Origin of the sequence: Colwellia sp. MB3u-55, from assembly GCF_014076785.1 — a bacterium.
Taxonomy (GTDB): Bacteria; Pseudomonadota; Gammaproteobacteria; order Enterobacterales; family Alteromonadaceae; genus Colwellia_A.
The window spans coordinates 1-50,644 of record NZ_JACGUS010000071.1; the positions used below are offsets into that span (position 1 = coordinate 1).

A 50,644-nucleotide genomic window follows, 5' to 3' on the forward strand; every position below is an offset into this window, starting at 1 on the left:
CTAGCGACAATAGCACTGTGGCACCACCTGATCCCATTCCGAACTCAGAAGTGAAACGCAGTAGCGCCGATGGTAGTGTGGGAGTTCCCATGTGAGAGTAGGACATTGCTAGGCTTCTAATTAAGTTTAATAATAACCATTTAAATGGTATTGTTAAGCGGCTGTTTAAGATAATGCAACTAACAAGTTGAATTATCGGCCCCGTGGAGGGGTTCCCGAGTGGCCAAAGGGACCAGATTGTAAATCTGATGGCTCAGCCTTCGGTGGTTCGAATCCACCTCCCTCCACCACTTTATTCAAAAAAATCTCCTATTATTCAATGATATTAGCGCTTAGCTAATTTTTGTCATATCTGAATACTTATCACTTAACTTTTTAAATCTAATATAAAACTCACTTGTAGAATCGATCAAGGTTAATGCTTTAATTAACATCTCAGCCTGTGCTAGATCGCCAACCCTCTCATTATCTTTTTCAAACGAAACAAGTAACACTTGCAATAAATTCAACTTAATCCCTGTGTGATTAGGAAAATGAACCAGTGCTGTATTGAGTTTATCAATCGCTAAACCGTATTTATGTTTCTTATATAGACTAACACCTAACTCTAATGCGCTTTGTGCCGCAATCTTTTCTTGGTCACCATAAGGCTTATCTGCAATAGTGTTTATTTGTGTGAGTATTGGGGAATTATCATGATTTACATGAGCTAGCTCAGTTAGTAGGTTATCAGCATAAGACTTCTTTCCCATAGCAATGAGTGACTTGGCTATTGCAATTGTACCTACTGGTGATATTTGATTTTTACAGTTGATTAGTAACAACTCAGCTTCTTTTAATGCCTCTTTAGCTAGCCTTGGATCTTTAATTTTATCATACAACCTAGCGGCCAATAATTTACTATGAATCTTAATTTCTATGGTATTAAAGTCTCTGACCATATCGGTCAGTAATTTAAAGGCTTTGTTACTTAGTCTGCGCGATTTTTGAGGTTCTAGATCTGTCATGGACTCAAGTAGCGCTTCGACAAAATGTAAGGTGTTATCAGGTTTTCTATGAACAGAGTGAAAGGCAAGCGCTTCAGTTTTAGCAAAAGCTTGTGTTGCTTTATCAAAGTTCTCATTTGTTAAACATAAGTCTGCATATTTTTCTAGACGTGGTACAGAAAGGGGTGAAACAACCAAAGCATTTTCTAAAATGGCTGCTGCTAACAGAGGTTCCTTATTTAATTGGTAGGTATTGGCTAGCCAATCGTAAGCTGACAAATAAAGTGGATTATTTTCTATTACCGTATTAAAACAATCAACGGCCAAGTCATAATCATGATCGAGTAATGCTATCTTTCCTAGGCCAATTGCAGCCCACTGACAATTAGGAGAACAAGCGTAAGTCTGGTAAATATCTCGGGCCTTATCAAATTGTTTTAACTCAAAGTATTGCCTAGATTGAATTCCTAAACATTCATTTTTATAAATTGAATTTATGGAGATAATATCTTGGCATAATGAAATAACTTGTTGGGAGTCGTTGTTATCCATAGCGTTATATATATCAAGCATGGCTGTTTTTTTAGCGAAACATCGCGCTAATCGAATGCTAAGATCGTTAAGCGTATATGGCTTAGCAAGGTATTCATCGGGTTTATGTTCGAGGGCAGCTAACACCATAGCTTGTGAAACCTCAGCGGTTATCATAACAATAGCGCAATGACGTGAGATAAACTTTTTAGACCTTAATTCCTCAAGAATATGTTGACCATTTTTTTTATCTTCACCTAGATCATAACCTAATAATATAACGTCAAACTGAATTTTTTCACATAGTGTTAATACATCTGAGGCGCGGTTACTCGTATCAACACTAAGAGTACCGAGTGTGTTAGCGAATAATTTCAATGCATCACGTGATTGGCTGATACTTTCAACGATTAAAAAACGCATCTTGCTGTATTCAATCTTGTTCATAAACTCCCTTGAATATTCTTTTAACTGTAGAGACTTTTAGCGGAATTAAAACCACTTGTCTAGCTCTGCAACTGACAATAATTAAATATTAGGATATATAGCTTATTTGCTTGCAGATAACCCTTCTCGTAATTGCACTTATAATAGCTATACTGTATTCTGCAACGCCGCTGTACATTGGCTAACTTCCACTTTTTATAAAGAGATTTATCTATGGGTTTTACCTCGTTGGGCTTATCTGCCCCGATTCAAAAAGCGATTGCTGAAAAAGGTTATACCGAACCATCACCAATTCAAGCACAAGCAATTCCCGCCGTACTAAGTGGGAAAGATGTCATGGCAGCAGCACAAACGGGAACAGGAAAAACAGCAGGATTCACTCTACCAATTTTGGAACGCTTATCCGGTGGCAATAAACCACAAGCTAATCAAGTTCGTACCCTTATTTTAACGCCTACACGAGAGCTCGCTGCGCAAATATACGAAAATGTGGAAATGTACGGTAAGTATTTACCTTTAACGGCTACTGTTGTTTTTGGTGGTGTTAAAATTAATCCGCAAATGATGCGTTTACGACAAGGTGTCGATATATTGGTAGCAACGCCAGGTCGTCTTCTTGATCTTTATAATCAGAAAGCGGTTAGTTTTAAACAACTTGAAATACTCGTACTCGATGAAGCGGATAGAATGCTAGATATGGGCTTTTTACGTGATATTAAAAAAGTTTTATCGGTATTACCAAAACAACGCCAGAACCTTTTATTTTCAGCAACCTTTTCAGAAGATATCCGTGATTTAGCACGTGGATTAGTAAATAACCCTGTAGAGATCTCAGTTAGCCCAAGAAACACCACAGCAGAGAAAGTTGCACAGGTAATATATCCGGTTGATAAAAAACAAAAAGCTGGACTATTAACCGCATTAATAAAAGATAATGGTTGGCAACAAGTTTTAGTGTTTATGAAAACTAAACATGGAGCGAATAAATTAACGAAGCAACTAGAAGCTGAAGGTATAAAAGCTGCAGCAATTCATGGCAATAAAAGCCAAGGGGCTAGAACAAAAGCCTTAGCCAATTTTAAAGATGGCACAGTGAATGTTTTAGTTGCCACAGATATAGCGGCACGTGGTATTGATATTGACCAATTACCACAGGTTGTTAACTTTGAATTACCTAATGTAGCAGAAGACTATGTTCACCGAATCGGTAGAACAGGTCGAGCAGGTGCCAGCGGTAAAGCTGTTTCTTTAGTGTGCTCAGATGAAATTGATTTATTGAATGATGTAGAACACCTTATACAAACTCATATTCCACGTGAAGTTATCGAAGGGTTTGAACCTTTTAATGTTTTATTGGAGTCACGCCCGCTAAGACCTTTGAAAGTAAATAAACCTAAAAAGGCTAAATTCGAACATCATGACGGACAACGTTCTGCAGATAATGCTCGAGGCCATAAGCCACAAAGTAAAAACCCTCGTCATAGAAATGATAGTAACGCGAATAAAGATTCAAATGCAGGTGGCCGTCGTAAAAATCCAGTAAGTACCGCCCCTAAAAATAGTAGCGACCCTTACTCAGCTTCACGCTAATTAATAAACTAAGGCTCTTAATGAGCCTTAGATTCTTTTGGCTAATAATTTATCAAGGTTATTTGCAAAGGCTTGTCTGTCACCTTGACTAATCGGCGGAACGCCACCCGTTTGAATGCCGCTAGAGCGTAAAGTATCCATAAAGTCGCGCATGTTGAGTCTTTGCCTAATATTACTTTTGGTATAAAGTTCACCTCTAGGGTTTAGAGCCAAACAACCTTTTTCTACGACTTCTGCCGCTAACGGGATATCTGCAGTGATCACTAAGTCATGTGCAGTACAGCGTTTAACAATTTCATTATCAGCCACATCAAAACCTGAACTTACTTGTACAAAGGAAATAAACTTGGACGGTGGCATTTTTAGAAAATGATTGGCAATTAAAATAGTTTCAATTTTTGCACGGTCAGCCGCACGAAATAAGATATCTTTAATTACCGCAGGACAAGCGTCGGCATCGACCCAAATTTTCATTATATTCCTCTTAGATTTATTGATTGCAATTGTTAGGCGGATATATTTCTATTTTAATATGATGATTGTTGGTATACCTAGTAGAATATATACAATGGTAAAATTTTAAATTGAAAGGGTATCCATACACAAGGGTAACCCATTAATATTTTTTAAGAGAGTTAAAGCATGAACGATCCACAAAGAGACATCACCCTTAGATTTTTAGCTGAACCACAAGATGTAAATTTTGGTGGTAAAGTTCATGGTGGGGCGGTAATGAAATGGATCGATTTAGCTGCTTATGCTTGTTCAGCTGGGTGGAGTGGTCGCTATTGTGTAACTGCTTATGCGGGTGGCATACGTTTTATTGCTCCAATTCATGTTGGTAGCTTAGTTGAAGTTGAGGCTAAGGTGATCTACACCGGTAATTCATCAATGCATATTGCATTAGAAGTTAATGCCTGTGATCCAAAGTTCCTTAATCGTACATTGACCACTCATTGCATTGTTATAATGGTTGCAGTTGACGAGAACGGTAAGTCTGAAAAAATACCAACGTGGATCCCAGAGTCACCAGAAGATATTAAACAACATGAGTCAGCGATAAAGTTGATGGAAATGCGCAAACTCATTGGCGAAGAAATGCAAATTTTTGTGGAATAGTCATGCTACCTAATACAAAATCTGATAGGAATATTTTATAGTGCAAGCTCTAGACGAACAACAAATCAAACTCGTTTTAAATTACGATGATGCTCAACGAGCAAATTACTTTCTGAAAGAAGTTGTCGTAAATAATGAAATTTGGATATTAAAAGACGAGCACGGCTGTGTGATGCTTAATACCGAAGATGAAGATTGCGTACCTGTCTGGCCAAATAAAGAATTTGCGCAAGCTTGGGCCACAGATGAATGGCAAGAATGTCAGGCAGAAGCTATTTCATTAAGTAAATGGTTTAGTCACTGGTCGCATGGACTGGCAGACGACGAATTAGCCTTAGTGGTGTTTCCTAGTCAAAATGAGCAAGGGTTAGTTTTTTACCCAGATGAGCTTGAACAAGAACTAAAAAACAAACAAAAAAATCAATCAGCCAAAGGTCAGCGTTAATTACATGAGTTTTACTTCTTTAGCATTAGATAAGAGCCTAACCAACGCTGTAAAAGCACTTGGTTATGATGAAGCCACCCCTATTCAGTTAAAGGCTATTCCTGCGATCTTAGCTGGAAAAGATATTATGGCTGGAGCGCAAACAGGAACAGGAAAAACAGCGGCCTTTGCTTTACCTATTTTACAAAAGTTAATGGCAACACTTCCTGAAAATCGTCCTGTTCGAGCTTTAGTGTTAACGCCTACACGTGAACTTGCTCAACAAGTCTATAAAAGTTTTGTTAGTTATGCTGAAAACACAGAACTCAATATTGCCGTTGCTTACGGTGGTGTCAGTATTAACCCACAAATCACTGCATTAAACAAAGGTGTGGATGTTTTAGTGGCAACCCCCGGAAGATTGCTTGACCATATTATTAATGGCTCTTTAGCGTTAACGGAACTGGAATTTTTAGTCTTTGATGAAGCTGACCGTATGTTAGATATGGGCTTTAAAGATGAGATAGACCGTATCTTAAATCGGGTACCACTTAAGCGCCAAACCCTTTTGTTTTCAGCAACTTTCGACGATGCAATTTTTAAACTGAGTAAAAACTTATTAACCGATCCTGAGTTAATTGAAGTCAGTGAGCGAAATGCTGCGGCGGCAAAAGTAGAGCAAATCCTTTATACCGTTGATAGTGATCGAAAGCGTGAATTAACCTCATTTTTAATCGGTTCAAAGAATTGGAAACAAGTCCTTATTTTCACTCGAACTAAAGTAACGGCTGATGCTTTAGCAAAAGAAATGTGTAAAGACGGCATTAAAACGCAATCGATTCATGGCGATAAATCTCAGGGCGCAAGAGAAAAAGCCTTAGCAGAGTTTAAAGAAGGAAAAACCCGTGCCTTAGTGGCTACCGATGTTGCTTCTCGTGGTTTAGATATTGCAAACTTAAACTATGTCATTAACTACGAACTCCCTTATATTGCTGAAGATTATATTCATAGAATAGGAAGAACGGGTCGAGCAGGTAATGAAGGGGTAGCTGTTTCGTTGATGAGCCCTAGCGAAGAATGGTTATTAGAAGCGGTTGAAAAAGTACTCGATACGCGCTTATTACAGCAATGGTATCCTGGTTATGAACCTGACTTAACAAAAACAGAAAAGCCCACCCGTAAAGGTGGCCAAAAACAGCGCGATAGAAAAAAAGCGTTAGGTGAGTATAGTGATGCTAAAAAACGTTCAGGACCCAAAAACAAATATACACGTAGATAGTTAAGCTGATTTCAGATAAATTCACTGCGCTAATAACGCTAATAACGCTAATAACGCTAAACGCAGTGAATTTTGTGTAATGATCACAAGGTAAATAAGTGTGCTACTAATGCGGTGTAATCAGCGAAAAAGTTTTTATCATCAAGGGCTTTAGAATTTATCAAATATTTACCATTAACCACCATAGTCGGAACACCGGTTAATTGACGAGCTGCTGATAACTTATCCTGAGTCTGCTTATTACGCTTAGCTTCACTAATAATGCTAAAGTTTTTCATGCCTTTATCAAATTTAGCACCATCTCCGCCACTCAATACAAAAATGTTACGAATATCTTCTTCGCTATTTATCGTTGCACGCTCGGTCTGTAAATAGTTAAAAATGGCAGGAGAGAATTTTTTAGCAATAGCCGTTTTCTCGGCAATAATAAGGGCTTTACTTAGCATAAACTGAATTTCTGGCGCAGTTTGTTGCATAAAGTCCACGTGCGTTTTTTCTAGCTTAGCCCCATTGGGCAATATCTTTTCGAATTCATTTAAATAGGGCTCATAAGCGCGACACGCAGGACAGTAATAAGAGAAGTATTCACGCAGCTCAGGTTTGTTGGTCGTTTGTTCAGATATAACGCTATAGTGCTTACCTTCTTCAAATTTACTGTCTTGTGCTGCAATCGCTGTCGCAGCGAATAAGGTCAAGGCGATGAATCCGCCAAATAGTGTTTTAAGAGCTTTCATGGTTATCCTTAGAGAATCATTTATTAGTTTTTATTGTTGCGAGTATAGACCAAAGTAAAAAGCGTTGGTTCATCGTAAAATGTAAAAGTTTATTACGAAAATTTTTTATCGAAAGTCATTATTTAAAATGAATTAAAAGACATAAGTTTAAATTATTTGAAATAATAGTTAAACGTTGTTGAATTGTAGCTGTTTTGTTTTTTAGTACATTACTATTTTCATCAGTAAATGGTTTGTTTATTTCATTATTATCAGTGGTTAATGTTTTTGTGGCTTTTCCATTATCTATCCTTATTTGTGGGTGTAAGACTATTCTGTCAAAACAAAAAATGACAAACCAATGATATAAACTTACACTTAATATAAGTTAAGCTTATGGGCAATAAGTAAAAATGGATCAACGACTCAAGTATTTAAATGCAATGCGTACCTTTGAAAGTGCTGCTCGACATAAAAGCTATAGTCAAGCGGCAGAAGAGTTGTTTGTTTCTCAAGCGGCGGTTAGCCAACAAATGCGGCAATTGGAAAATGTTTTATCCGTAAAATTATTCGTTCGTACCGGCCGTAAAATGTTGTTAACGCCAAGCGGCGAGACTTTGTATGAGTCGACACATCAAGCGCTTAACACATTAATAAAAGGGCTTAACAGTATCCAACAAGAAGATATTGCTGGCGATTTAACGATTACGTCAACACAAGCATTTTGTTCTTTATGGTTAATGCCTCGTTTATATAAATTTTCTCAAGTACACCCGGATGTTAATGTACGCATATTAGGCTCAAATCAGAAAGAAGATTTACAACAAAAACATATAGATTTGGCGATACGCTTTGGTGTTAAAAAACAAATGTCCAACGCTGACAATCTCGTTATGGAAGATTTTGGTGAAGACGTTGTTTATCCCGTTTGCTCCCCCAAGTTATTACAACACATGTGGCTTCAAAGCCCCAAAGACCTCCTAGACTGCACCTTAGTTAGCTTAGCTAATGAGCAGGTAGTTACTTGGGATAAATGGTTTGAGCATGCAGGCGTCAAAGGCTTTGAAAACATGACTAAGAAAACAGAAGTTACCTCGAGCGACATGGCCTTAAATGCGGTATTAAGTGGTCATGGCGTTACACTTGCTGCCAATGCAATGTTTTCACAATACATTCAGACTAAGCAATTAGTTGTGCCTTTTAAAATTAAGCATCCAGTGATTTGGAAACGCTATTTGGCCTACGATCCCAATTCAGCTAAGCTTAAACGTATTCAGGTTTTTATTGACTGGGTGCGCGCCGAAATGGCAAGCTCAGCACCGAAAGTATTATTAAGATAATCTTGCTTTCGTTACATTTATCTAAGGAATATCAGTAGATGCCCTGTATTTTAGTTATTGATGACCGTCCGGATATCCGTCTAAGTTTAGCGGTATTGTTAGAAGATCATCACTACACCGTTATTGAAGCCGACAACCCTCAAGTTGCACAAGTGAAATTAAAAAACCATGCTATATCCTTGATATTGCTTGATATGAACTATCAATTAGACACAACGTCTGGTGAAGAAGGTTTAGCTTTTCTTACCTGGTTACAAAACTCTTCATTTGGACATACACCAATAATAGCAATGACCGCTTGGTCCAACACCGACCTAGTCGTAAAAGCAATGAACTTAGGTGCTAACGACTTTATTGAAAAGCCGTGGCGTAATAAACACTTATTGCATACTGTGGCGCAGCAGCTCAATCTTTTAAACCTTTCAAGTCAAAATAAAAAATTAAAACAACAACTTATCAATGAAAATTGTGACGATTATGTCTGGCAATCACCCGTTATGATGCAATTATTGAAAAAAGTAAAAGCGGTGGCACATACCGATGTCAGTATTTTATTAACCGGTGATAATGGCACAGGTAAAAGCGAACTTGCTCGTTTTATTCATCAAGGATCACCGCGTAATAACGAAGCTTTTATTTCCGTAAATATGGGTGCTATCAGCGAGTCACTGTTTGAAAGCGAGATGTTTGGCCATAAAAAAGGCGCTTTTACTGATGCCAAACAAAACCGTATTGGGCGTTTTGAACTCGCTGAAAATGGCACTTTATTCTTGGATGAAATCGCCAATATTCCACTTTCCCAACAAGCTAAACTACTACGTGTATTAGAAAATGGAGAATACGAAACCCTTGGGTCAAGCCTGACACAAAAAACAAATACTCGTATAATATCAGCGACTAATGGTGACTTTACTCAGTTACTAAGTACTGAGTTATTTAGAGAAGATTTATATTACCGTCTTAATACGATTGAATTTAGAGTACCGTCGTTAAAAGAACGCACGGAAGATGTTTTATTGTTAGCGCAATTCTTTGTTGATAAATTCACTAAAAAATATCAACGGCCTGCTCGCTCTATATCGCATGGTGCACAGCAAGCTATGCTTGATTACCATTGGCCAGGAAATGTGAGAGAAATGAGCCACTTAGTTGAACGAGCAGTCTTGTTAGCTGAACATGAACAGTTATTGGCAGAAGATTTGCACATTAGAAATGTCAGTCCTGCGGGGGCAGTCGAAAACTTAGCCAACAATGTGCTTCAAAATAATGAGCCGAGTAATCAATTACCATTAATGACATTAGCTGAAGCGGAAGTTGCTATGGTTAAATTAGCGCTCAAACAAAGCGTAGGAAATATACCTCAAGCGGCGTTATTACTGGGTTTAACAAAAGCGTCGATGTATCGACGTGTGGAGAAATATGGCCTTGCTAAAAACTAATTCTCTAGAAAGCTATATACAAAAAAAACTTGCCATACTCTGTACTGTTATTTTGTTGTTAACTGGTTATATTTCATGGCTTTTAACAATAAAGTGGCAGTGGATTGTTATTATTGAATTAGTGCTTTTTACGATTTGTTTTGGCTTTACTTTGTCAATAAAGCAGCGCGTGATGCGATCTTTTACCCGTGCTTCTTTACATTTAGATGCCATTACTCAGGAAGATTATAACCAATTTGGAAAATCAACTTTCCCAAAGGGTAAGGTTAGCGAATTTCATCAGCAATTGAAAAAACTAAGTGAAAAGTTACAAACACAAAAGTCTCATTATGATCAGCAGGCTTTTCTGGTTTATCAATTGATCTCACAGTTAGATACACCAGTTTTAATATTTAATGAAAAACAACAACTTACACTTGGTAACGAAGCTTTTTATTATCTGTTTAAGCAACCATGGCAAATGTTTCGTCACGCCACTGCCGATTTATTGGGCTTATATTACAATGAAGGACACTGGAAGTTCATAGACCAAGCGAAAAAAAATCGCTGGCAAATACGTCACAGTGAATTTATAGATGATGGTGAAAATCATCAACTGCTGCTTTTTATTGATATTGAACCCGCATTACGAGAAAGCCAATTAAATGCTTGGCAGCAAATCATTCGCGTACTCGGTCATGAGATCCGTAATTCATTAACACCGGTATCTTCAATGGCAGAGACGCTAGCAGATAAAGCAAGCAATGAACGAGACAAAATGGTGCTTGGTGTTATTACCGAGCGTTGTTTGCATTTACAATCTTTTGTGAACCGATACTCGTCGTTATCACAAAAGCTACAAATAAATTGCCAGTGGTTGTCTGTAGAGCATGTGATTAGATCTGTGTCAGGTTTGTTCACCGATATAAACATTACCCTTAACGCGCGTGTTAATGAATTTTGGGCAGATGGCGAATTTATAGAACAAATTTTTATTAACTTATTTAAAAATGCTAAAGAGGCAGGCGCCACAGAAATAACGGTTAGCCTTGCTTTAGAAGATCAATATTATATTATTGAAATTACCGACGATGGTCATGGTTTCTCTAACATGAACAACTTATTTGTTCCGCTCTATTCAACTAAGCCACAAGGTCAAGGAATAGGGTTAAGCTTTTGTCGTAATATCATTGAACAGCATCATGGGGTAATGGAACTGCATAATAATAACGAGAGTGATCAACAGCAACAAGGAGTTACCGTAATGATGATTCTTCCTAAACCCACTATTGACAAAGGTTAGCAGCGGGTTCAATTATGAACTAGGTATTAGTTCGAAAATGAACCTTTGTTTATTTGAGTAAGTTAACCCGATAAAACTGTTTGTAACAACAAGTTGATTTGGAAAAATATTTATTGTTATTTAATAGAGAAGTTTTGCTATAGTGATAAAAATTACCATAAGGACAATAAATAAAATGAAATTATTTACAAAAGTAGTAGCCGCGAGTATTTTTACTGTATTAGCTACAGGTGCAATCGCTAACTCAGCAAGCTCTTTAAAACATGCAGAAAAAGCGACTGACTTACGCCAATCAATATTTAGTTTATTGGGCAGCAACATGGGTCCTTTAGGCGGCATGGCTAAAGGAAAAATTGAATTTGACGCGGAAAAAGTATCAACGCATGCTTTACGCATTAATCAATTATCACTGATGATTGCAGACTACACCCGCACGAACACTTCGGCACATAAAGTGAAGACTGAAGCACTCGACAAAATTTGGGAACAACCAGATGCATTTTCAAAACGTATTGATGACTTAACACAAGCATCGGCTAATTTGCAAAAAGCAGCTTTAAGTGGAGATGAAAGTCTTATTAAAAAAGCGATTGGTGGTGTAGGTAAAACCTGTGGCGGCTGCCATGATGACTTTAAAGCAGAATAGTGCTTAACCCGTCACCATTTAACGGCTTTGAAGTCTGATGGTTTCGGGTTTAATTAACATAAATTAATAGGTGATTTCAGTGGTGCAAAAATCTTCTAATCACCTATTGTTAAAATAACAAATGTATTAGTAGTAATATTCTTCTATAACCGGTGCATTAAGCACAACCAGCCAATAAACAAAAACCACAGCCACTATTACAATTAAAAGCGCAATCCATAACTTAGAGTGTTTGATTACATTTTTATTATCTACTTTAGCGGTAAGCTTTTTTCCTGTGATCATCGGCAGTATTAACGACTGTTTTTTTATTCGTTCATAATAGGCGATTGCCAATAGGTGCATAGCAATGGCTGCAATCATAAAGTCAAAAACATTGTGATGTAAAAACATCATAACTTGTTCGACTTCTTTGCTAACACTATCGTAGTAAGGTCCAGAAGAAAATACATCATCATTGATAAACAAGCCACTTACTGCCTGTAAACTGATGAGAAAAATCATCAAAAAAACCATCAAACTGCCTAATGGATTATGACCACTACTATTTTTAACTTGATTGTTTTTTAGATCACCAATGTAGTTAATAAGGCGCTTAGGTGTTGGAACAAAAGAGCTAAAGAGTGAGTGTTTAGTACCGAAGAATCCCCACAAAATTCTGAAAACAAGTAAGCCTAAAGCGAAATAGCCAAGTTTCATATGAATATCAATCAGGTCATTGTCTTGATCAGAAGTGTACCAAGAGGCAATAACAGTAAAGGCAAATAGCCAATGAAAAAGTCGTAAAGGTAAATCCCAAATAAGAACATGTTTCAGCAAGAGTCTATCCCAAATAAAAATAAAGTATTAATTGTAATGGCTACAAATTATGAAGTAAAAAGGAATCACCGAACTACTTCACATCAATAACGAAAGTTTTTGAGTTCATTATCGAACTAGTACGAAAGTTGGTTTGCTGATTTAATGTTTCGTATTGATTTGTATGGGAAATATTATTGGCACGAAATTCGCTATATCAATAAATATAGAAAGACGGTTAAGCAACAGCCAAGAGAATAATGTGGATATTTTAAAACAGAAGCCTAAAAAGACATTGCTCAATAACAAAGGACTAATGGTAACGATCGCCGTTGTTATTGTTATTATATTGGTAAGTTATGCGAAAGCTTCACTTAATAATGTCAGCCTAGCGAGAAAAGACCTACTACTCGCAACAGTCAAACAAGGTGATATAGACGTTACCTTAGAAGGATACGGCAAGTTAACCTCAGATAAGTTGCAATTAATTACTACCCTCACCAAAGCAACGGTTGAAGAAATCGTATTAAAACCTGGCGCGACTGTTACCAAAGAAAGTGTAATCGTAAAATTAGCGAACCCAGAACTGCAGCAACAAGTGCAAAGTGCTGAATATTCAGTAGCTGAGTCAAGAGCCAATTTACGTCAACTAAAATTAAACCAAAGACGCGAAACACTCACCGAAAAGTCTAGTTATTTAGAACTTGTATCACAGCACAAAGGGGCTCGTTTAACGTTAACCGCACAAAATAAATTGGTAAAAAGCGGTATTGTCAAACAAATAGACTATCAAGAAAGCATATTGCGTGAAGATCAGTTAAAAGAACGAATCGAAATTTTTAAAGAACGTAATGAACAGCTTAAAGAAGTACATAAAGAAGCGATAAATATACAATTAGAACGTATTAAGCAAGTCGAACAAAGACTAACAATCGCTAAAGACCGGAAAAATAAATTAGTAGTAAAGGCTGGCTTTGACGGTGTGCTACAACGTTTATCTGTAAATTTAGGACAAAGCTTGTCTGCAGGGCAAGAAGTCGCCTTAATTGGTAGTGTTACCGAATTAATTGCGTTAATCCGTGTGCCACAAAACCAAGTGCAATTAGTTAAAATTGGTCAGAACGTTATCGTTGATACCCGACAAGAACTCATTAAGGGAAAAGTTAAGCGTATTGACCCTATTGTTGACCAAAACACCGTCGAGGTTGAAATATCATTTTCTGGGAAACTGCCTAAAAGTGCAAGGCCCGAACAAAACATTGATGCCGTGATAACGGCTAAAGTGCTGAAAAACATTTACTACATAGACCGACCTGCCAATGTGCAAGCGCATAGTATAACTTCGCTGTACCAGCTTAATAAAGAAATGTCCGAAGCTAAAAGAGTCGACATAAGTTTTGGAGAAAAAACTGGACGATTTATTGAAATAAGTGCGGGAGCCAACTTAGGCGACCAATTTATTATTTCAGATTTAAATAACTATAAAACAGCAAAAATCTCGATTCTATAATTGAGTCATAAAATTACAAAAGGATAGGTACATGAGCAAAGCCATTTTATTATTAAAAAATATCGGTAAAATTTTTGAAACCGAAGAACTTGAAACACATGCTTTGAAATCAATTAACTTAACCGTTAATAAAGGAGATTACGTTTCAATATCTGGTCCTTCTGGCTGTGGTAAATCAACACTTTTATCAATTATGGGCTTACTTGATGTGAGTAGCGGTGGAGAGTATTTCATTGAAGGGGTCAATGTAACTGACTTATCGCTGGATCAAGCTGCAGAAGTCAGAAATGCAAAGATTGGATTTATATTTCAATCGTTTAATTTAATAGACGAGCTTTCAGTTTTCGACAACGTGGCGCTTCCATTACGCTACCATGCAGATAAGCCTAATAACGCGACAATTAAAAAGCGTGTCATAGAATGTTTAGAAAAAGTAGGCTTGTCACATCGAATTAGCCACAAACCTAATCAGCTTTCGGGCGGACAACAACAACGTGTTGCTATTGCTCGTGCCCTAGTCGCAAACCCTGCCGTCTTATTAGTCGATGAACCTACGGGTAACCTTGATTCAAAAAGTGCTGACCAAGTTATGGATGTACTCGACCAATTAAATAAAGCGGGTACAACTATTTGTATGGTAACGCATGATCCGCGCTATGCAGATATGGCGCGTACTAAAGTACAACTTCTTGATGGCGCTATTTTACACTCACCGGGTGTAAAACTAGTCGGGTAAATCGGCTAACTCAATAAGTACTTTGTACCGTCATACTGAATTTATTTCAGTATCTAAAGTTGTTGAAAAGTTTAAAAACCAGATCCTGAAACAAGTTCAGGATGACGATAGAGACTGCCTGAAACACAGGTTTATGTTCCAGACTAAACCTAAGCAACTACATACGTGTAGGCAAGTTCCGGGTGACGGCAGATATTACATTATGATCAACGGAAAACTTAACAAATGAACTTATTCTGCTATCAACTTAAACAAGCGTATTTAAGCTTGAAGCAAAAACCGATTTTTGTGCTCAGTGTAGTTTCTACCATGGGCGTAACCTTAGGTGCTTTACTATGTGTGCTGACCTTAGCGTATGTCATGTTAATAAAACCCTTACCGTATCCTGACCAAGAGCGTTTATATAATGTTGAACATCAATTAATCAGTAATGAAAATGCTATTGATGGCCGCGCTTTTACTTACCCTAATCTAATGCATTTATATAACCAGCAATCGTTATTTGAGCAGAGTGTTTTAATGTATGTTGATGGTGGGGTCATTACTTCCTTGCCAAGCGAACCCATGGTGGCAATATCATTTATAACGCCGCAATGGTTTTCATTGTTCTCTGCCAAAATGGCGTTAGGGAAAGGATTTGAAGAAAGTGAAAAAGTTAACAGTTATAACCCCGTTGCCGTTTTAACTTATGAAACATGGCAAAATAAGTTTAATGGTGACATCAATGTACTTGAAAAAAGCCTGACGTTAAGCGGAAATAACTACCAAATTATTGGTGTACTCGCCGAAAATAACATTGAAGCGCCACTCGCCGGCGCTGGTTTTAAAACCGAGTTATATCTTCCCTGGGATTATAATTCGGTAAGTGAAAGAGAACGAAAACGTTGGGGAAATGATGATAGCGGTTTGATATATGTTGGTAAGCTGAATAAGCAATATGCGGAATATTCCAAGCCACAAATTGATCAAATACTAACAAAGGTCGTCAATGAGAATTGGCAAAGTAAGGTATCGGGTCATGACTTTTTTAAAAATTGGTCGATCGTACTCGAAACACAAACATTAAAATCTTTTATTGTGAGCGATGGTGAACGTAGTGTTTACTTATTATTGATTGGATCATTAGGTTTACTGTTTATCGCTTGCGCTAATATCGCCAATTTATTTGTTTCACGAACAGTAGAACGTCAACAACAACTTGCGATTTCTGCTGCTGTTGGTGCTTCTAAAGCACAATTATTTCGCAACATTTTAGCTGAAACAGGGCTATTAATGTTTGCTGCTATTATACTCGCGCAGGTTGTTATTTTTGTTGGTTTTGGTGTTTTACAATATTACCTTGGTGATTTTCTACCACGCATTGATGAACTTGAACTCAATGCATTTTCATTTTCAGCTTCTATTTTACTCTTAGTCTTGTTAACACTTACCTTCTCACATTTATGTTTGAAAATGATTAACTATCATGCGCTTAACGCTACTTTGCAATCAGGTGGCAAAGGCATTGGTATTCAAGTGTCAAAGCGTGTGCGAAACATCTTAATTAGCAGTCAAATAGCGACAGCAACCGCCTTAGTCTTTATTAATGTCGTTTTGTATAAAGACGCCAGTGAATTAGTAAACCAACCTTTGGGTTATCAAACAAATAACATTACCTCGGTGGTATTGGCATTACCCAATGTTGAAAGCGAGATAAAAGCACAAAAACTCACCGCCCTTAAAGCTGAGTTATTAGCTCATCCGAAAATAAAAAAGGTAAGCCAAGCGATGCGACCCACAGGCTTTGGTACTTTGGCATTAACAGCTATGGAAACAGACAATCGTTATACCGTGCTAGGGAAAGATATTGATGATCAATACTTTAGCATGCTCAAACAAGCGATTATTGAAGGTGACAACTTTAGTGCTGCAGATATTAAAGACGACAGAAGCGTGATGATTGTTAATGATGTTTTTGCACAAAGATTAGCGCCAAATGGCAGTGCGATTGGCTTTAAATTCAAAAATGGTGTTGAAGTTATTGGTGTTGTAAAAAGTATTAATATGCCTGGCATACAGAGAGTCGAGTCTCGTTTTTATTACCCCGCAAGTTTGGCAAGAAATATGTTGCTAATAGAACAGCATCAAGGGCAAATCTTTAATCGTGATGAAATGATTAGTGCGATGAAAAGCGTTGATAAAAAATTAAGTTTATTCACCTTCACATCACTCAATGAATATAAAGACCGTCGATTATTTTCTTCAGTAACTACAGCCGTTACGACACTAGTATTGGCTATTTTAACGTTATTACTATCAGGTTTAGGTTTGTACGGTATTCTTAACTATTCTAGCCAAATGCGTCGTTTTGAAATTGGTACTCGCATGGCTATTGGTGCAAAGGGTAAAGATATTGTTAGCTTAGTCTTTAAAGATAATGCTGGCGCATTAGGCATTGGTTTAGTGGTAAGTTTTGTTGTATTACTTGTTTTGTATCTTGGTTTTAGTGACAGTTTAAATACTTATATTAGTTTAGAACTTTTGCCGTTATTTGTTATTACACTGGGCGCTATATTTCTACTTTCATCTCTTGCTTGCTATCTGCCATTACGGCAGTTTATTAACAAACCAGTGATTCATGCGCTAAAGGGCAGTGAATAATGAATCTATTTACCTATCAATTAAAACAAGCCTTCTTAAGCCTTCAGAAAAAACCAGGCTTTGTTTTTAGTGTTGTTTCCACCATGGGCATTACCTTAGGTGCTTTGTTATGTGTGTTAACACTGGCCTATGTAATGCTAATTAAACCCTTGCCGTATCCTGATCAAGACAGATTATACCGTGCCGACAGCCAACAGTTTGATGCTGCTGGCGCTTTAAATGTTACTGCTTTTAGTTACCCGAGTCTCGTGCATTTATACAGGTACCAGCAAGAGAAGAACCAGCAGGTTTTCGACCAAGTGGCTTTATCAATTTATGACGATGAAGTATTAACGTCACTCGCCACGCAGCCAACATTATCAACCGCCTATGTTACCCCTGAATGGTTTGATCTTACTGCGGCAAGTATGGCTATAGGGCGACCATTTTCTGAGTCTGAGCACATTAATAGTAATATTCCTGTTGCGGTATTAAGTTATCAAACATGGGTGAATGACTTTGCTGAAGCAACGGATATTCTCGATGAAAAAGTGACTTTTCGTGGTATAAGTTTTCAGGTTATTGGTGTTTTGTCGTCAGCGTTTATTGAACCTAAAATATCAACCATTGGCCGAGAAACCAAAGTTTGGCTACCTTTTAACTTTAATGCTGGCGGCGAAACGTATCGAGCACGTTGGTGGGATAGGGCGAATAACTTAACCTTTATTGGCAAACTTGCTAAAGATGAAAATGTTGCACAAGCGCAAGCGAAAGTTACCCAGCTAGTGAATGAAACCTGGCAAGAGAATATCGACCAAAATGGCTACAACAAAGGCTGGCATATCGAAGTGAAATTATTGTCATTTCAATCAGTAATTTTAGGTGATGGTGGCCGTAGCGCTTATTTATTGTTATTAGGCGTTATTGGCTTGTTAGCCATCGCGTTTATTAATATCGCTAACTTACAACTGTCACGCACGGTTGAAAAAAAGAACCAATTAGCTTTACGTGCAGCGGTTGGTGCTAAACGTAAAGACCTTTTTAGTGTACTTTTTGCTGAATCATTTCTGCTGATGTTTGGCGTATTATTATTAGCCCTACTTATTGCACAAGCAGGCTTTGAGGTATTACAAACAAACTTGCAACAGGTATTGCCTCGCGTTAATGAGCTAAGCCTTGGCTTATTCACCTTAACCAGCGCGGTAATAACCTCTTTACTCTTAGCCATTCTATTTGCTTTGTTAAGTTACCGAGCGATAGACTTACGTCGCTTAAATAACAGCATTCAAACCAGCGGTAAAGGAACAGGGCTGCAAGTGTCGAAAGGGATGCGTACTTTCTTAGTGATCAGTCAAGTTACCGTGGCTACCGTATTACTTTTTATTAATATAAATTTATTAAAAACCTCATTACAAACTATTTACGATCCGTCAGTGATGAACGTTGAGCAATTAAGCAGTGTAGTACTTACTCAATCTGATGCCGTTGAATTAACACGCGCAGAGAGCTCTGCTATTACCGCAGAGATTCAACAAAAAATTTCAGAATTACCGCAAGTGAGTGTGGCGAGTAGAAATAGTTCACCGTTAACCGATGGTGAAGGTACTTGGTCGCTAACCGAAGTAACCTCTAATCAAACCGTATTACCGCTGGGTAAAAGCGTCGATAGTCATTATTTCTCATTAATGGGACAGAATTTATTAATGGGCGATAACTTCATTGAAAGTCACTTTACTGACCGAGCGCCAGTACTGATTATTAATGAGCAACTCGCCAAGCAATTAGTTACCGAGGAACAAGGTAATTTAAGTGCAGCGCTCGGTAAGCATCTTTCTTTTGGCGGCCCTAGTGCGTATACCATAATAGGTATCGTTAACGATCATAAATTGCCGGGAAAAACATCTATTCCAACGCGTGTTTACATGCCTAATTTAAGTCGTTCTAACTTACTGATTAAACTAAAAGACAATCAAACGTTAACGCGAGAACAGTTAGTGTCTGCGATTAAATCGACCAGTAAATCGATCAGTTTATTTGAATTCTCAACCTTAGCACAGCAAAAGGCTCAACGATTATTTAGCCAGTATACGGCGGCAATTACTACTGCAACACTCACGGTTATTACCTTCGTTTTATCAGCGATTGGTCTGTATGGCATTTTAAGTTACAGCACCCAAATGCGCCGTTTTGAAATTGGAACACGCATGGCCATTGGCGCTAAACGAAGCGACTTAATTAAATTGATTATTAAAGACAATGCCAGTGCAATATTCTTGGGCGTACTGCTGAGTGTTGGCGTGTTGTCTCTATTAACCGTTGGTTTTAGTGAGCAAGTCAGCCACTACATCAGCTTAGAATTACTGCCGGTGTTTATAGTGACCTTAGCGATGATCAGCATGCTGTCGTTATTTGCCTGCTACTTTCCTTTGCGTCAATACATTAACAAACCTGTGATCCATGCATTAAAGGGTAGCGAATAATGACGTTCACTATCACGACTTTATTTCTATATACGTCTACTAATCTTTTCGTAATTAATGCTTGTATGATTTTTGTACCAATGGTATAAAAAATAATGGAATAAAAAAAGAGTATAAAATGGAATACAGTGAATCAATAATTGAAGGTAGTATAATCAATGAGTTAACTTGCCCTGATTGTGGTTGTAAGCATCATCAGGTGAAAGGCGTGATTAAATATGCCTTCTTTTTTATTGAAAGTATTCCTTTTTATCCTGTGAAAAAAACCACGGTTATTCAATGCCAGCAATGTTGGAGCAAAGCTGATGTTAATGTTTTGCCAAAACAGCGGATAAAAGAGTTATCGAAAAATCTATTTCCTGCTTGGCGACTGATCAGCAAATTCTTAGGATCGCTTTTAACGTTAATGTTCCTAAGTTACTTAGTACAAGGTGAAATCAAACAACATCAATTGTCTGATCAGTTTATCGAAAACCCTGCTGTTAATGATTTCTACCATGTTGATTTTCGATATCTTTCTAGTGAGTTACGACCCAATGAAAAATACCGTATTGGGAAGATTGTTGATATTACCGGTGATGTAGCAACCGTGGTCTATAGCCGATTATTTTATCGTATGCAGCATGGTGCAGATGAAAGCATTAGAGTCGGGCATGTAACCCACTTTAGTTTTTTTTCAAGAAAAGAATATCATTACAGTTTCGCTGAATTACATAAAATGCGCACGCAAGGTGCTATTTATCGGGTTGAAAGACCGATTAAAAATGAATTAAGGGGTAAGCCTGTTGTAACCGCGAAAAAGCGTTTTTTAAGTAGTACTTACTTCCCCGGCGCAAGACAGAACAATTCAGGTTTAGCTTTTTTAGAAGCGAGCTATATAGATAACCATATTGAATTAGCTTTTGAAAAATTCAATCTCTCAGCTGAAAGAGGCTACAAGCTTGGGCAAGTTAATTTAGCTGAACTTTACATCACAGGTAAGCATGGAGAAAAAGATTTAAACCAAGCTTTATTTTGGTTACAAGAGGCTGCAGTGCAAGACTATCAGCCTGCTATAGATAAATATCTGATTGTTTGCCAGCAAGTGGCACAGTGCAGTAAAAGAGACTTTATCAAGGTATTATCAGAGCAAGGTGTTAATTTTCATATAGACAAATAAAACCTAAATAGACTGGGTGGGTATAGATTTAAAAGTAAGAGACTGTAATATCAGATTTATTGTCGATGTTCATTAAGAAAACATGCTCTTTAAGCGACTAAAGAGCTTTCCATCACTTTGCGCAGACTCATCGTATTCATAAGGTGAATCTAATACGGCTAAACGCAATGAATACGTGCCTCCGTGTCCCCAAGGCCACCATAACGCTATAATCGCTGGTGTTGAATCTGTGGCAGGTCGAGCTAAAATAAGTTGATCTTTGTTAAGTTTAATTAAGGGACCTAAGTATTCTTTAATTTCATGTGGTGCTTTTTTTGCCGTTTTTTTATTCCATTCATGTTGAAATTGCTGGCGAAGTGCGTCTAGCGTTTTATCTTTTTTATCACGAGAGAATTCAGACAGCATAGCGGAAAATCTGTCTTCCCAGCGCCATGTTAATTGGTCGCCTAATAAATTAATTATGGGATGAGTAAATTCTTCGATTTTTTCTTGGCAATATGACACAAAAAAGTCCTATAAAATACGCTAAAAAGAAACTAGCTCTTAGCATAACAACAAATTATAGCTGATATATTACAACTGAATCACCATAAAAATAAAGCCTTTATTGGTAATAATTATCATTTGTAATAAATGTAATATAAAAGTGATTAAAATGTAAACTTACAATAAGCAATTGAAAGAAGTAAAGTTAATGGAAAGGTTAACTTTACTTTTTGCATAACTTTTACAGGCTAGAAGTTAGAACTCTATTTATTTTTATCGCTATTTTCTTCTGGCTTATCTACGCCAAGCCATGCCAATAAAAATGCTTTTTGTGATTCGCTTATCTCTTCATCATCTAGGGCTATTACTTTCACTTCTGGATTTTCAATAAAGGTAATCGTGGTTGATAGTTTTTCACCACGTTGAATGTATTCAATCGTTGTACTTTCGCCCGGTTTAAATTGCCCTAATGCACTTGTCCATTGACTGTCGTTACCTATAGTTCTTCGACCTACTTTAACTATTTGGTCAGTGCGTTCAAGACCTGCTTGATAAAGAGGAGAGCCAATTTTTATTGGTTTCTCAATAATGGCAGCTTCGCCACTAAAATTAAATTTAACCTGACCTAAAAAAGCATCACCCGGGTGAGCACTGACTACTTTTAAGCCAGCATGAGTTAATAGTGATGCGTAATCAGGCTTTACTTGTCCATAAATATATTGCTCAAAGAACTGCTTAGCAAAGGTATCATTATTTAATAAAGCCCCTAAGGTGTGGCGTAAATCTTCACGGGTGTAAGGAATTACTGGTTTACCAAAATCTGTCCACATTTTTCTCATAAAATCATCAAGTGATTTTCCTGGAAATTGCTGGCGAATAGATAAATCTAGTGCTAATGCCATGGCACTGCCATAACTGTAATAGCTGAAAAAGATATTACTAAAATTAGTTTTATCAATAGCAGTACCCGCATCAGTAAACGTTGCCAGCATACTCGCACCTTCAGGGGTGAAAAATTTTCGACCAGGTACTTGCTCAACCTGATTAACCGTCTTGGTAACAGCTTTTAAGTATTCATCAACCGTAGACTCTTGCGCTCTGCGGATCATTAATTTGTCATAGTAAGAAGTAAAACCTTCGGCGAACCATAAGTTTGTTGTCATGTTATGAGCACTGAAGTTAAAAGGTTCTAATGCTTTAGGTCTTATGCGTTCAACATTCCAAGCATGAAAGAACTCATGTGATAAGGTGCCTAATTGTGAAAAATTCCCTTCATCTAATGATTGAGTATTAGTGAGAATTGTTGAGTTTCTATGCTCCATGCCATCGCGATTGACGTGGGGTAAATAACAGGCAATAAAAGTGTATTCTCCGTAATCAAAAGCAGGTAATTCGCCATAAACTTTAATTTGTTCAGCAACTACAGCTTTAGCTTGACGGGTAAATTCAACTAAATCTTCCTCTAGACCATTGTGATGCACAGCTAAGTTAATTTGGTAATCTTTGCCATTTGAGTGAACAGTCCAGCTTTTTACTTGGTGGTCACTAAGCTCTGTTGGGCTGTCCATAAAATAGGCTAAGTTGGGGGCAGTGAAGGTATATTTATCTTGGGTTTTTTGTAGCTGAGTGGCCACTTTCCATGTTGAACTAAAAGGTTCAAATGTTACTTTGATAGGACGCTTCTCATGGTTTGATGCCCACATAAACGTAGCAGGAATATTCAAGTGAGCATGTGTTCTGTCTATTTGAGCATAAGTACCATCAGCGCGGTCACCAAATAAGGTGTACGTTACGGTTACCTCACCATCGTGATTGTCGATTGCCCACCGATAAGGGTTAGGTCGCGTAATTTCTAAGGGCTCGCCCATACTGTTTACAGCAGTCACGTTATAAACGTTTTTAGCAAATTCATGTAAAGCATAGCGCCCTGGAGAGGTGCGGCTCATTTGAACGGTCAAAACTTGGCTTTCAATGTCTGGAAAGGTTACCGAAATTCGCGCTTCATGATGAACCGCGTTTTCGAAAGTCACTTTATAATGTGTAACGTTGTCTTTAACAGGTAATGAGTGACTTGAAAAAGCCACTATTAATGCTAAAAGAACTGTGGGGGCAATTCTCATTTTTTAATCCTAAGCGTTTTATATTGTATAATTATTGGCTTAGTGTAGAGAATTATTACTATTTTTTACAGTAGTACTTTTAACAATAATGAAAGTAAGCAAGCCATATCATTAAAAAAAAGCTCATAATAAACAATATTATAGCGTTAGCATTTTATTGGTGGCATTAATTAACTGATCTCTTGTTTCAGGTTCAATTGAAGCATGGCCAGCAATTGTACTGAACAATGTTGAATTTGGCAGTTGTTGATGTAAGAGCCAAGCATTGTCAAAAGGGCAGACAATATCGTAACGGCCATGAACAATAACCATAGGAATATTTTCAATCTTATGACAATTTTTTAGTATCTGATTTTCCGATAAAAAGCAGCCATACACCATATAATGAGCCTCATGACGAGAGAGAGTCCAAGAAGAATCATCGCCGGTGAGTGCAGCAACAAACTCTTCGTTAGGCTTTAGCGTGCAACAACGGATCTCCCATTTAGCCCATGCTTGTGCAACTCGCTCTGCGGCTATTTTATCGTCACCTGTCATAATGTCGTAGGCTGTTTTAACACCGGTCTGAATTTCACCATTAGGCAGAGCATCAAGATACTCTTGCCAATAATCAGGAAAAATTCGAGTACCACCTCCTCCTTCAAATGCCCATCGAGTATCCTCGGCACGGCCTAAAAAAATACCGCGTAATACCAAGCTGATCACTGATTCAGGGTGAGTTTGTGCATAGACTAAAGCCAGTGTTGATCCCCAAGAACCACCAAAAGCATGCCATTTTTTAATCTTTAGCTTTAGACGAATTTTCTCAATATCGGCAACTAATAACTGAGTATTATTATTATCTAAACTACCAAAAGGCAACGAACGACCACAGCCACGTTGGTCAAATAATATAATGAGATATTTCTCAGGATCAAAAAAACGTCGGTCATTGGCTGAACATCCAGCTCCTGGCCCACCATGAATAAAAACAACGGCTTGTCCTTTTGGATTACCACATTGTTCTACATAGAGTTTATGTTGGTCACCAACGGGTAATAAAAAATGATCAAAAGGTGTGATTTCTGGATAAAGTTCGTTCATTGCTACGCTCATCGTTAATAATGAAATGAATTAAACTCACTAGGGTTAATGTTATCGCTATCTAGCTAGTTCATGAATAAATACATAGTTACACTGGAGTATAAATTATTTATAAAGTGCAGGTAAATCGGAAGGTAAATACCACCGCTACTATAGCGTGATACACCTAAAATAATGGCTAAAGGAAATAATACCACGAGTATGTTTATATCGTACTGGCCCGCATGAATTAAAGTAAATAACACACTGGTTATAATAATCGTAACAATAACACCTAAAGGCGAGCTTGCTAATCCTTTAAAGATAAAGCCCCTAAAAATAAGTTCTTCAAAAAATGGGGCGGCTATCACGACGGCAATAAAGAGCAAGAATAGATAATCAGTAGTGTTATAAATATTTATCATACTTTGTGGCGTTTTTATACCTAAGGCATCTGAGGCAAAGTAAGAAAAGATAAAATAACCTATTAGGACAACATTATAATTAATGAAGTTGGCTTTATTTGGCCATTTGTTAAAACCTAAATAGGCCGCAGCTGTTGTTAGCTTTCTTCTTGCTGCGCAATAAAAGATCAAGGGGGTTAAACATAAAGCCGTGATCAGATAGTTAATCGCATTAAAGTCACCATCGAGTGCTAATCTTTGACTTATTTTTACTCCAGCGGTTAGGACGCGATCTATACTCATTCCTGGTGCGGCGACTTCTATGCCTGCGGCTATAGCAAGAACAGTAATCGAAATAATAAAGTAGAGGATAAAAAACAGTAAGGTTAACCCTAACGTTGCTGTAGCGCTCCACGGGCGACGAGTTTCAGTTAATGTTACCGCTATTTTTTGTGCATCAGCTAACATTGCTTTTCCTTGGTATTAGGACATAAAGAGAAAACATTCAGTAGTATCATTTACAGTAAATAGGCAAAGTGTTTTTCCTCTGCTGATTAAGTACTTGCAGTACTAAATGTTTAAAAATTAGCGAGTTGGGAATTACGTTACAGTGCGGTGAAGTTATCTTTTTCAGTTAAATTAAATTTTTTAATACATGCTTGGCAGATACAACTTTTACCCTTGGCTTTACCGGGAACTTGTTGAATTAAGGCTTTGGGCACTTTTTCTAGAGTGCACCAACATTGCTTAGGTGAATCGACATCACAACAATTTTTTTGTTGGCAAAGAGGGCAGTTACTGGTTTCTATATTTATAGTCATAGATTATTTACGCTTGAATTGTAGGGCGGCATTGTAGCTCGACAAGCATAGCAAGAAAAACCTAAGCGGACTTTACTTTTATAGGCAGTGGAGCTTTTGATTCGCATCGCTAATGTTGTTAAAAATGTTGCTTTATTGACCTAATTAAAGGCAAACTAACTAAATAATAAAAAAAAGGATTTTTTTTGCGTATTTTCAATTCTTTACCCCCAATAAAAATATTTATCGTTAGTGCCTTATTACTCTTACTGAGCGGCTTAACGCACGGCGAAAAATATGATGACATTTATATTGAAGCAGCCCCTACTTGGGTTGAGTTTCGTGATATCACACTAGCAAAAGACATTCCCGTAGACGAAATAACCGATGGTGTATTTTATCAATTACTGGATTCACAAAGGAAATTATCTGAAAAACAACAAAGTGCTTGGTATTCTCGCTATGTTCAAACAGTTGTAAACCAAGCTGGTGTTGATTATATCTCGCAAATAAATCTTGATTTTGACCCTACTTACCGAAAGCTGGTACTCAATACCTTGTTCGTTATTCGAGATGGGCAACGTATTGACAAATTGTCGAGTGCAAAGATTTCATTATTAAACCGAGAAACCGAATTAGAAAATCAAATTTACAATGGCTCCTTAACACTCAATATCCTTATTGACGATATTCAAGAGGGTGACAACCTTGATTATAGTTTTACGCGTTATGGCGACAACCCGGTTTATAAAGGTATTTTTGCTTATAGCCGAACACTGAGTTGGAGTGTGCCAGTACGAGATCAATTTGTTCGAGTGCTTTGGGGGAAAAGTAAGCCTTTATTTTCCAGCACGCGCAATGTGTCAGTGCCAATTACAGAAAAAAAGCTGGGTGAGTACACCGAATACCAAGTGCATATGCATAACGCTGAAACACTGTCATCAGCAAGCGAAGTGCCGGGTTGGTATGAACCTTATGGCTTAGTATCATTTAGTGAAAGTAAAAACTGGGGCGATGTTGCTGTCTGGGCTGAAACCTTATATCAACCGAGTGAACAACATAAAACGATTATTGAAATTGCTAATGAGCTTCAGCAAAAAAATAAAAGCCAAGCAGAGCAAATTGCAGCAGCATTAAAATATACGCAAGACAATATACGCTATGTTGGCTTAGAAATGGGGGTTAATTCCCATTTACCGACACCGGCCCATGAAACCTTAGCGTTGAAATATGGCGACTGTAAAGACAAAGCCTTATTGTTTATTACGCTGTTAAACGCATTGGGCATTGATGCATATCCCGCCTTAGTTAATACCGAAGAAACTAAATTTCTTGTTGAACAACTCCCTGCGGTTAATTTGTTTAATCACGTTATTGTTACCTTAGAATTTAATGGTAAACGTATTTGGTTAGATCCGACGTTAAGTTATCAAGAAGGACGTTTAGCGTATCTTTTTCAACCGGATTATGGATTTGCCTTGGTAGTCAAATCGGGAGAAACAGCATTAACATCAATGGCTAATAGTCATTCAAATTCTTATACTCATGTTGAAGACCGTTATGTTATTGGCGAAAATGTAGAGCAAGCAGTGCCCTATTATATTGTCAGTGAATATTTAGGTGATACCGCACAAACTAAGCACAGTCAAATTGAACAAGCGGGTAAAAAGAAACTTTCCACAGACTATGAAACCTTTTATCAAAGTACTTATCCTAAATTAACAGCTACTTCCGCCGTTGATATTACAACAGATTATTCAACAGGCGTTTTGAAATTAGCCGAAAGCTACACGATTAACGAATTTTGGAAAAAAGGAGAGGTTGATTATGAAAGAAGCTTCTATCCTACGGATATCAGAAATGCTGTTTATAAGCCCAAGCAAGTCGCAAGAGTTGCGCCGCTGTGGTTCGCTTACCCAAATAATATTATTAATAAAATCACCTTAGAATTCGAAGAACAAAACTGGGAATTTGATGATGATAGCTTCGTTGAAGACAATGATTTTTTCTTTTTTAAACGCGATGTTTCCTTTACCGATAATATCTTAAACTTAACCTTTGAATACCGCTCTAAGACTGATCATATTCCGGCAAATGAAGTGGAAAGTTATCTTGCTGCAAGAAAAACGTTAAGAAGTAAAGCTTACTATGGCATTACTAAATATGCGAAACAGACAACCAGTACGGTTGACGTTGACGATGAAGAAAGCCCTTTAGCGAGTTGGATGCTTATCGCAATGTGGACTTATGCTATCGGCTTGGTTGCACTTCTTGTTAGCTGGCGAATCGAGTCTAATAAACGACCGGTATTTGCTAATAGTCATTTTTTTCCAGTAGCACTAGTTAAATTTATTACCCTGTCATTTTTTACCTTTGGACTTTATAGTGCCTATTGGATGTATCGAAATTGGCAGGTTATTAAACAAAAGCAGCAAAGCGATATCATGCCAATCGTACGAGGTTTCTTTTCTATCATTTGGTTCTATCCACTATTTTTAGCATTAAAAAATGACAGTATTGAACGTTTTGATAAAAACAAAGTGATGCTGCCTTTTATAGCGGTAATTTTTGCATTGGTGTATTTAATACTCTCATTAGTGGGTAACTATACAGAGCAAAAGGTTCTGAATGTGTTAATAATGCTATTACCTTTACTCTTCATTCCTTTTGTAAAATACATTAATAGTATTAACGATCGAAACAGTGAGGCCATTCAGTACAATTCAAGATGGAATATACACAGCATTGTTGCGATTATATTATGTTTACCACTGCTGAGTTTAACCGTCGCCCAAGAAACGCCTTTTTTGCCAAGTGATTCGGTTATTTCGCAAAATGAAATTATGCAACACGACATGAAATATCTTTATCGACAGAATGTTGTTGCTGCCGATGAAACGATCCATTATTTTTATAGTGATGCTTTTCTAACTATTCGTGATGACGGAAATGGCTTTACCGATAAAGAAGTGTTCTCTTATTGGCAAGATGACAATGATGGTTTCCAGCTTGAAAAAGTCCAATTTCACGAGATTAAAGACATCAGTGTTACTTATGGCAAAGCAACAGATGAAAATACCATAGTGACGGTTACTCGTCTTGATGACACTAATTTTAAACTGTTTGTTGCTTCGACAAATGCAGGCGATAAATTATTTGTCGATAAGTTAACAGCACTCTGGGAGTTAGCTAAGATACATTAGCGGTATCTTTGTAATGGGATAAGTAAATGATGGACATTTCAATTGAGAAGATAATCATTGAGTCTTTAGCATTAACTAAAGATGGAGTAGGAATTTTCAATAGAGATGATCGTCTCATTTATTGTAATGATGCTATTGGTCGATTATTTGGTATGTCTGCTAAAGAGGCGCTTAACAAAAGCTTTTCTGAGCTAAGTGCAGACTGCTTCAATAGTTCAAAAGGGATTAATATTGAATTTACAACTTTAGAAGCTTGGTTATCTCATGCCTCAGCGAAGAGAAGAAGTTGTCCTTATCGAGCATTTGAAGTCGATACCCAAGATGGTAAGTGGTTTCTCGTTACCGAACAGATTGTTCACAATGATTACCTTTATATGTACATCACAGATATTACAGAAAAAAAGGCAAACGCGAGAGCGTTACAGCTTATGTCTGAACAATTTCAAAAGCTTGCTACTACCGACTCTCTTACCGGTATTTATAATCGCCGCTATTTCTATGAAAAAGCTGAGGCCGAGTTCAATCGAAGTAGCAGTAAAAACAAAATATTTTCAATAATGTTTTTGGACTTAGATAAGTTCAAGCATATTAATGATAAATTTGGTCATGCTGCCGGTGATGCATTTTTAAAGGGTTTTGCAGACAATGTTCAGACGCACCTCAGAAGCTATGATACTTTTGCTAGGGTGGGTGGGGAAGAATTTGCCATATTATTACCTAATACCGACAAAAATAATGCCAGTATCATTGCCGAACGAATAAGAGCATCAATAGAAACCCTTATTATTCCTTTTGAAAATCAATCATTAAAGATCACAGTATCAGTGGGTGTGGTAGAAAATTCAAATGAGATCAAATCGATTGACCAAATAATGAATAATGCAGATAAACGCTTATACCAAGCGAAATGTAATGGGCGTAACCAGATTTGTTAATAAGGGATTTAACAAATCTGTATAACTACTGATGAATAGTCGCTTAATAGGGCGAAGTTCTTAGTCGAGTCAGTAGACGTTAGAATAACAACCGGAATAGCGCAGACTAAGATACTATTATTTATTACACTACCGCCAAGCCGGTTGCCACTCCTTGAGCCCAGCACGCTTGAAAATTATAACCCCCCAACCAGCCAGTAACGTCAATCACTTCACCAATAAAATACAAGTCATCGCTCTTTTTGGCGGCAAACGTTTTTGAAGATAATTCGTCGGTATCAACACCGCCAAGTGTAACTTCCGCTGTTCGATAACCTTCAGTGCCATTGGGCTTGATTTGCCATTGGTGAATAAAAGCATGAATGGCCTGAATTTCTGCATGGTTGAGTTGATTAACCGCTTTGTCTGGAATGTCTTTGCTTTCAATTAAGCACTCAATGAACCTTTTGGGTAGTAAGGTCGCGAGCAAATTTTTAAGCGATTTTTGCGCCTGATGCTGGCGCCATTCAGCGATGATGTCATTTAAGCTGTGATCGGGTAACAAATTAATGGTTACTTCTTGACCTGCTTGCCAAAAAGAGGATATTTGCAAAATGGCGGGGCCAGACAAACCTCGATGGGTAAATAAAATATTTTCTTTAAAGGTTTCGCCGCTGTCACTAGCGACTTCAGTAAATATACTTATACCAGATAAACCATCAAAGCGGGTTTTATCGTGATCATGCAAAGTAAAAGGCACTAATGCCGCTGTTGTTGGTAATACATTCAAGCCAAACTGTTCTGCTATTTTATAGCCAATAGGACTTGCGCCAAGTTTTGGCATTGTTAGGCCGCCAGAAGCGACCACTAATGATTTGCAGCTATAACTGGCTTCTGTTGTTTGGACTTGGTAACCACTGTCAGTTTTAGTGACTGAGAGTACTTCATTACGCATTTTAACGTCAACGCCTGCCCAATCACATTCGGTCATCAAAACGTCAACAATATCTTTTGCACTGTCATCACAAAATAATTGCCCTAATGTTTTATGATGATAATTTACGCCATGGCGTTCAACAAGTTCAATGAAGTCTTGTGCTGAATAACGACTTAATGCTGATTTTATGAAGTGAGGGTTTTGGCAAATATAGTGTTCCGCACGGGCATTTTCATTAGTGAAATTACAGCGTCCGCCACCACTGATCAGTATTTTACGGCCTGGTTTTTTGCCCATATCGACAACAATGACTTTCTTACCGCGATAACCGGCAGTTGCCGCACACATCAATCCTGCAGCACCTGCACCAATAACTAACACGTCAATTTGCAAAGCATTTTCCTATGATTTTAAGTTTACTTTATTTCTTATAAATCATTATATCTTGAATAGTCGTGTTATTACACGAGATGTTGTCTAAACAAAAAGCCACCAAGATAAAGAAATGCAAAGATTGTGTAAAGGTCAGAACTAATCAGCAGCACTTGACTCTATTGCCATTGAAGCTGCCAAAATTTCATTGGCAATATTTAAACGGCTAATAAAGCGCAGACAACAATAAAGAGTTAGGTGAGTCAATGAATACTAAAAAGTACATACTTTGCATTAAAAGAATAAAGTTTTTAATGGTAATGACGATAATATTAAGTCTATCAGCTTGCGGTGGGTCTGATAGTGACTCTAATGCAGAAGGTTATGTGAAGCTCTACAACACCACGAAGAATTCTCCTGCGATCTATTTAACGATAGATGAAGATTTTTCGACAAGTGACGATGATATTGAGTTTACTTATAACGGTATCCCTTATGGCAGTGCATCGAACACAAACATTGTAGACAATGGTTCTTACTTCTATGAACTGGCGTGGCAAGATGGCGATAGCACAGACAGTAGCGACTTAACGGTCGTTTATACCAATAGTATCAAAATTAACAATGATGCGATTCAATTGATTGTCATCGGAGAAGATATTTTAGCGCCTTCAGTGACCACTTACGATATAGATATTATTGATGATGAAGATGATGATAGCTACGATCGCTTCAATTTTAGAGTGTTGAATATGCATGACGATAGCGAAGGTATCGATGTCTATTTATCTAAAGCCGATGAAACCTTCAATGAAGCTAACTTTATTGGTAGCTACAGTTATCAAGAATTATCGGTTAATCAAAAATTTGATCAAGATGATTATATTTTTTATATCACAACACCAGGAAGCACTGAAGTTTTGTTTCAATCGAATGATATAAGCTTTTCATACAGTAGCCAATATATCATCGCAATACGTGAAAATAATGGCGTGGGAAGCTCACCATATATCCTTGATAAAATGTCTAATTCACTCATAGAATCATTTATTGATTCTGACTCAGAAGCAAAAATTAATGCGTACAATGCGATTGGTAAGCATGATTTGCTACCTGATTATCAAGGTGAATTTTCCTTATATTTAAATGGTGTAGACGACTCTCCAGAAATTAAAGCCTTATCGTTAGGTGTGTTAAGTCAGCCTATTGAACTTGCTAAAGGAGACTACAGTGTCGATTTGGTTGTCGGTGATGGAAATGAACTATTGTTGAAAAACCATTTACTTTCTTTAGGGGAAAATAGCCATAAAACCGCTTTCTTTTATATTGATGAAGTGGCTGTTGATGACGATGGAGATGGTGATGTTGATGAAGACGGTGATGGTAATATTGATGAGATAAAGCTAAATGTGCATTCGTTAGTCGTTAGTAATAGTAGTAGAACAAGTATTTATGATCATGAAATTAAAATGGTTAATCTTGTCGACAGTACTGATTTTGGTACGTTTACTATTTATTTTGTCCGAAGTGATGAAACCATTGAGAGTGCTTTTTATAAAAAAGCCGTTAGCTTTGCCAACAGCGAACTCGTGTATTTAAAAAATAATACCTACCAAGTTTATGTGGTTGCTAAAGACAACAGCAGTGAGATTATCTTGAATGCTTTTGAACTCGTCCTAGATGAAGAATCGAAAGAGCAATTTATGGTTGTTGAAGTTGATGACACTGCTCCTACTGGTTATAAAGTGAGTTTGTTTGATCAAACAATATAATGTTGGTATCTGATAAAATTATAATCGCCGATGTAGAAATTTTTCCAGGTAGTCGAGAAGTTTATTGCTGCAACCGTTTGGTTACAATGACCGGATTAGAATTTAATTTATTGTGGTTGCTGATGAGTGATTTTCCACAACTAGTGACCCGTGAAAGTATCGCTGAGCATATATTTAAGCGTAGTCTGGTCGAGTCTAATCGAAGTATTAATATGCATATTTCAACCATCAGAAAAAAGTTATTAGTGAATACTGATAAATCACAGATTAAAACTTTTCGTGGTGAAGGATACGTTTTTAACGAATAATGATAGGATATCATCTAAAAAGGCTTCATATAGAAGCCCTTTCTATCTGGTGTATTATTGATTGTGACTAAACGGGTGCGCCCGTCATGATACTTGTAGTACCTACTTTAGCCATTTCTGCTAAATCTTTATCAACAAAAAATAACGCATGACCGTCATGGCCAACCAAGTTAATTTTATCTAAAACACTTTTGAATAAGGTTTCTTCTTCGTGTTGCTCTGCGACATACCATTGCAAGAAGTTAAACGTTGAATAATCTTGGTTCGTAAATGCCTGATGCGCTAATGTATTGATACGTTCAGTAATATGGCATTCATGCTCGTATGTTTTTTCAAATATGTCAGCTAATGACTTAAATTCGTGTGGTGGTGACTCAACCGTACCGATAATAGGTAACGCGCCGGTTTCACTGACGTACGTGAATAAACGTGTCATGTGGTCCATTTCTTCTGCCGCATGTTTACGCATAAATGTTGCGGCACCCTCAAAGCCTTTCTCTTCACACCAAGCACTCATTTGTAAGTATAAGTTTGACGAGTAAAACTCTAAGTTTATTTGATTATTTAGTTGCTTGACCATTTCAGGTTTTAACATGATAGTGCCTCATTAATATATATAATCTAATCTTGCCTGTTTTGTGTGTGTGTTACAAGCTAAAAAGCGTAAGTTACCATAATAAAAATTATTTAAAATACATAAAAAACAATGAGATAACTAACGCAAATCATTATCATTAACTTATAGCGTTTTTAAAATAGCTTCAGCTTTACTGACGTCAAATTCTTTAGGTTTCTCAACATGTAAATTAATAATGATGCCGTTTTCAATGACCATAGCATAACGTTGAGAGCGTAAGCCACCAAAGCTGGCTGTTTCCATAACTAAACCAAGTGCTTTCGTATAGCTACCGTCACCATCAGCAAGCATCATAATATTTTCAGCATTTTGTGCCTCGCCCCACGCATTCATTACAAAAGCATCATTTACCGATAAACAGATAATGGCATCGACTCCTTTAGCTTTTAATTCATCAGCTGATACAACATAACCGGGTAAATGAGCGGCTGAACACGTTGGGGTGAAGGCACCGGGAACGGCAAATAACACCACTTTTTTGTTGGCAAAAAGCTCATCGGTATTATGGGTAATCATATTGCCGTCTTTTAACTGTGACAATTCGCCTGAAGGCATGGATTTATTTTCTTCAATCATAAAAATTCTTCTTATTTTAAGGGTTAACTCGGTGGATGGTTTAGTGGAAGCGTTATCGCTTTACATAAAAAATTTTTATCGTGTGCGGAACGCGCGCAGTCTTTGCAGATAAAACGTGGTTTATCAACAATATGCGCAAGCTCATGAAGACTTTTTTCTATGTCTTTTTTTTTCCATTTACAAAGTGCTTTTGCCATAAAAGCCTCAAAAAATCTCATTACTACGCTTATTTTAGAAGATAGAACGCAGAGATGCATCTATTTATCGATAAATATAACTAAAATAACTTTTAACGTTAGGCTCTTTTATCGAGTGTTAAACCAATATCATTGACATGGCTATTCACATCAATAGAAATGATATTAGCAAGCTCTTGAGAGTTACTCACTTCTTTATCAACATTACTCATTGCGCGTTCAAACGCAATAAAGTGCTGGCGTTGCAATGTTATTTGCGTAAGGGAGTCTTGTGCGACGGTGGCTGATAATTTCGCTTGGCCAGTAACTTCTAAAGCCGTTTCTTGTAATTGGTCGGCAATTGTTTTTTGGTTGTATGACGCTTTTTCAATATCAATAATTGTTTTTTCAATTGAGTTACTTGCACTTTGTAGCTGATCTAAACGTTGAGATATTTGTTTAAGCGAATCTTGAGTTTTACCAGCAAGTTGTCTCACTTCATCAGCAACAACCGAGAAGCCTCTGCCGTGTTCACCTGCTCTTGCTGCTTCAATCGCTGCATTTAACGCCAATAAATTAGTTTGATCCGCAATTGCGCCAATAACATCAACGATAGAAGTTACACTGTCAACAGATTGAAAAAGTGAGGTTATCGCAGTTTTACTTTGTTGTGCAGCCATACTGGTTGAATCGCTTGCAGCGAGCACTTGTGCAACTCGGCTTTGACTTGTTTCCATTGCCTGTTGAGTCGCTTGTGCGTTATTTACTACCTGCTCGGACAACGTATTTACCGTTTCAGTCGCTTGGCCTAATGCATTCATAATTTCGCGAGCACCTTGTACATGCGTGCTGGTACTCTTTGATGATTGATAAATGTTTTTAACTTGGCTCTCCATGGTTGTTAATGCTTTAGCCACTAAATCAAGTTGTTGTGCTTTCGCTTTATCATCTTGTGCAAGTTTATTCACCATTTTATTGAAGCTCGAAGATATTTCGCCCAATTCAGTTTTTGCTGGAATATCCGTAATGTTATCGACCTTTCCTTGCTCAACGAGTTGAACAAAACCGTTTCTTAACTTACGTAATGGATTCAAAATCACGCTGCGTTGCAACCAGTAATTGGCGACTAAGAAACAGATTAAAAAGGATAGCAAACCAATAACTATTCGATAAAGTTGCTGGTTCAACACTTGTTGTTTTTTTAATATTTCTGTTTCGGCGATAAGAATAATACCTTCCAACGCGGTAACATTTTGCTTGAGCAATGCTAAGCCAGCGGTGCGCTGATTCTGTGAATTTAGGGTGTTTTCAAACTCACTTTGATAACGATTAATGAGTGAATTGAGTTCATCAATCGCTTCTTCGCTAATGTCTTCTTTATCATCGTCATTGGAAAAAAAGTCATCTTCATCACTATCATTGTCGCTTTCAAGGAAAATAGCTAATAAAGGATAATTTGTTAATTGTTGATGCAGTTGTGCTAATTCTTGTAACGCATTTTTAAAGCCAGTATCGCTAATGTTTTGGCTAAGGAACGACTTTTCACGCGTGTTGATTAAATGGTTTAATGCGCGTGCAATATTGCCCATCGTTACTAAATAATTTATGCGTTGCTGTTCGTCTAGCGCCTCACTCTCAGAGGCATATTTTATCAGCGAGTGAGTAATGGCAACCATGTTCTGTTCACTGTTACGAAGCAAAGCGAGTGGGTTACCACTTAACTTACCCATAGCACGATATTTTGTTTCAATATTTTTATTAAGTTTGCCCGCTTCTTCAGTAATGTTATGGCTTAAGTTACCAATATCTAAGCTCGTTGAGCGTGTAATTATTTCGTTGAGTTGCTCTTGGGCGGTATTAAGCAGGCTGGCATCACCGTTTTGTAGATAGGTTGCAATGGTGCGATAAAACTTCACGGTGGTTAACGTTTTCAATGCATGATATTCAGCGTACTGGCTTCTACTTGATGTAAGAGAAGTGCCAACATGATACATGGTTGCAACGAATATGACAGCAAAAATACTGATGGCAATAACAGACAATCGTGAAAAACTTGATACTCGCATAGTCAATCCTTGAAGGGTATTCACAGATAAATTAATGCTGATTCTTACTGATCTTTGTTACGGTTTTATGACAAGATTTTACTGAGCAAGTATGAAGTATGAAGTATGAAGTGTGTTGTGGTTAAATCTGATTAATTTTAACTCTAGAGGCTAAAATATATCGCAAGCCCCGTGAAAGTTTTTTCATGGGCTTGCGCAAATACAGCACAGTCCATTAATTGATGTTAACGACTGTTTAAACTCGGGATACTAGGTTAATTGTTTTTAGGAATAGCCTGATTCACATAAACATCAAAACGATTCTTCTTCATTTTTATACTAGTTGAAGGCGTTTTGTTATTTAAGGGTGGCGCATAACTTGGGCGCTTAACCACAACGCGATATTTAGCTAACTTCAATGCTGGTTCAAGTAAATCATCTGCATCTAAGTCTTCACCGACGAGTGATTGGAATACGCGCATTTCTTTTTTCACTGCGGCCGACTTTTCACGATGTGGATACATAGGGTCGAGATAAATAACATCAGGTTGCTGAGTGAATGACACCTCTTCAATCGTTGCCGCATGAACGAGTGACATACGACTGGCAATATCACTGACCTCACTGTTCAATTTAGCGCGTTCTAAGCCATTTTCTAGCAGTGCTGCGACAATAGGCATACGTTCTTTCATGGTTACTGTACAACCTAAGGTAGCCAATACAAAAGAGTCTCGTCCTAAGCCTGCGGTAGCATCAAGTACATGTGGGGTAAAACCATGTTTTAGCCCAATCGCTTTAGCAATGTCTTGGCCACGCCCTCCACCAAATTTTCGTCGATGGGCAACTGCGCCATCAACAAAGTCTACTTTAATAGCACCGAGTTTAGGCTCATCAAGTTTGATCAGTTCTAATTCTTGAAAGTTGACTTGTAATAAAAAAAGTAAGCTTGGATGCTTAGTAACTGAAGCGCTGTCACCGATATAGGCTAATTGCCATTTTTTAGCAATTTTTTTAGCTAAATCAACATCGGTTTTATCAAGGTACCCAACGGCTATTTTAGATATATCCATTAATCAAACTCTATTTGAACATTGTTATCACCGGTTGCATAGGCAACTAAGCGGCTGAGTTGACTCAGTGATAAGTCACTTTCACTTTGCCATTGATTAAAGGCATTTTGAATGGCGATTAAGCTTTTTCTACTTTGCAGTCCGCCGTCAATAATTTTATTCGCACGAAAATAAGCTTCAATGTCACGGGTTAATAAAAAAGTATCTTTACCAATAGCACGTAAAGCATAAGGTCCTGTATTACCGCCTAAACGTTGACCTTTTTTCTTTAAGTAATCCCATAAACCTATCATGTTATTGCTTGGCCATGCCGCAATAAATTTAGCAAAACTATCGTGCTGGCTATTATCGCTATGTATTTCATCAAACATCATATGGGCATTAGCTTGAATAGTTTTTACTTTATTAAAATTACGAATAATTCGAGCATCAGCCGCTTTACGTTCTTGCATTTCTTCGGGCATCATCAGTATTTTTGTCAGATCAAAATTAAAAAACATTTCTTCAAAGTTTGGCCATTTATTTTCTACCACTCGCCAAACAAAACCACTTTGAAAAATTTTTTTAGTAAAGGCTGATAAAATTCTATCGTCACCTAGTTTAGCGACTAAATTATCTTGTTGAGTATCACCTAGTAATAGGTTTAGCACAGCAGTTCCGCCCTTACGTTCTGCGGCGCGTCGGTATAGAGAGTCGAATTTTTCTAAAGACATAAATATTCTATTTAAGTTGCAATTACTTTTACGAGAGAAAATATTAACACAGTGCAAGTAAAAGGTGGGAAGCAAGTTACCGTTAATCCCCGATAGAGGGTACTTTATTTTTCATATTAGAGAAATAATAGGGGAGAGTATAAAATACTCCTTGAAGATCTAATTGAGAATGATTATCATTAAGTTTTTATTGGTAGTTAATCATCAAAAATATCAATTAATTCAGTTTAAACTTATTGACACAGGAAAGGGGGAACTATGAGGCAATGGCAACGTTTATTGAGTGACGGTAATGCATTTTTTGATAATAAAAAATGGGTACAAGCGGAATATTGTTATAAAGAAGCCGCTTCATATCTTGATAATTTATGGTCAGTGGATACCATGAATATTGAATTATTAATGGCATGGATAGGGACTTGTCATAATTTAGCGGTACTCTATGAAACAAAGGGTAACCCCCAAGTTTCGTTAGAATATCTGCTAATTCCACATCATCGTATGTTAGCACTAAGTCAAAATAGCCAACAATGCGATGACATACAACTTATTGCATTAAAAGCATTACAATTGACTTTTATGCCCGTACTCTTGTTTTCACGAAAATATTCAATTTGTAAAAAATGTCAAAAAGGATTGAAAGAATTTAAAGCGCAACTTGATGAAAACCAAGGGACTGTTCATTAACGGAATGTCTGCTATAAAATAGATAAATGAGGGTGCACTATGCTATATCACTTAATTAAGAAACTCGATAATAAAGTCAATTTCGCCACTGTGGTGGCGCATTGTGGTATTGCTTCTAAAAGTTATAAGCCACTGTTAGTCGTAGTCGAAACAACCTTTGTGGCTCAATGTACTTATTCGCGAAATCTAATGCGCCCTACACTAAACACATGACGTTTTTAGGCTTTAAAATTTGGAAAGTCACTGGACATAGTATGTTTCCGCGCATCCCTGAATATAGTTATGTGCTGGTGTGTCACTGGTGGAAGTCCCTACAGATAAAACCAGAACAAATAATATTAGTTCATCACCGTCAATACGGGGTCATCATAAAAACAGTAGCATTAATTGATGGCAATGGCTTTATTTGGTGTAAAGGTGAAAACTTATCGAGTATTGCTGTTGAACAATTTGGTCCGGTGAGCCGAAGCCAAATTATAGGGCGGGTACTGAGTGTATTTAAAAAGTGAGTTCTCTTTAAATACACTCAGTGTTTTACGTTAACTGACCGCGTTATTTATCCTTCAATACCACAGTGACGAAGTAAAGCATCGATCTTAGGCTCTCGACCACGGAAAGCTTTAAATAATACACTCGGCTCCTCAGAACCACCTTTTTCTAATATATTAGTAAGAAAGTCTTTACCTACTTGTGCATTAAAAATCCCTTCTTCTTCAAAACGGCTAAAGGCGTCAGCTGATAATACTTCTGCCCATTTGTAACTGTAGTAACCAGCCGAATAACCGCCACCAAAAATATGACCAAAGCCATGTTGAAAGCGATTAAAGTCGGCGGCTTTCAATACTGAATATTCTACACGTACTTGATTTAATGTTTGCTGAATATACCCAGAGTTATCTTGTGCAGGTTGGTAATCTTTATGCATTTTAAAATCAAAAATACTGAATTCTAATTGACGTAACATTTGCATCGCAGATTGGTAATTCTTTGCCGCTAACATTTTATCAAGCATAGCTTGCGGCAGTGGTTCACCCGTTTGGTAGTGTCCTGAGATAAAGGCTAATGCCTCTGGCTGCCAGCACCAATTTTCTAAAAATTGGCTAGGTAACTCTACTGCATCCCATGGCACACCGTCGATACCTGAAACGCCACTGGTGTTAATTTGTGTCAGCATATGGTGAATGCCATGGCCAAATTCGTGAAATAAAGTAACCACTTCGTCATGGGTAAATAGCGCAGGCTTATCACCAATAGGCTTATTAAAATTACAGGTTAGGTAGGCAACTGGGTATTGAATATCACCATTGGCTAATTCACGACGACTTTTACAATCGTCCATCCATGCGCCACCACGTTTGTGGGCGCGGGCGTATAAATCTAAATAAAAGCGGCCACGCAAATTATTATTGCGATCGTATACTTGATAAAACTTCACATCTTTGTGCCAAGTGTCGATGTTAGCTACTTGGTTAATTTTCATACCAAATAAACGATGAACAACTTCAAATAAGCCAGCTACAACTTTTTCTTCTGGAAAATAAGGGCGACATTCTTCGTCTGAAATAGCATAACGGCTTTGCTTTAATTTTTCACTATAGTAGGGCAGATCCCAAGCTTGTAAGTCTGTTTGGTTAAATTCTTTTTCAGTGAAAGATTTAACTTCATCTAAGTCTTGTTGACCTTGAACCTTCGATTTTACCGCTAGGTTTTCTAGAAAGTCTAAAACCTCAGTGGTTGATGATGCCATTTTGGTAGCAATTGATTTCTCAGCAAAATTATTAAAGCCCAATAGCTGTGCTAATTCATGACGAAGTAGTAATAGTTCGTTCATGATGTCGCTGTTATCGAATTTCCCGGCATTGGGACCTTGGTCTGAAGCGCGAGTAACAAAGCCACGATAGAGCTGTTCACGTAATATAGCATTGCTGCAGTAAGTCATTACGGGTAAATAACTAGGGATGTCTAAGGTAAATAGCCAGCCTTGTTTTTCTTGTTCTTTTGCTAGTTCTGCTGCGGCTTCTATAGCGCTGTCAGGTAAGCCAGTAAGTTCACTTTTATCGGTAATATTAACACTATAAGCGTGCGTAGCATCGAGTACATTATTGCCAAATGTTGAGCTTAACTCCGATAAACGAGTAACAATTTCACCGTATCGTTTTTTGTCATTATCGTTTAAAGCGATGCCCGACAATTTAAAGTCACGTAAGGCATTCTCAATGACTTTCTTTTGAGGAATACTTAATTGTGAATATTCATCACTGTTGGCAAATTGTTGGTAGGCTTGATATAACCCTTGATGCTGGCCCACAAAAGTACTGTATTCAGACAACAGTGGTAAGCATGATTCGTATGCATCACGTAATTCGTCACTATTAACCACTGAATTCATATGTGATACCGGCGACCATAGCTTACTTAACGTATCGTCAGCTTCATCAGTAGGCATGATTAAATTAGCCCAGGTAAATGTTTTTGCTTCAAGCACTGCTGCAATCACTTTTTTGCATTCTGCTATCGCATGCTCAACAGCAGGCTTGATATGTTCAGGCTTGATTTGAGAAAACTGGGGTAAATCTGAAACTGTTAATAATGGATTGCTCATAATGCGGTATTCTTTATTAAATGATGATGTAGATGTAAGACCTTAATGGGAGAGATTCAAGGTGTAGCGCTTTTTGTTTTCAATCTATTTTACTTAAAATTGACCACCTTAAAAAAATAAATGCTACTGTCTATGTTAATAGGGTGTTTGTTATTGTTAATTATGCCCTTTATTTACCCTTTTAGTTCGGATAAATATTTATTTTAATTGTATTTTACTTATACTAAAAATGTATTATTCGTCTTCGTCATGAGTTTCTCGAGGTGTTATGTTTCGTTTTTTTGCTGTGAATTCCTTATGTTCACTTTTTTTACTGTACGCTATGCTTTTTACAGATACAGCACAAGCAGAGGTGAACAATTTATATTTAGAAAACTTGTCAGTTGAACATGGATTGTCTCAAGGCTCGGTTAAAGCTATTTTTCAAGATGATGAAGGTTTTATTTGGGTAGGCACTGAAAGTGGTTTGAATATGTATGACGGTTATAGCTTTCGAACTTTACCTGGGCCAGGTAATGATTTTGATAATTACGAAACGTACCGGATTATTCAAGATAAGGACAAACTACTTTGGCTGAACATTGTTGATAAAGGACTGTATACTTATAATAAAAAAACAGATGTTTATCAACAAATTCTAGAAACAGATCCGATAAATAAAGATTATCTTATAGCTGATATGGTTGAGGGTAACAATAATGACTTTTTTATTGCTAGTGCAAAAACTATCATCGTGTATAACAAAATATCTCAAAAAAGTACGCGTCTACTAGATTTATCAGATGAGCTTGCTGCGATTAATAATATTTTCGAGATATTGTTACACCAAAATATCTTATATATTACGACACGTGTTGGTGTTTTTGCGCTGAATATCGAGACTAAAGTATGGAAGAAATTACCTGCCGTTACGTCGACTGAAATTAGTTTAGACAGCTTTAGTGCTGTTGGTGCAAATAAAGTGTACGACCTTAATATAAGTGCAAGCAATGATCTTTATTTAGCGACAGAACATGGTGTTTATAGCTTATCTATTAATAAAATGAATGATTATTTAGTAGGCGATTTTCAATTACCTGCTTATAAAGTGATCACTGATGCCGTGTCAAGTTGGCAGCTTTATGCTGATGGCGATAATTTATACCAAGGCAGTCACTTAGGGTTGTCAGTCATTAATACCACCACCGACACCACCGAATTTCTTTTCTCATTTAATGAATTTTTTGACCATATTAAAAGCAATGATGTTATTTCTATTTTGAAAGACAAAAGAGGTTCATTTTGGTTAGGTTCTAGGGCAACAGGTCTGTATAAATGGGATCCTAAGCGGAGCTTAATCAGTAATTATGGTTACAAAAAAGACAATGCAAACAGTTTGACAGATAATGTTGTTTGGTTTATTACCGCACTACGTAGCGATCCTGAACAGCTATGGGTGGGTACAAGAAATGGGCTTAATTTACTTAATACGCGTGATAAAAAAATATCACACTATTTAACAACTAATAACCCCAAAAGCACTTTTAATATTAGCCGTGTAGATGGCATTTATGAAGATTTACAGCAACGTTTATGGCTTTCTACTGCAAAAGGTGTGGTTTTATTTGATATAGAAAGTAAAAAACTCATTGATATTCCGTATGATGATAAAGTGAAAGAACTCCTTGCGTTAAGGCAGTATTCTTTCTTTTATGATAAAGGTAATACGTTGTGGAGTATCACTGAAAAAGGTGTCAATCGTATTTCACTGACAACGGGGATTATTGACCCACTGGATGAGATGAGTGAAAAAATAGCAGAAGACAAAATTTTCAATATTCTAGGTTATTTACCTAATAGTGATAAAATGCTCTTTTCTACCAATAATTCACTATGGTTTTTTGACCTAAAAACTCGCACAAATACATTGATATATCAAAATCTTAATATCAAAGAAACCGAGTTTATATCTATAGAAAGCTTAGTCTCTGATAATAAAGGCATGCTTTGGTTTAGTTTTTCAGGCAAAGGGCTTGTTGGTTTAGACAGTAAAACGTACGAACAAAAATATTTTTATCACAAAGAGAATTCTATTGTCGGCAATCATATCTATGGTTTATTGGTAGACTCTGAAGGTGACCTTTGGTACGCCAGTCATAATGGCATTTACATGATAGATATTGAAACACACCATATTCGTAACTTCGGTATCAGTGATGGATTAATTGGCAGAGAGTTTAATGGTGGCGCTTTCTCTGAAATGGCTAATCAAAATTTTGCTTACGGTGCGATGAATGGCTTAAGTATTTTTAATCCCCTGAGCTTAAAGAAGAAAAATTATGAAGATCAGCTTAGTGTTCATGCTACTAATATTGATGTGTTATCACGTGATTTAGCTTTGCCTTTTGTGCTGAGTAATGGTGATACCGTTCAGTTAAATTATGATGATGTGGGTATTCGTATTGATTTCTCGCCATTAACTTACAACAGCACTAATAACATCCTGTTTGAATATAAGTTACAAGGTGCTGATGACATAAGTTATCCATTAACTGCTGAAAATCATATTACTTTTTCAAGCTTATCTTCAGGGGCGCATTCGCTGATAGTACGTATTCAATCAACTGAAACTAAAAAATATTCTGACGCCTTTGTTATTAACTTTATGGTGCAATATGCTCCATGGTCTTCGCCGCTAGCTTACTTAGTTTATGTTGTGCTCTTGTTAACTTTATTTATGCTCTGGCATGTAAAACGCCAACAAAATACGCGCTTATTACTTGCCGTACATGAAGAGGTAAAATATCGAGAGAATAGACTGCAACTGGCATTAACTGGTAGTAATAGTGAAGTGTGGGATTGGCAAAGCGATGATAACTTAATGTTTGCTAAACGGGCCTCTGAAGAATTAGGGTATAGCGACCTTCAACATTCTTATAGCTTTAATAAGCATTTATCGTTAATTCACAAAGATGAACGTGAATTGTTTCATTCTCAGTGGTTAAAATTTGTGGTTACAGCTGACATTAAGACCAGCTTTTCATGTAGCTATCGAATGAAAAAATTCAATGGTCAGTGGTTGTGGTTTAAAGATCTTGGAAAAATTGTGGCAACTGACATCAAAGGCAGACCAACCAGAATTACCGGCGCATATACGAATATTACCCAGTCGTTAGCCGACGCCGAACGTGCTCACTTTTATGGTGAAGCTTTTAAGAAAACTAAAGATTGGGTCTTAATTATTAGTGATAATTTTAGTCGGGTAATCGCGAATGAATCGTTACGGCAGGCCTTTGCTTGGCGCGAGGAAGAATTTGCCTTTGATGCTAAATTATTTGGATTAACTAACGATCGCTTTAGTTTTTACCAGACGTTATTTTCTCATTTAAAGGCTGGTGATGATTGGCGAGGTGAAGAGCTCATCAAAACGAAAGCTGGCGAAGAGTATCATGTTATTTTAACTGTGAGCGCGAGCCTCAATGAATCAACGAATAGCATTTATTTTGTTTGTATTTTTACTGATATTTCCGCGCAAAAGCATGCAGAAAAAGAGCTTCGTTATTTAGCAAATTATGATTATTTAACGGATTTACCTAATCGTTCATTATTGCTCGACAGAATAAAGCATGCGATGGACTATTCTGCCCGCATGTCACAATCCATTGCTTTGTTTTTTATTGACCTAGACAGGTTTAAACAAGTTAATGATTCATTGGGTCATGACTGTGGAGATTTGCTCTTACAAGAAGTCACCAGGCGTTTAAAAGCAGTTCTGAGGGTTGATGATACCGTTGCTCGCATTGGCGGTGATGAATTCGTTGTTCTGCTAGAGTCTTTTCGCGGCCATGGTCAGCTGGGTCGAGTTGCACAGAAGGTGATTACTGCCGTTGGCGAGCCTGTGCTATTAAACGGTAATACGGTTAGTGTGGGCGCTAGTATTGGCATTGCTCTTTTTCCCGAAGATGCCAAAGATAGTGACGAATTGCTTCGTCACGCCGATGTCGCTATGTATCATTCTAAACAACTGGGTCGTAATACCTTTCAATTTTACACGCCACGTATGAACGTTGAAGCAAGTGAACGTTTATATGCAGAGTCTACACTTAAGCTCGCTTTTGAAAACAGTGAGTTTGTTAATTATTATCAGCCTATTGTTGACTCATACCAAGGTAAGGCCGTTGGCGCCGAATTATTATTACGTTGGCAAAGTGGCGACAAGTTAATTCTACCTGATAATTTTATTCCACTTTCTGAAGATCTGGGTTTGATTATATCTATGACTGAAGCGGCTATTTTACGTGGTGTGATAGATTTGAAAAAATGGCGAGCTATTCGTCCTAATATGTACTTATCGATTAATCTGTCTGTTCAGCACTTTCTTGAAGACAATTTAATTCCTTATTTGAAAAGTATTTTACAAACACATAATTTACCCGCTGAAGCGCTTAAGTTTGAAGTCACTGAAAGTATGCTTATTTCTGATCCAGATAAAGCTATTGCGACTATGACAGCGCTTGATAAATTAGGTGTGGTAATTGCCTTAGATGATTTTGGTACCGGTTACTCATCATTATCTTACTTAAAAAAATTGCCTTTGAAAATTTTAAAAATTGACCGGAGCTTTGTTTCAGGGATTGGTATTAACTCTGCTGATGAAGCGATTGTCGCGGCTACTTTAGTGTTGGCCAAAAATTTGAAAATGGTCTGCATTGCTGAAGGTGTAGAAAATGAAATACAGCTGAAATTTTTAGGTGAGAAACACTGTCACCTTATTCAAGGCTACCTTTATAGTAAGCCAGTTGAAGCTGCTAAAATTGAACAATTTTTGCATGATGACATTATCGCGATAAAAGTTAATAGGCCAGAATAGCTAATTGGCTTGAATAACGCTTGTTTAACCACATATATAACACATACACTTTTTCTAGGAATAAAAACATGACTCAACATTTTGACTTTCTTGCCATTGGCGCAGGAAGTGGCGGTATTGCTTCTGCAAATCGCGCAGCAAAGCTTGGTAAAAAAGCAGCAGTAATAGAAGCTAAGCAAATTGGCGGTACGTGTGTTAATGTGGGTTGTGTGCCGAAAAAAGCCATGTGGTATGCTGGGCAAATTGCCGATGCGTTACACTACTCTGCTGATTACGGTTTTAATGCGCCGTTACAAGGTTTTAATTGGAGCACGTTAGTTAAAAACAGGGAAGCTTATATAGAGCGAATTCATGCAGCCTATGCTCGTGGTTTTGCCAGCAACGGTGTTACTGTTATCGATGGCTTTGCTAAATTTATCAATAAAAACACTGTCGAAGTTAATGGCGAACAAATTACCGCTGACCATATTGTTATTGCTACCGGTGGTCGTCCTAGCATTCCAAGTATTGAAGGTGCAGAGTATGGTATTGATTCAGACGGTTTTTTTGCTTTAACAGAACAACCAAAAAGTGTTGCTGTTGTTGGTGCTGGTTATATTGCCGTAGAACTTGCTGGCGTATTTCATGCTTTAGGCACCACCTCACATTTATTAGTGCGTAAAGAAAAGCCACTACGTGGTTTTGACGATATGCTCAGTGACACGTTAGTCGAACAAATGGCAAAACATGGTCCAACACTGCATACCCATAGCACACCCAGTCATGTTGAAAAACATGATAATGGTCAACTGACCATCCATTTGGAAAATGGTAAGTCTGTTGGGCCTGTTGATTCTTTAATTTGGGCAATAGGGCGAGAGCCAGCAACAGATAAAATTAATCTAGAGTTGGCTGGTGTCGCAATCAACGATCAAGGTTTTATTTCAACAGACAAATACCAAAATACTAATGTTAAGGGTATCTATGCAGTGGGTGATAATACTGGTCGTGCACAATTAACACCAGTAGCTGTTGCCGCAGGTCGTCGCTTATGTGAGCGTTTATTTAATAATAAACCTGACGAGCATTTAGACTATTCAAATATTGCCACGGTTGTGTTTAGTCACCCAGTTATTGGTACGGTTGGTTTATCAGAAAAAGAAGCGCTTGACGAATACGGCGTAGAAGAGGTTAAGGTTTACAATTCACAGTTCACTGCTTTGTATCAGGCGATGACTGAAGATTATCGTGATCCCACGCGTATGAAACTTATTTGTGTTGGCAAAGAAGAAAAAATTGTTGGCATACACAGTATTGGGTTTGGTAGTGATGAATTGTTGCAAGGGTTTGCGGTTGCCATGAAAATGGGCGCAACTAAAGCCGACTTTGATAATACTATTGCGATACACCCAACGAGTGCAGAAGAGTTTGTTACCATGAATTAAGTGGCGTTAACCACGCCATATAAATAAGTGTTGGCGTCATCTTCTGGCAATTAATGATGACGCTCGACACAACTTTAACTAGAGGTAATTCATTTGTCACTTAAAGTGTAAAACGCTCTACTGAGCTTGTTAGAGAATGCGCTAAAGTGCTGACATCTTCACTTCTTTTGTGCATATTACTCGCTTCCATCGCATTCTTATTTGCGGCATCAGCCGTTTCATTCATTGTTTGTTCAATTTGCTCACTATAAACCAACTGCTCTTGTGCTGCAGTAGTAATGCTTTTGCTCATTGAGTCAATTGCTTTTAAGGTATCCTCAATTTGGTTAATGGCATGACTTAATTGCTGACTTTGAGCAACACATTCACTGGCTTGTGTTTGACCTTCTGAAATCGCCTTGACCGCAATAGACGTATCTTTTTGTAAATTATTAATCATTACTTGTATTTCAGCGGTAGACGCCTGAGTTCGAGAAGCTAATGATCTTACTTCATCAGCAACCACAGAAAAACCACGACCTTGCTCTCCGGCCCTTGCTGCTTCGATAGCCGCGTTTAAAGCCAGCAGGTTAGTCTGCTCAGCAATACCACCGATGGTATCTAAAATACTACCTATGTTGCGGCTATGTTGGCTAAGTAGTTCCATGACTCCCACTGATTCACCCAGTCGAGTTGATAGCTGCTTAATACGCTGACTGTTATCGTTAGCAATATTATTAATGTCTTGGCTGCGTTGCGATGCTTCAGTGACATGGGAAGCAGTAGTAACTGCTTCATCTTTTACCATACTTGAACTAGCAAACATTTGTTCAGCAAGCTGTTTGGCATTATCAATACGGGTAATTTGTTGACTGGCTGATTCTGATATAAACAAACTTTGTTGATTGGTTAACGCCGCAGATTTATCAAGCGAATGGGCGTCTTTATTAATGGCGTTAAGCAAATGAGTAAGATCATCAGATAACTTATTAATATTAGTAATAAGCCCACCGAACTCATCATCACTGCGTTTTTCCATGCGCTTTGACAAGTTACCACTAGCGATTAATGCCAAGGCTTTGTTTACTGCCCGTAACGGACCAATCATCGCTTTAGTTGTGACATAAGTAATAAAGCTCGCCATAACAATAAAGATTAACGCTAAAACGATGGCTAAAGTTTTTCCTCTTTCAATTTCCTCTTGGGCATTGCTTTGAAAATGAGCAAAACGTTTATTCGCCAATAATACTAATTCATCAAGCTTTGCATAGCTTAAATTATAAGATTGAGTTGCAGAAAGATAAGCCTCTTTTGCTTGATATTGTAGATCAATTGTTTGTTGTTGTAGTTGGTATAAACGACCTGGTTGTTGAATTGATTCTTGTATCAGTGTCAAGTTCTGCTTAAAGTCACTTAACAGTTCACTCGCATTAAGTGGTTCAGCTTGCTGGACTAAATAAGCAAAATTAGTTTCAATATTATTGATTAAAAAAATCATATCACCTTGATGTTTAGTCACTAAGTCTGTTGATTCTATTCGGTCAAGCCCTGACATAGAGTTTTTTAAGCTAAAAAGTGAGTCATCAATGCGCGTACCTGTACCAATAACTTCATCAAGTAACTTCTCTTGCCCCGTCGCTTCAATAATTTCTAAATCAAGCATATAGGTGCTTGCTTGATAACGCGCATTTTCAAAAGTTTTATAGTCACCCTGGAAGTCTCTTGTTGCTTGCTGATGCCCTATTTTAGCAAAGAACATTGCTTGAATATCAGTTGAATATTGTTGATATTGAACTTGTGCTTCTTCAAGAGCCGATTGCATTTTTGCTTGTTTAGTCACTTTCAGACGTAGTCGCTGGACAGTTGCTTGGTAATCTTTTTGTAGATGATTAAACTGCTCTAAACTTTCCTGTAACTTATTAGCATCAGATTGCGTATAAGCGACAGCCGCTTGCTTCATCATTTTCAACAATTGAACTTGTAAAGTGCCACTTTGTTTTTGCACAGGAACAGCTAATGTTTCAACATTATTATTGGCGTCAGAAATTTTACTTAATGAATAGTAAAAAAAGCTACTCGCCGTTAATAATAATAATCCAATCGTGCTAAAACCAAAGATGATTTTTTGTTTTATGGTGAGATTTAGCATTAATTAAGCCTTTTTTTACGTTGCTCATTCTTTAATTGTAATCCGATATTTACTTAATGTGATAAATATGAGCATTTATTATTATAATGTCTTGGATAAAAGTGTTTACCTAACAATTAATCCAAATTAAAGGGTGGCCTACTGACCTAAAAGAGATCCATATCTTAAGTTTAATTACAATATCACGGTAATCTTCTCTACTCAAAGATAGCTTAGTTAAAAAAACCATTACAAAATTACAAAATTACAAAATTACAAAAT

General features: G+C 37.4%; 39 protein-coding genes, 1 tRNA gene and 1 rRNA gene. 23 read left to right on the plus strand and 18 right to left on the minus strand.

Translation table 11 applies throughout. The annotated features are described in order from the left end of the window. Positions 1-114, plus strand: a 5S ribosomal RNA gene (gene rrf / locus H4J66_RS03130). Between the two features lie 91 nt (positions 115-205). After that, a tRNA-Tyr gene (locus H4J66_RS03135) sits at positions 206-290 on the plus strand. A 42-nt stretch (positions 291-332) separates the two neighbouring features. Here the strand turns inward: H4J66_RS03135 and H4J66_RS03140 are convergent. Beyond that, positions 333-1,964, minus strand: a complete 1,632-nt coding sequence (locus tag H4J66_RS03140; protein ID WP_182170479.1) for a response regulator — start codon at positions 1,962-1,964, stop codon at positions 333-335. A gap of 213 nt (positions 1,965-2,177) precedes the next feature. Between H4J66_RS03140 and H4J66_RS03145 the strand changes: the two genes are divergently transcribed. Further along, the gene (locus H4J66_RS03145; protein ID WP_182170482.1) at positions 2,178-3,554 is read left to right on the plus strand and encodes a DEAD/DEAH box helicase; all 1,377 of its coding nucleotides are present in this window, start codon (positions 2,178-2,180) and stop codon (positions 3,552-3,554) included. Between the two features lie 27 nt (positions 3,555-3,581). Here the strand turns inward: H4J66_RS03145 and H4J66_RS03150 are convergent, their stop codons facing one another. Then, a complete protein-coding gene (locus H4J66_RS03150; RefSeq protein WP_182170485.1) occupies positions 3,582-4,028 on the minus strand; it encodes a YaiI/YqxD family protein in 447 nt (148 codons plus the stop codon). A gap of 168 nt (positions 4,029-4,196) precedes the next feature. On the opposite strand from H4J66_RS03150, the gene H4J66_RS03155 reads away from it, so the two are divergent. From H4J66_RS03155 to H4J66_RS03165, 3 genes are read left to right on the plus strand one after another with little or no spacing between them, the layout of a single operon-like run. After that, the gene (locus H4J66_RS03155) at positions 4,197-4,673 is read left to right on the plus strand and encodes an acyl-CoA thioesterase (RefSeq protein ID WP_182170488.1); all 477 of its coding nucleotides are present in this window, start codon (positions 4,197-4,199) and stop codon (positions 4,671-4,673) included. 37 nt (positions 4,674-4,710) lie between these two features. Beyond that, entirely contained in the window at positions 4,711-5,118 is a 408-nt protein-coding gene (locus H4J66_RS03160) for a DUF2750 domain-containing protein (RefSeq protein WP_310650617.1), read from the plus strand. Between the two features lie 4 nt (positions 5,119-5,122). Continuing rightward, positions 5,123-6,376, plus strand: a complete 1,254-nt coding sequence (locus H4J66_RS03165; RefSeq protein ID WP_182170494.1) for a DEAD/DEAH box helicase — start codon at positions 5,123-5,125, stop codon at positions 6,374-6,376. A gap of 83 nt (positions 6,377-6,459) precedes the next feature. Here the strand turns inward: H4J66_RS03165 and H4J66_RS03170 are convergent, their stop codons facing one another. Further along, positions 6,460-7,110 (minus strand): thiol:disulfide interchange protein DsbA/DsbL, encoded by a 651-nt coding sequence (locus H4J66_RS03170; protein WP_182170497.1) that lies wholly within the window; start codon positions 7,108-7,110, stop codon positions 6,460-6,462. 392 nt (positions 7,111-7,502) lie between these two features. On the opposite strand from H4J66_RS03170, the gene H4J66_RS03175 reads away from it, so the two are divergent. From H4J66_RS03175 to H4J66_RS03190, 4 genes are all read left to right on the plus strand, one after another. Beyond that, entirely contained in the window at positions 7,503-8,429 is a 927-nt protein-coding gene (locus H4J66_RS03175) for a LysR substrate-binding domain-containing protein (RefSeq protein WP_182170500.1), read from the plus strand. A 38-nt stretch (positions 8,430-8,467) separates the two neighbouring features. Next, complete coding sequence (locus tag H4J66_RS03180; protein WP_182170503.1) at positions 8,468-9,868, plus strand: sigma-54 dependent transcriptional regulator; 1,401 nt, start codon at positions 8,468-8,470, stop codon at positions 9,866-9,868. Then, positions 9,849-11,150: a PAS domain-containing sensor histidine kinase gene (locus tag H4J66_RS03185; RefSeq protein ID WP_182170506.1), complete on the plus strand. Its 1,302-nt coding sequence runs from the start codon at positions 9,849-9,851 to the stop codon at positions 11,148-11,150. The genes H4J66_RS03180 and H4J66_RS03185 overlap by 20 nt, the downstream gene beginning before the upstream one ends. A 175-nt stretch (positions 11,151-11,325) precedes the next feature. After that, on the plus strand, positions 11,326-11,796 hold the full coding sequence (locus H4J66_RS03190) for a cytochrome c (protein ID WP_182170509.1): 471 nt from the start codon (positions 11,326-11,328) through the stop codon (positions 11,794-11,796). Positions 11,797-11,922: 126 nt separating this feature from the next. On the opposite strand, the gene H4J66_RS03195 is transcribed toward H4J66_RS03190, so the two are convergent. Beyond that, positions 11,923-12,615: a cytochrome b/b6 domain-containing protein gene (locus tag H4J66_RS03195; RefSeq protein ID WP_220463186.1), complete on the minus strand. Its 693-nt coding sequence runs from the start codon at positions 12,613-12,615 to the stop codon at positions 11,923-11,925. 241 nt (positions 12,616-12,856) lie between these two features. Between H4J66_RS03195 and H4J66_RS03200 the strand changes: the two genes are divergently transcribed. The 5 genes from H4J66_RS03200 to H4J66_RS03220 all read left to right on the plus strand — a co-directional run bounded on the left by H4J66_RS03200 (position 12,857) and on the right by H4J66_RS03220 (position 21,098). Continuing rightward, positions 12,857-14,104 (plus strand): HlyD family efflux transporter periplasmic adaptor subunit, encoded by a 1,248-nt coding sequence (locus H4J66_RS03200; RefSeq protein WP_310650616.1) that lies wholly within the window; start codon positions 12,857-12,859, stop codon positions 14,102-14,104. Positions 14,105-14,135: 31 nt separating this feature from the next. Next, entirely contained in the window at positions 14,136-14,840 is a 705-nt protein-coding gene (locus H4J66_RS03205) for an ABC transporter ATP-binding protein (protein WP_182170515.1), read from the plus strand. A 225-nt stretch (positions 14,841-15,065) separates the two neighbouring features. Beyond that, positions 15,066-17,480, plus strand: a complete 2,415-nt coding sequence (locus tag H4J66_RS03210) for an ABC transporter permease (RefSeq protein WP_182170518.1) — start codon at positions 15,066-15,068, stop codon at positions 17,478-17,480. After that, a complete protein-coding gene (locus H4J66_RS03215; protein ID WP_182170521.1) occupies positions 17,480-19,939 on the plus strand; it encodes an ABC transporter permease in 2,460 nt (819 codons plus the stop codon). The genes H4J66_RS03210 and H4J66_RS03215 overlap by 1 nt, the downstream gene beginning before the upstream one ends. A 118-nt stretch (positions 19,940-20,057) precedes the next feature. Then, positions 20,058-21,098: a tetratricopeptide repeat protein gene (locus tag H4J66_RS03220; protein WP_182170524.1), complete on the plus strand. Its 1,041-nt coding sequence runs from the start codon at positions 20,058-20,060 to the stop codon at positions 21,096-21,098. Between the two features lie 72 nt (positions 21,099-21,170). Here the strand turns inward: H4J66_RS03220 and H4J66_RS03225 are convergent, their stop codons facing one another. From H4J66_RS03225 to H4J66_RS03245, 5 genes are all read right to left on the minus strand, one after another. Then, on the minus strand, positions 21,171-21,602 hold the full coding sequence (locus tag H4J66_RS03225; RefSeq protein WP_070375238.1) for a hypothetical protein: 432 nt from the start codon (positions 21,600-21,602) through the stop codon (positions 21,171-21,173). Between the two features lie 245 nt (positions 21,603-21,847). Then, the gene (locus H4J66_RS03230; protein ID WP_182170527.1) at positions 21,848-23,704 is read right to left on the minus strand and encodes a M61 family metallopeptidase; all 1,857 of its coding nucleotides are present in this window, start codon (positions 23,702-23,704) and stop codon (positions 21,848-21,850) included. Positions 23,705-23,842: 138 nt separating this feature from the next. Further along, positions 23,843-24,787 (minus strand): prolyl aminopeptidase, encoded by a 945-nt coding sequence (gene pip / locus H4J66_RS03235; protein WP_182170530.1) that lies wholly within the window; start codon positions 24,785-24,787, stop codon positions 23,843-23,845. A 65-nt stretch (positions 24,788-24,852) separates the two neighbouring features. After that, positions 24,853-25,638 carry a CPBP family intramembrane glutamic endopeptidase gene (locus tag H4J66_RS03240; RefSeq protein ID WP_182170533.1) on the minus strand — a complete coding sequence of 262 codons (786 nt, stop codon included), beginning with the start codon at positions 25,636-25,638 and terminating at the stop codon, positions 24,853-24,855. A 137-nt stretch (positions 25,639-25,775) separates the two neighbouring features. Then, positions 25,776-25,991 carry a cysteine-rich CWC family protein gene (locus H4J66_RS03245; protein WP_182170536.1) on the minus strand — a complete coding sequence of 72 codons (216 nt, stop codon included), beginning with the start codon at positions 25,989-25,991 and terminating at the stop codon, positions 25,776-25,778. Between the two features lie 185 nt (positions 25,992-26,176). Between H4J66_RS03245 and H4J66_RS03250 the strand changes: the two genes are divergently transcribed. Both H4J66_RS03250 and H4J66_RS03255 read left to right on the plus strand, forming a co-directional pair. Then, positions 26,177-29,173: a DUF3857 domain-containing protein gene (locus H4J66_RS03250; protein WP_182170539.1), complete on the plus strand. Its 2,997-nt coding sequence runs from the start codon at positions 26,177-26,179 to the stop codon at positions 29,171-29,173. 26 nt (positions 29,174-29,199) lie between these two features. Next, the gene (locus H4J66_RS03255) at positions 29,200-30,108 is read left to right on the plus strand and encodes a sensor domain-containing diguanylate cyclase (protein WP_182170542.1); all 909 of its coding nucleotides are present in this window, start codon (positions 29,200-29,202) and stop codon (positions 30,106-30,108) included. Between the two features lie 124 nt (positions 30,109-30,232). Here the strand turns inward: H4J66_RS03255 and H4J66_RS03260 are convergent, their stop codons facing one another. Then, positions 30,233-31,417 (minus strand): NAD(P)/FAD-dependent oxidoreductase, encoded by a 1,185-nt coding sequence (locus H4J66_RS03260; protein ID WP_259368643.1) that lies wholly within the window; start codon positions 31,415-31,417, stop codon positions 30,233-30,235. A gap of 245 nt (positions 31,418-31,662) precedes the next feature. Between H4J66_RS03260 and H4J66_RS03265 the strand changes: the two genes are divergently transcribed. Both H4J66_RS03265 and H4J66_RS03270 read left to right on the plus strand, forming a co-directional pair. Further along, on the plus strand, positions 31,663-33,168 hold the full coding sequence (locus H4J66_RS03265; protein ID WP_182170545.1) for a hypothetical protein: 1,506 nt from the start codon (positions 31,663-31,665) through the stop codon (positions 33,166-33,168). After that, the gene (locus tag H4J66_RS03270; RefSeq protein ID WP_182170548.1) at positions 33,168-33,476 is read left to right on the plus strand and encodes a winged helix-turn-helix domain-containing protein; all 309 of its coding nucleotides are present in this window, start codon (positions 33,168-33,170) and stop codon (positions 33,474-33,476) included. The genes H4J66_RS03265 and H4J66_RS03270 overlap by 1 nt, the downstream gene beginning before the upstream one ends. A 67-nt stretch (positions 33,477-33,543) precedes the next feature. Here H4J66_RS03270 and ftnA read toward each other — a convergent pair whose 3' ends face one another. The 6 genes from ftnA to H4J66_RS03300 form a co-directional block, all read right to left on the minus strand. Continuing rightward, positions 33,544-34,071, minus strand: a complete 528-nt coding sequence (gene ftnA, locus H4J66_RS03275; protein WP_182170550.1) for a non-heme ferritin — start codon at positions 34,069-34,071, stop codon at positions 33,544-33,546. Positions 34,072-34,215: 144 nt separating this feature from the next. Next, positions 34,216-34,689 carry a peroxiredoxin gene (locus H4J66_RS03280; RefSeq protein WP_182170553.1) on the minus strand — a complete coding sequence of 158 codons (474 nt, stop codon included), beginning with the start codon at positions 34,687-34,689 and terminating at the stop codon, positions 34,216-34,218. A gap of 23 nt (positions 34,690-34,712) precedes the next feature. Next, positions 34,713-34,907 carry a hypothetical protein gene (locus H4J66_RS03285; protein ID WP_182170581.1) on the minus strand — a complete coding sequence of 65 codons (195 nt, stop codon included), beginning with the start codon at positions 34,905-34,907 and terminating at the stop codon, positions 34,713-34,715. A gap of 77 nt (positions 34,908-34,984) precedes the next feature. Beyond that, entirely contained in the window at positions 34,985-36,931 is a 1,947-nt protein-coding gene (locus H4J66_RS03290; RefSeq protein WP_182170555.1) for a methyl-accepting chemotaxis protein, read from the minus strand. 254 nt (positions 36,932-37,185) lie between these two features. Then, the gene (locus tag H4J66_RS03295) at positions 37,186-37,980 is read right to left on the minus strand and encodes a class I SAM-dependent methyltransferase (protein ID WP_182170557.1); all 795 of its coding nucleotides are present in this window, start codon (positions 37,978-37,980) and stop codon (positions 37,186-37,188) included. Then, positions 37,980-38,693, minus strand: coding sequence for a DNA-3-methyladenine glycosylase I (locus H4J66_RS03300; protein WP_182170559.1), 714 nt, complete (start codon positions 38,691-38,693; stop codon positions 37,980-37,982). The genes H4J66_RS03295 and H4J66_RS03300 overlap by 1 nt, the downstream gene beginning before the upstream one ends. A 258-nt stretch (positions 38,694-38,951) precedes the next feature. Here H4J66_RS03300 and H4J66_RS03305 point away from each other — a divergent pair, with 258 nt between their 5' ends. Next, complete coding sequence (locus tag H4J66_RS03305) at positions 38,952-39,380, plus strand: hypothetical protein (RefSeq protein WP_182170561.1); 429 nt, start codon at positions 38,952-38,954, stop codon at positions 39,378-39,380. Between the two features lie 209 nt (positions 39,381-39,589). Continuing rightward, entirely contained in the window at positions 39,590-39,889 is a 300-nt protein-coding gene (gene sodX / locus H4J66_RS03310) for a nickel-type superoxide dismutase maturation protease (protein ID WP_182170578.1), read from the plus strand. Positions 39,890-39,936: 47 nt separating this feature from the next. On the opposite strand, the gene prlC is transcribed toward sodX, so the two are convergent. Further along, complete coding sequence (prlC, locus tag H4J66_RS03315; protein WP_182170563.1) at positions 39,937-41,982, minus strand: oligopeptidase A; 2,046 nt, start codon at positions 41,980-41,982, stop codon at positions 39,937-39,939. 322 nt (positions 41,983-42,304) lie between these two features. Between prlC and H4J66_RS03320 the strand changes: the two genes are divergently transcribed. Together H4J66_RS03320 and gorA are read left to right on the plus strand one after the other, a co-directional pair. Continuing rightward, positions 42,305-46,831 carry an EAL domain-containing protein gene (locus H4J66_RS03320; RefSeq protein WP_182170565.1) on the plus strand — a complete coding sequence of 1,509 codons (4,527 nt, stop codon included), beginning with the start codon at positions 42,305-42,307 and terminating at the stop codon, positions 46,829-46,831. Between the two features lie 68 nt (positions 46,832-46,899). Beyond that, positions 46,900-48,255, plus strand: coding sequence for a glutathione-disulfide reductase (gene gorA, locus H4J66_RS03325; RefSeq protein ID WP_182170567.1), 1,356 nt, complete (start codon positions 46,900-46,902; stop codon positions 48,253-48,255). 100 nt (positions 48,256-48,355) lie between these two features. Here gorA and H4J66_RS03330 read toward each other — a convergent pair whose 3' ends face one another. Next, positions 48,356-50,383, minus strand: a complete 2,028-nt coding sequence (locus tag H4J66_RS03330; RefSeq protein ID WP_182170569.1) for a methyl-accepting chemotaxis protein — start codon at positions 50,381-50,383, stop codon at positions 48,356-48,358. Positions 50,384-50,644 lie beyond the last annotated feature (261 nt).

Coding starts and splice junctions, on each gene's coding strand:
- H4J66_RS03140 (WP_182170479.1), bottom strand. CDS start 1,964: ATGAACAAGATTGAATACAGCAAGATGCGTTTTTTAATCGTTGAAAGT.
- H4J66_RS03145 (WP_182170482.1), top strand. CDS start 2,178: ATGGGTTTTACCTCGTTGGGCTTATCTGCCCCGATTCAAAAAGCGATT.
- H4J66_RS03150 (WP_182170485.1), bottom strand. CDS start 4,028: ATGAAAATTTGGGTCGATGCCGACGCTTGTCCTGCGGTAATTAAAGAT.
- H4J66_RS03155 (WP_182170488.1), top strand. CDS start 4,197: ATGAACGATCCACAAAGAGACATCACCCTTAGATTTTTAGCTGAACCA.
- H4J66_RS03165 (WP_182170494.1), top strand. CDS start 5,123: ATGAGTTTTACTTCTTTAGCATTAGATAAGAGCCTAACCAACGCTGTA.
- H4J66_RS03170 (WP_182170497.1), bottom strand. CDS start 7,110: ATGAAAGCTCTTAAAACACTATTTGGCGGATTCATCGCCTTGACCTTA.
- H4J66_RS03175 (WP_182170500.1), top strand. CDS start 7,503: ATGGATCAACGACTCAAGTATTTAAATGCAATGCGTACCTTTGAAAGT.
- H4J66_RS03180 (WP_182170503.1), top strand. CDS start 8,468: ATGCCCTGTATTTTAGTTATTGATGACCGTCCGGATATCCGTCTAAGT.
- H4J66_RS03185 (WP_182170506.1), top strand. CDS start 9,849: ATGGCCTTGCTAAAAACTAATTCTCTAGAAAGCTATATACAAAAAAAA.
- H4J66_RS03190 (WP_182170509.1), top strand. CDS start 11,326: ATGAAATTATTTACAAAAGTAGTAGCCGCGAGTATTTTTACTGTATTA.
- H4J66_RS03205 (WP_182170515.1), top strand. CDS start 14,136: ATGAGCAAAGCCATTTTATTATTAAAAAATATCGGTAAAATTTTTGAA.
- H4J66_RS03210 (WP_182170518.1), top strand. CDS start 15,066: ATGAACTTATTCTGCTATCAACTTAAACAAGCGTATTTAAGCTTGAAG.
- H4J66_RS03215 (WP_182170521.1), top strand. CDS start 17,480: ATGAATCTATTTACCTATCAATTAAAACAAGCCTTCTTAAGCCTTCAG.
- H4J66_RS03220 (WP_182170524.1), top strand. CDS start 20,058: ATGGAATACAGTGAATCAATAATTGAAGGTAGTATAATCAATGAGTTA.
- H4J66_RS03230 (WP_182170527.1), bottom strand. CDS start 23,704: ATGAGAATTGCCCCCACAGTTCTTTTAGCATTAATAGTGGCTTTTTCA.
- pip (WP_182170530.1), bottom strand. CDS start 24,787: ATGAACGAACTTTATCCAGAAATCACACCTTTTGATCATTTTTTATTA.
- H4J66_RS03240 (WP_182170533.1), bottom strand. CDS start 25,638: ATGTTAGCTGATGCACAAAAAATAGCGGTAACATTAACTGAAACTCGT.
- H4J66_RS03245 (WP_182170536.1), bottom strand. CDS start 25,991: ATGACTATAAATATAGAAACCAGTAACTGCCCTCTTTGCCAACAAAAA.
- H4J66_RS03255 (WP_182170542.1), top strand. CDS start 29,200: ATGATGGACATTTCAATTGAGAAGATAATCATTGAGTCTTTAGCATTA.
- H4J66_RS03265 (WP_182170545.1), top strand. CDS start 31,663: ATGAATACTAAAAAGTACATACTTTGCATTAAAAGAATAAAGTTTTTA.
- H4J66_RS03270 (WP_182170548.1), top strand. CDS start 33,168: ATGTTGGTATCTGATAAAATTATAATCGCCGATGTAGAAATTTTTCCA.
- ftnA (WP_182170550.1), bottom strand. CDS start 34,071: ATGTTAAAACCTGAAATGGTCAAGCAACTAAATAATCAAATAAACTTA.
- H4J66_RS03280 (WP_182170553.1), bottom strand. CDS start 34,689: ATGATTGAAGAAAATAAATCCATGCCTTCAGGCGAATTGTCACAGTTA.
- H4J66_RS03285 (WP_182170581.1), bottom strand. CDS start 34,907: ATGAGATTTTTTGAGGCTTTTATGGCAAAAGCACTTTGTAAATGGAAA.
- H4J66_RS03290 (WP_182170555.1), bottom strand. CDS start 36,931: ATGCGAGTATCAAGTTTTTCACGATTGTCTGTTATTGCCATCAGTATT.
- H4J66_RS03295 (WP_182170557.1), bottom strand. CDS start 37,980: ATGGATATATCTAAAATAGCCGTTGGGTACCTTGATAAAACCGATGTT.
- H4J66_RS03300 (WP_182170559.1), bottom strand. CDS start 38,693: ATGTCTTTAGAAAAATTCGACTCTCTATACCGACGCGCCGCAGAACGT.
- H4J66_RS03305 (WP_182170561.1), top strand. CDS start 38,952: ATGAGGCAATGGCAACGTTTATTGAGTGACGGTAATGCATTTTTTGAT.
- sodX (WP_182170578.1), top strand. CDS start 39,590: ATGACGTTTTTAGGCTTTAAAATTTGGAAAGTCACTGGACATAGTATG.
- prlC (WP_182170563.1), bottom strand. CDS start 41,982: ATGAGCAATCCATTATTAACAGTTTCAGATTTACCCCAGTTTTCTCAA.
- H4J66_RS03320 (WP_182170565.1), top strand. CDS start 42,305: ATGCTTTTTACAGATACAGCACAAGCAGAGGTGAACAATTTATATTTA.
- gorA (WP_182170567.1), top strand. CDS start 46,900: ATGACTCAACATTTTGACTTTCTTGCCATTGGCGCAGGAAGTGGCGGT.
- H4J66_RS03330 (WP_182170569.1), bottom strand. CDS start 50,383: ATGCTAAATCTCACCATAAAACAAAAAATCATCTTTGGTTTTAGCACG.